This is a genomic window from Enterococcus sp. DIV1328a (assembly GCF_050536905.1).
In the GTDB taxonomy this organism is placed as follows: domain Bacteria; phylum Bacillota; class Bacilli; order Lactobacillales; family Enterococcaceae; genus Enterococcus; species Enterococcus faecalis.
In genome coordinates, this window is the sequence record NZ_CP172912.1 from 563,529 (window position 1) to 621,199 (window position 57,671).

At 37.9% G+C, this 57,671-nt stretch carries 58 protein-coding genes and 3 other annotated features (2 of these 61 cut by a window edge); of the genes, 43 read left to right on the forward strand and 15 right to left on the reverse strand.

Features of this window, described 5'->3' with window-relative positions; all coding sequences use genetic code 11:
- Nucleotides 1-155, forward strand: partial view of an ABC transporter ATP-binding protein gene (locus tag IGL93_RS02770; RefSeq protein ID WP_010775638.1) — the 3' end only. 514 nt of this gene lie to the left of the window's left edge; the window shows 155 of its 669 coding nt (coding positions 515-669); its start codon lies beyond the left edge, outside the window; its stop codon occupies nt 153-155.
- Nucleotides 156-212: 57 nt separating this feature from the next.
- Here the strand turns inward: IGL93_RS02770 and IGL93_RS02775 are convergent, their stop codons facing one another.
- The 5 genes from IGL93_RS02775 to IGL93_RS02795 all read right to left on the reverse strand — a co-directional run bounded on the left by IGL93_RS02775 (nt 213) and on the right by IGL93_RS02795 (nt 4,260).
- Entirely contained in the window at nt 213-776 is a 564-nt protein-coding gene (locus IGL93_RS02775; protein ID WP_002355667.1) for a class I SAM-dependent methyltransferase, read from the reverse strand.
- A complete protein-coding gene (locus IGL93_RS02780) occupies nt 776-1,744 on the reverse strand; it encodes a TIGR01212 family radical SAM protein (protein WP_002355668.1) in 969 nt (322 codons plus the stop codon). The genes IGL93_RS02775 and IGL93_RS02780 overlap by 1 nt, the downstream gene beginning before the upstream one ends.
- Before the next feature lie 15 nt (nt 1,745-1,759).
- The gene (locus tag IGL93_RS02785) at nt 1,760-2,410 is read right to left on the reverse strand and encodes a phosphatase PAP2 family protein (RefSeq protein ID WP_430600021.1); all 651 of its coding nucleotides are present in this window, start codon (nt 2,408-2,410) and stop codon (nt 1,760-1,762) included.
- 165 nt (nt 2,411-2,575) lie between these two features.
- On the reverse strand, nt 2,576-3,601 hold the full coding sequence (locus IGL93_RS02790; protein WP_010775640.1) for a DUF4097 family beta strand repeat-containing protein: 1,026 nt from the start codon (nt 3,599-3,601) through the stop codon (nt 2,576-2,578).
- Nucleotides 3,601-4,260, reverse strand: a complete 660-nt coding sequence (locus IGL93_RS02795) for a DUF1700 domain-containing protein (RefSeq protein ID WP_002381265.1) — start codon at nt 4,258-4,260, stop codon at nt 3,601-3,603. The genes IGL93_RS02790 and IGL93_RS02795 overlap by 1 nt, the downstream gene beginning before the upstream one ends.
- Before the next feature lie 316 nt (nt 4,261-4,576).
- Here IGL93_RS02795 and IGL93_RS02800 point away from each other — a divergent pair, with 316 nt between their 5' ends.
- Together IGL93_RS02800 and leuS are read left to right on the forward strand one after the other, a co-directional pair.
- Nucleotides 4,577-6,790 (forward strand): autolysin, encoded by a 2,214-nt coding sequence (locus tag IGL93_RS02800; RefSeq protein ID WP_010775641.1) that lies wholly within the window; start codon nt 4,577-4,579, stop codon nt 6,788-6,790.
- A gap of 50 nt (nt 6,791-6,840) precedes the next feature.
- Nucleotides 6,841-7,073 (forward strand) — a binding site (T-box leader).
- Nucleotides 7,074-7,194: 121 nt separating this feature from the next.
- Entirely contained in the window at nt 7,195-9,609 is a 2,415-nt protein-coding gene (gene leuS / locus IGL93_RS02805) for a leucine--tRNA ligase (protein WP_284954693.1), read from the forward strand.
- 54 nt (nt 9,610-9,663) lie between these two features.
- Here the strand turns inward: leuS and IGL93_RS02810 are convergent, their stop codons facing one another.
- The 5 genes from IGL93_RS02810 to IGL93_RS02830 all read right to left on the reverse strand — a co-directional run bounded on the left by IGL93_RS02810 (nt 9,664) and on the right by IGL93_RS02830 (nt 12,740).
- Nucleotides 9,664-9,888, reverse strand: a complete 225-nt coding sequence (locus IGL93_RS02810; RefSeq protein ID WP_002383054.1) for a DUF3955 domain-containing protein — start codon at nt 9,886-9,888, stop codon at nt 9,664-9,666.
- 96 nt (nt 9,889-9,984) lie between these two features.
- Entirely contained in the window at nt 9,985-10,428 is a 444-nt protein-coding gene (locus IGL93_RS02815) for a hypothetical protein (protein WP_002355676.1), read from the reverse strand.
- Between the two features lie 175 nt (nt 10,429-10,603).
- Entirely contained in the window at nt 10,604-11,437 is an 834-nt protein-coding gene (locus tag IGL93_RS02820; RefSeq protein ID WP_025188884.1) for an amino acid ABC transporter substrate-binding protein, read from the reverse strand.
- Nucleotides 11,438-11,447: 10 nt separating this feature from the next.
- Nucleotides 11,448-12,083: an amino acid ABC transporter ATP-binding protein gene (locus tag IGL93_RS02825; RefSeq protein WP_010775642.1), complete on the reverse strand. Its 636-nt coding sequence runs from the start codon at nt 12,081-12,083 to the stop codon at nt 11,448-11,450.
- Nucleotides 12,084-12,095: 12 nt separating this feature from the next.
- Entirely contained in the window at nt 12,096-12,740 is a 645-nt protein-coding gene (locus IGL93_RS02830) for an amino acid ABC transporter permease (RefSeq protein ID WP_002383057.1), read from the reverse strand.
- Nucleotides 12,741-12,793: 53 nt separating this feature from the next.
- Nucleotides 12,794-13,036 (reverse strand) — a binding site (T-box leader).
- Between the two features lie 155 nt (nt 13,037-13,191).
- Nucleotides 13,192-13,424: a binding site (T-box leader), on the reverse strand.
- Nucleotides 13,425-13,571: 147 nt separating this feature from the next.
- On the opposite strand from IGL93_RS02830, the gene IGL93_RS02835 reads away from it, so the two are divergent.
- The 6 genes from IGL93_RS02835 (at nt 13,572) to IGL93_RS02860 (ending at nt 21,732) form a co-directional block, all read left to right on the forward strand.
- A complete protein-coding gene (locus IGL93_RS02835) occupies nt 13,572-15,203 on the forward strand; it encodes a peptide ABC transporter substrate-binding protein (protein ID WP_010775644.1) in 1,632 nt (543 codons plus the stop codon).
- A 106-nt stretch (nt 15,204-15,309) separates the two neighbouring features.
- Nucleotides 15,310-15,558: a GlsB/YeaQ/YmgE family stress response membrane protein gene (locus tag IGL93_RS02840; RefSeq protein WP_002355684.1), complete on the forward strand. Its 249-nt coding sequence runs from the start codon at nt 15,310-15,312 to the stop codon at nt 15,556-15,558.
- Between the two features lie 377 nt (nt 15,559-15,935).
- A complete protein-coding gene (locus IGL93_RS02845) occupies nt 15,936-17,675 on the forward strand; it encodes a DUF2264 domain-containing protein (protein ID WP_024041614.1) in 1,740 nt (579 codons plus the stop codon).
- 3 nt (nt 17,676-17,678) lie between these two features.
- Nucleotides 17,679-18,506 (forward strand): hypothetical protein, encoded by an 828-nt coding sequence (locus tag IGL93_RS02850; RefSeq protein WP_010713853.1) that lies wholly within the window; start codon nt 17,679-17,681, stop codon nt 18,504-18,506.
- Nucleotides 18,507-18,777: 271 nt separating this feature from the next.
- A complete protein-coding gene (locus tag IGL93_RS02855) occupies nt 18,778-19,941 on the forward strand; it encodes a glycoside hydrolase family 88 protein (protein WP_010713852.1) in 1,164 nt (387 codons plus the stop codon).
- Between the two features lie 12 nt (nt 19,942-19,953).
- On the forward strand, nt 19,954-21,732 hold the full coding sequence (locus IGL93_RS02860; RefSeq protein ID WP_033627779.1) for a glycoside hydrolase family 35 protein: 1,779 nt from the start codon (nt 19,954-19,956) through the stop codon (nt 21,730-21,732).
- A gap of 24 nt (nt 21,733-21,756) precedes the next feature.
- On the opposite strand, the gene IGL93_RS02865 is transcribed toward IGL93_RS02860, so the two are convergent.
- Nucleotides 21,757-22,464 carry a GntR family transcriptional regulator gene (locus IGL93_RS02865; RefSeq protein WP_002366233.1) on the reverse strand — a complete coding sequence of 236 codons (708 nt, stop codon included), beginning with the start codon at nt 22,462-22,464 and terminating at the stop codon, nt 21,757-21,759.
- Between the two features lie 260 nt (nt 22,465-22,724).
- On the opposite strand from IGL93_RS02865, the gene IGL93_RS02870 reads away from it, so the two are divergent.
- The 4 genes from IGL93_RS02870 to IGL93_RS02885 all read left to right on the forward strand — a co-directional run bounded on the left by IGL93_RS02870 (nt 22,725) and on the right by IGL93_RS02885 (nt 28,380).
- Nucleotides 22,725-23,618: a PTS mannose/fructose/sorbose transporter subunit IIAB gene (locus IGL93_RS02870; RefSeq protein WP_002383065.1), complete on the forward strand. Its 894-nt coding sequence runs from the start codon at nt 22,725-22,727 to the stop codon at nt 23,616-23,618.
- 48 nt (nt 23,619-23,666) lie between these two features.
- Nucleotides 23,667-24,458 carry a PTS mannose/fructose/sorbose/N-acetylgalactosamine transporter subunit IIC gene (locus tag IGL93_RS02875; protein WP_002358771.1) on the forward strand — a complete coding sequence of 264 codons (792 nt, stop codon included), beginning with the start codon at nt 23,667-23,669 and terminating at the stop codon, nt 24,456-24,458.
- The gene (locus IGL93_RS02880; RefSeq protein ID WP_002383066.1) at nt 24,451-25,251 is read left to right on the forward strand and encodes a PTS system mannose/fructose/sorbose family transporter subunit IID; all 801 of its coding nucleotides are present in this window, start codon (nt 24,451-24,453) and stop codon (nt 25,249-25,251) included. Before IGL93_RS02875 ends, IGL93_RS02880 begins: the two co-directional genes overlap by 8 nt.
- A gap of 114 nt (nt 25,252-25,365) precedes the next feature.
- Nucleotides 25,366-28,380: a polysaccharide lyase 8 family protein gene (locus IGL93_RS02885; RefSeq protein ID WP_010713850.1), complete on the forward strand. Its 3,015-nt coding sequence runs from the start codon at nt 25,366-25,368 to the stop codon at nt 28,378-28,380.
- A gap of 69 nt (nt 28,381-28,449) precedes the next feature.
- On the opposite strand, the gene IGL93_RS02890 is transcribed toward IGL93_RS02885, so the two are convergent.
- Together IGL93_RS02890 and IGL93_RS02895 are read right to left on the reverse strand one after the other, a co-directional pair.
- Nucleotides 28,450-28,773 carry a DUF960 domain-containing protein gene (locus IGL93_RS02890; RefSeq protein WP_002355697.1) on the reverse strand — a complete coding sequence of 108 codons (324 nt, stop codon included), beginning with the start codon at nt 28,771-28,773 and terminating at the stop codon, nt 28,450-28,452.
- A gap of 251 nt (nt 28,774-29,024) precedes the next feature.
- Nucleotides 29,025-29,633 carry a 50S ribosomal protein L25/general stress protein Ctc gene (locus IGL93_RS02895; RefSeq protein ID WP_002358773.1) on the reverse strand — a complete coding sequence of 203 codons (609 nt, stop codon included), beginning with the start codon at nt 29,631-29,633 and terminating at the stop codon, nt 29,025-29,027.
- A gap of 330 nt (nt 29,634-29,963) precedes the next feature.
- On the opposite strand from IGL93_RS02895, the gene IGL93_RS02900 reads away from it, so the two are divergent.
- Entirely contained in the window at nt 29,964-30,746 is a 783-nt protein-coding gene (locus IGL93_RS02900; protein ID WP_002361308.1) for a pseudouridine synthase, read from the forward strand.
- Nucleotides 30,743-31,423 (forward strand): YjjG family noncanonical pyrimidine nucleotidase, encoded by a 681-nt coding sequence (locus tag IGL93_RS02905; RefSeq protein WP_002355700.1) that lies wholly within the window; start codon nt 30,743-30,745, stop codon nt 31,421-31,423. The genes IGL93_RS02900 and IGL93_RS02905 overlap by 4 nt, the downstream gene beginning before the upstream one ends.
- Before the next feature lie 35 nt (nt 31,424-31,458).
- On the opposite strand, the gene IGL93_RS02910 is transcribed toward IGL93_RS02905, so the two are convergent.
- Entirely contained in the window at nt 31,459-31,914 is a 456-nt protein-coding gene (locus IGL93_RS02910; RefSeq protein WP_010775648.1) for a GNAT family N-acetyltransferase, read from the reverse strand.
- A gap of 174 nt (nt 31,915-32,088) precedes the next feature.
- On the opposite strand from IGL93_RS02910, the gene udk reads away from it, so the two are divergent.
- The 21 genes from udk to cshA all read left to right on the forward strand — a co-directional run bounded on the left by udk (nt 32,089) and on the right by cshA (nt 52,068).
- A complete protein-coding gene (udk, locus tag IGL93_RS02915) occupies nt 32,089-32,718 on the forward strand; it encodes a uridine kinase (RefSeq protein WP_010775649.1) in 630 nt (209 codons plus the stop codon).
- A 168-nt stretch (nt 32,719-32,886) separates the two neighbouring features.
- Nucleotides 32,887-33,228, forward strand: coding sequence for a type II toxin-antitoxin system PemK/MazF family toxin (locus IGL93_RS02920; RefSeq protein WP_002355703.1), 342 nt, complete (start codon nt 32,887-32,889; stop codon nt 33,226-33,228).
- 102 nt (nt 33,229-33,330) lie between these two features.
- Nucleotides 33,331-34,296: a Gfo/Idh/MocA family protein gene (locus IGL93_RS02925; protein WP_010775650.1), complete on the forward strand. Its 966-nt coding sequence runs from the start codon at nt 33,331-33,333 to the stop codon at nt 34,294-34,296.
- Between the two features lie 370 nt (nt 34,297-34,666).
- On the forward strand, nt 34,667-36,586 hold the full coding sequence (locus tag IGL93_RS02930) for a BglG family transcription antiterminator (RefSeq protein ID WP_002388793.1): 1,920 nt from the start codon (nt 34,667-34,669) through the stop codon (nt 36,584-36,586).
- Nucleotides 36,552-36,875 (forward strand): PRD domain-containing protein, encoded by a 324-nt coding sequence (locus IGL93_RS02935; RefSeq protein ID WP_002386165.1) that lies wholly within the window; start codon nt 36,552-36,554, stop codon nt 36,873-36,875. Before IGL93_RS02930 ends, IGL93_RS02935 begins: the two co-directional genes overlap by 35 nt.
- 14 nt (nt 36,876-36,889) lie before the next feature.
- Entirely contained in the window at nt 36,890-37,246 is a 357-nt protein-coding gene (locus IGL93_RS02940; protein WP_002355707.1) for a glycine-rich SFCGS family protein, read from the forward strand.
- 30 nt (nt 37,247-37,276) lie between these two features.
- Nucleotides 37,277-37,633, forward strand: coding sequence for a DUF4312 family protein (locus IGL93_RS02945; RefSeq protein WP_002355708.1), 357 nt, complete (start codon nt 37,277-37,279; stop codon nt 37,631-37,633).
- A 15-nt stretch (nt 37,634-37,648) separates the two neighbouring features.
- Complete coding sequence (locus IGL93_RS02950; RefSeq protein WP_002355709.1) at nt 37,649-38,428, forward strand: DUF4311 domain-containing protein; 780 nt, start codon at nt 37,649-37,651, stop codon at nt 38,426-38,428.
- A 19-nt stretch (nt 38,429-38,447) separates the two neighbouring features.
- Nucleotides 38,448-39,143 (forward strand): DUF4310 family protein, encoded by a 696-nt coding sequence (locus IGL93_RS02955; protein ID WP_002355710.1) that lies wholly within the window; start codon nt 38,448-38,450, stop codon nt 39,141-39,143.
- Nucleotides 39,144-39,273: 130 nt separating this feature from the next.
- Nucleotides 39,274-40,587 carry a PTS sugar transporter subunit IIC gene (locus IGL93_RS02960; protein ID WP_002358780.1) on the forward strand — a complete coding sequence of 438 codons (1,314 nt, stop codon included), beginning with the start codon at nt 39,274-39,276 and terminating at the stop codon, nt 40,585-40,587.
- Between the two features lie 25 nt (nt 40,588-40,612).
- A complete protein-coding gene (locus IGL93_RS02965) occupies nt 40,613-40,912 on the forward strand; it encodes a hypothetical protein (protein ID WP_002363233.1) in 300 nt (99 codons plus the stop codon).
- 8 nt (nt 40,913-40,920) lie between these two features.
- Nucleotides 40,921-42,009, forward strand: coding sequence for a DUF871 domain-containing protein (locus IGL93_RS02970; protein ID WP_010717505.1), 1,089 nt, complete (start codon nt 40,921-40,923; stop codon nt 42,007-42,009).
- An 8-nt stretch (nt 42,010-42,017) separates the two neighbouring features.
- Nucleotides 42,018-43,127 (forward strand): amidohydrolase/deacetylase family metallohydrolase, encoded by a 1,110-nt coding sequence (locus IGL93_RS02975; protein WP_002355715.1) that lies wholly within the window; start codon nt 42,018-42,020, stop codon nt 43,125-43,127.
- Nucleotides 43,117-44,223 carry a DgaE family pyridoxal phosphate-dependent ammonia lyase gene (locus IGL93_RS02980; protein ID WP_010773934.1) on the forward strand — a complete coding sequence of 369 codons (1,107 nt, stop codon included), beginning with the start codon at nt 43,117-43,119 and terminating at the stop codon, nt 44,221-44,223. The genes IGL93_RS02975 and IGL93_RS02980 overlap by 11 nt, the downstream gene beginning before the upstream one ends.
- Before the next feature lie 3 nt (nt 44,224-44,226).
- A complete protein-coding gene (gene dagF, locus IGL93_RS02985) occupies nt 44,227-44,970 on the forward strand; it encodes a 2-dehydro-3-deoxy-phosphogluconate aldolase (RefSeq protein WP_002361094.1) in 744 nt (247 codons plus the stop codon).
- A 9-nt stretch (nt 44,971-44,979) separates the two neighbouring features.
- Nucleotides 44,980-45,990 carry a sugar kinase gene (locus IGL93_RS02990; RefSeq protein ID WP_284954696.1) on the forward strand — a complete coding sequence of 337 codons (1,011 nt, stop codon included), beginning with the start codon at nt 44,980-44,982 and terminating at the stop codon, nt 45,988-45,990.
- Nucleotides 45,991-46,083: 93 nt separating this feature from the next.
- A complete protein-coding gene (locus tag IGL93_RS02995) occupies nt 46,084-47,112 on the forward strand; it encodes a hypothetical protein (protein WP_002363239.1) in 1,029 nt (342 codons plus the stop codon).
- Nucleotides 47,109-47,555, forward strand: coding sequence for a YaiI/YqxD family protein (locus tag IGL93_RS03000; protein ID WP_010775653.1), 447 nt, complete (start codon nt 47,109-47,111; stop codon nt 47,553-47,555). The genes IGL93_RS02995 and IGL93_RS03000 overlap by 4 nt, the downstream gene beginning before the upstream one ends.
- Nucleotides 47,556-47,695: 140 nt before the next feature.
- Nucleotides 47,696-48,766: a D-alanine--D-alanine ligase gene (locus tag IGL93_RS03005; protein WP_002355721.1), complete on the forward strand. Its 1,071-nt coding sequence runs from the start codon at nt 47,696-47,698 to the stop codon at nt 48,764-48,766.
- A gap of 78 nt (nt 48,767-48,844) precedes the next feature.
- Entirely contained in the window at nt 48,845-50,218 is a 1,374-nt protein-coding gene (locus tag IGL93_RS03010; RefSeq protein WP_002355722.1) for a UDP-N-acetylmuramoyl-tripeptide--D-alanyl-D-alanine ligase, read from the forward strand.
- A gap of 302 nt (nt 50,219-50,520) precedes the next feature.
- Nucleotides 50,521-52,068 (forward strand): degradosome RNA helicase CshA, encoded by a 1,548-nt coding sequence (cshA, locus tag IGL93_RS03015; protein WP_002355724.1) that lies wholly within the window; start codon nt 50,521-50,523, stop codon nt 52,066-52,068.
- 60 nt (nt 52,069-52,128) lie between these two features.
- Here cshA and IGL93_RS03020 read toward each other — a convergent pair whose 3' ends face one another.
- On the reverse strand, nt 52,129-52,395 hold the full coding sequence (locus IGL93_RS03020) for a hypothetical protein (RefSeq protein WP_016618066.1): 267 nt from the start codon (nt 52,393-52,395) through the stop codon (nt 52,129-52,131).
- Between the two features lie 304 nt (nt 52,396-52,699).
- Between IGL93_RS03020 and acpS the strand changes: the two genes are divergently transcribed.
- The 7 genes from acpS to lepB form a co-directional block, all read left to right on the forward strand.
- Nucleotides 52,700-53,053 (forward strand): holo-ACP synthase, encoded by a 354-nt coding sequence (gene acpS / locus IGL93_RS03025; RefSeq protein WP_002355727.1) that lies wholly within the window; start codon nt 52,700-52,702, stop codon nt 53,051-53,053.
- A gap of 29 nt (nt 53,054-53,082) precedes the next feature.
- Nucleotides 53,083-54,198: an alanine racemase gene (alr, locus tag IGL93_RS03030; protein ID WP_010775654.1), complete on the forward strand. Its 1,116-nt coding sequence runs from the start codon at nt 53,083-53,085 to the stop codon at nt 54,196-54,198.
- Nucleotides 54,199-54,213: 15 nt separating this feature from the next.
- On the forward strand, nt 54,214-54,591 hold the full coding sequence (locus IGL93_RS03035; protein ID WP_002355729.1) for a type II toxin-antitoxin system PemK/MazF family toxin: 378 nt from the start codon (nt 54,214-54,216) through the stop codon (nt 54,589-54,591).
- Between the two features lie 321 nt (nt 54,592-54,912).
- The gene (locus tag IGL93_RS03040) at nt 54,913-55,608 is read left to right on the forward strand and encodes a hypothetical protein (RefSeq protein ID WP_010775655.1); all 696 of its coding nucleotides are present in this window, start codon (nt 54,913-54,915) and stop codon (nt 55,606-55,608) included.
- Nucleotides 55,609-55,632: 24 nt separating this feature from the next.
- Nucleotides 55,633-56,928 (forward strand): hypothetical protein, encoded by a 1,296-nt coding sequence (locus IGL93_RS03045; protein WP_010775656.1) that lies wholly within the window; start codon nt 55,633-55,635, stop codon nt 56,926-56,928.
- On the forward strand, nt 56,909-57,235 hold the full coding sequence (locus IGL93_RS03050) for a hypothetical protein (RefSeq protein WP_025192659.1): 327 nt from the start codon (nt 56,909-56,911) through the stop codon (nt 57,233-57,235). Before IGL93_RS03045 ends, IGL93_RS03050 begins: the two co-directional genes overlap by 20 nt.
- Before the next feature lie 57 nt (nt 57,236-57,292).
- Nucleotides 57,293-57,671, forward strand: partial view of a signal peptidase I gene (gene lepB, locus IGL93_RS03055; RefSeq protein WP_016618063.1) — the 5' portion only. 371 nt of this gene lie beyond the right edge of the window; only the first 379 of its 750 coding nucleotides appear in the window; the start codon lies at nt 57,293-57,295; its stop codon lies off the right edge, out of view.

The window sequence follows — 57,671 nt, forward strand, 5'->3', positions numbered from 1 at the left end:
GTTTAGATACAGAAAAGGCGTTTGATGTTGTCCAATTACTAGCGAAAGAGGCTAAAGAGAAAGATAAAGGAATTATCATGGTGACACATGATGAGCGTTTGTTGAAATACTGTGATCGAGTGGTTCGTATTCGTGATGGTGAATTGACAGAGTAACAAAACAAATAAAAGAGAACATGGTCGGATTGCTAGAGACAATCCGACCATGTTCTCTTATTTCTTTTCAATACAGAAAAGAACAGGTGGCTGATTTTTTTGATTGATAAACTCATAACGTAAGACACTGTATACATCTTGTGGTAAGGCTTGCGTGTAATTCGTGACCAAATCAAGTTCCTCTGAACCACCTTCGTGGCCATAATAAACGACTAAAATAATGCGACTTCCTTTTACCAAATGAGGCAGTAACCCATCTAACGCCTGTTTAGTCGTAGCGGGTTTTGTAATAATTTCCTTATTACTTTTAGGTAAATAGCCTAAGTTAAAAATAGCGGCAGTGATTTCTGTTTCTTCATCTAGGACAGCATGAAGATGTTCATGTCCTAATGGAAATAACGTAGTTTGTGGGAGTAAATTAAGTTCTGTTAACTTTTGTTCTGTATTGATCAACGCTTCTTTTTGGATATCAAAGGCGAAAACTTCACCAGAAGGGCCAACCAGCTCTGCTAAGAATGCTGTATCATGACCATTTCCCATTGTTGCATCAATGACGAAGTCGCCAGGTTCCACCACTTCTTTTAAAAGTTGGTGACTAAAATGTAGGGCTGTTTGTAGCATTAATTGAAAACTTCCTTTCCTGAAATGACAGTATATTTTCCTTGATAACTGTTGCGGCGTTTCATTTCCGCATCAATCGCATTGAGGACTTCCCATTTTTTCAAGCTCCACATCGGTCCGATAATTGTTTCAAAGGGGGCATCGCCTGTTAAGCGATGAATAACAATTTCGGGTGGAATCATTTCTAACTGATCACAAATCACTGAAACATAGGCTTCTTTGCTCATCAATTGTAAGCGTCCTTCATTATAATCTCGCATCATTTTGGTATTTGTCATTAAATGAAGTAAATGCAGTTTAATCCCTTGGATATCTGAATCCTGAATAGTTCGCCGCACATTTTCGCGCATCATGGCAGGTGTTTCACCAGGTAGCCCGTTAATTAAATGTGTACAGACCCGAATCCCGTGTTTCCGTAATTTAGCCACGCCATCTAGATATGTTTGATAATCATGAGCGCGATTAATGGCAGCGCTAGTTTCCTCAAATGTGGTTTGCAAACCCAACTCTACCCATAAATAAAAGCGTTCATTTAATTCGGCTAAATAGTTCACCACCTCATCAGGCAAACAATCAGGACGGGTACCAATGGATAAACCAACGACGCCTTTTTCATTGACTACTTGTTCAAACCGATGACGAATAACGTCAACTGGCGCATGTGTATTGGTGAAATTTTGGAAGTAAACAATGTATTGATCGACAGTTGGCCATTTTTGATGCATCAATTGGATTTCTTTTTGAAATTGAAGCGGCAGGGGATCGCTAGGTGCAACAATCATGTCGCCTGAGCCAGAAACACTACAGAACGTACAACCACCTTTGGCAACCGTCCCATCACGATTGGGGCAATCAAAGCCACCATCAATTGGCACTTTAAAAATCTTTTCACCAAACTGTTGACGAAGTGCATAGTTCCAAGTGTGATAGCGTTTATTTGGATCATCTGAATAAGGAAAAATTTGCATAATCAAGACTTCTTTCTAGCGTTGTTTGCTTTGAAATCGCCAAACAAAGCATTTTTCTAAATAAATAGGGTAACTTAATAACAACCAAGCTAAACCAAGACAAAAACCACCTAAGATATCGCTAGGGAAATGGACACCTAAATAGATTCGACTAACCCCAATCATGAAAATCCCAATACCTAGTAAAATTTGCACACAAAGGCGGACCGTTTTATTCTTAATGAAAATTGGCAGAATCAATAAAATAGTGCCGTAGAACAAGGTACTTCCTACAGCATGTCCGCTAGGAAAACTATACGTATGTTCAGTTACTAAATGCTCCAAAGTAGGACGTTGGCGCATAAAGAATAATTTTAATAAAGAATTACCTACGCCAGCAATTAAGGCAGTATTAATAAAGAGCCATAATGCTTCAGCATAATATTTCCAAACAATAAATAGAGCAATGACAACGATCGCTAAGATGATAATCGTCAATGAATTGGCAAATTTGGTGTACCAAATAAAAAAGTTATTTAGCTGTGGAAAAGGACGACGAACAAAAGAAGTAATCGTTTGATCAAAGCCTTTGAGCCAGGTTGGATAAAAACGAACAACATAGCCTAAAAACATAAATACTAAAAGAAAACAACTACCTGCAAATTGATAATAAAGTTTGTTTTTCATAAAAAATCCTTTCAAAATTTAATCGCAACAATCCGTATTATACCATCAAAAGGGTAAAAAATTAAAAGATAATTTCATTGCCTGATTGGAGGGGATACAGATATTAAAAAAGTTCTGGCACCACAATGAGAGATTGTGCTGCCAGAACTTTTTTAATGGCCATGTTTATTGATTATCGTCGTCAGGAGTATCAACGGTAATATCGCCGAATTCGCTAGAAAGGTTAAACTCTGTATTCGCACGACCATTCTTATAAGATGTTCGCTCTTTGTTTAAAAGTTGAACATCGCCTAATTTTGATTCCCCTTTGATTGAAATGTTACGCAAAATTTCTCCAGAATTTACATAAATATCTCCATGGACAAGAGCGACAGTTAATTTTTTAGGCACAGCAGGCATGTCTAAAGAAAAATCACCATTTTCACTTGAAAAGTTAGCTTCTCCTTTGAAATCATAGACGCTAATATCGCCATCTGTCGTTGTTGCTTGGATGTTTCCACGAGCATTTTGCACTCGAATATCACCAGAAATAGTAGTATTTTTGATTTCATCGAAATAGGCTGAATCCAACGTTATATCGCCGTCAGTGGTTTCAACTGTTGCTTTTTTAGCGGAAGTATCCGCTGAAAGGTAGATACCATCTGAAGAGTTAAGCGTCATTTTTTTGGCTTTAACACCCGATAGACTAACATAAGAATTTGGTAGATTAGTTGTTAATTCGTCTACGTTAAAAGCATTCAATGAAACTTGTGAATGGGTTGAGCCATCAATCACTAACTTTTTCACATTATTAGGAATCTGGACACTCACGTTCGGTGTGAAGTCACTAAAAATACCAATATTAAAGAATGACAATTCGGGTTGGTTTTGTGTACGAGTGGTATTGATGGTTGCTGTTATTTTATTTTTTTCTTCTTTGACATCTAAGGTGCCTTCAGCTTTTGAATAAAAGGCATTATTCGGTGATCGTAATCCCATGTTGTTACTATCAGTTTTATAAATGGTATAAGGGCCTTTGCCTTTTAAGGATAAGTGAAGTTCTTCGCCTGCTTGTTTATTTTTTAGTGTATAACTTTCTTTTAGCGGTGTGACTGATTTTTCCGCTTGCTTGTAATAATAGACGGCGCCAGATCCACCAATTAGCATCGCTAAGACAGCAATGGATAAGAGAATCCCTGTTGTTTTTTTCATTAGATATCACCTCGTAAAACAGCAATGTTCCATTGGAAATAACGCTTAAAGACATGTGCTGAAAATTTTAAAATTGGTAGAAACAGTAACCAACCAATGATTGATGCACCAAATAAAAAGAGACTCATAGATAATTGGAAAAAGGAAGCGGCATTTGCTTGGGTAATAACACTATAAATACCATAAATTGGTGAAAATAAAGTTGCAGCTCCGGCAATACCACAACCGACGTACATTAAGGCAATCCCTAAAATAACCCAAAACATGAAGAAAAAATTTAAACAGAAAATACCAAGCACTTGGAAAAATCGGGTTAGTGGCCGATGCTGTGGTCGTTGATAGTATGGAGAATCATTATCATAGTAAAATTCAGATTCTTCTTCATAGGGATGATCATAAGCAGGTGTAGCCGCTGGAATTTCTTGCCAGCCATTATTTTCAATTTTTCGTTCCGTCAATTCGATGCCTTGTTCTTTTAAAATTTCTTCTGCGATAACCCGTGGTTTCCCCAATGATTTTGCCACTTGTTCTTCTGTTTCGCCTTCCGCAACACGAGCATCAAATAACGCCTTGTATTTCGCAAGAATAATAGCTTGATCTTTTGGATTTAATGCTTTTAAATAAATTTTCAGCTCAATAATAAAATGTTCTTTATTCATTCCGCTCCCTCTTTCTACACGATTCATTTCTCATCTTAAACTATAATTTCTTTTTGAGCGAATAACAAGAGGAATTAAAAAAATCAGACTAAGGTAAAGAAGCGTCTACAACTAAAGTCGCAGTTTTTTTCCGAGTAGTAACAAGAGAGGAAATCCATGTTAAAAAACATTACTTCTTTACAATCTAGTTACAGTAATATGAAATTTTGTTGAAGTGTTTTTAATTCGCCAGAAAAAAAGGTATACTTGTTATAATAACAAAACTAAAAAATTACATTTACATATAAGTTAAAAAAGGAAAGTTGGGGACGTATCAATGAAGAAAGAATCAATGTCACGTATCGAAAGAAGGAAAGCACAACAAAGAAAGAAAACGCCAGTACAATGGAAGAAGAGCACTACTTTATTCAGCTCGGCGTTAATTGTTTCATCTGTAGGAACGCCCGTTGCGTTACTACCAGTGACTGCTGAGGCAACAGAAGAGCAGCCAACAAATGCGGAAGTTGCCCAAGCACCTACTACGGAAACTGGCTTAGTAGAGACACCAACAACAGAAACTACGCCAGGAACTACGGAACAACCGACAACGGATTCGTCAACAACGACTGAATCGACAACTGAATCATCAAAAGAAACACCAACAACACCAAGTACCGAGCAACCAACAGCTGATTCAACTACACCTGTGGAATCAGGAACGACTGATTCTTCAGTAGCAGAAATTACGCCAGTAGCTCCTTCAGCAACCGAGTCTGAAGCAGCGCCTGCGGTTACACCCGATGATGAAGTAAAAGTACCAGAAGCTAGAGTAGCTTCTGCGCAAACTTTTTCAGCGTTATCACCGACGCAAAGTCCTTCAGAATTTATTGCCGAGTTAGCACGTTGTGCACAACCTATTGCGCAAGCCAATGATTTATATGCATCAGTGATGATGGCTCAAGCAATCGTTGAAAGTGGTTGGGGAGCAAGTACGCTATCTAAGGCACCAAACTATAACTTATTTGGGATTAAAGGCAGCTACAATGGACAATCTGTCTATATGGATACATGGGAATATTTAAACGGCAAATGGCTAGTGAAAAAAGAACCTTTCCGTAAATATCCTTCTTACATGGAATCATTCCAAGATAATGCGCACGTGCTAAAAACAACTTCTTTCCAAGCGGGCGTTTACTATTATGCTGGGGCTTGGAAAAGCAATACAAGCTCGTATCGCGATGCAACTGCTTGGTTAACAGGTCGTTATGCGACAGATCCTAGCTACAATGCTAAATTAAATAATGTCATTACCGCATATAACTTAACTCAATATGATACACCATCTTCTGGTGGAAATACTGGGGGCGGAACAGTTAATCCAGGAACAGGCGGCTCGAACAATCAATCAGGAACGAACACGTACTATACTGTAAAATCAGGAGATACCTTGAATAAAATTGCCGCGCAATATGGTGTGAGCGTTGCTAATTTACGCTCATGGAATGGCATCTCTGGCGATTTAATTTTCGTTGGTCAAAAGCTCATCGTGAAAAAAGGTGCTTCAGGTAACACTGGTGGCTCAGGCAACGGTGGTTCTAACAATAATCAATCAGGAACGAACACGTACTATACTGTAAAATCAGGGGATACCTTGAATAAAATTGCCGCGCAATATGGCGTGAGCGTTGCTAATTTACGCTCATGGAATGGCATCTCTGGCGATTTAATTTTCGTTGGTCAAAAGCTCATCGTGAAAAAAGGTGCTTCAGGTAACACTGGTGGCTCAGGCAGCGGTGGTTCTAACAATAATCAATCAGGAACGAATACGTATTACACAATTAAATCAGGCGATACCTTGAACAAAATTGCCGCGCAATATGGTGTGAGCGTTGCTAATTTACGTTCATGGAACGGCATCTCTGGCGATTTAATCTTCGCTGGTCAAAAAATTATTGTGAAAAAAGGTAATTCAGGTAACACCGGCGGCTCAAGCAATGGTGGTTCTAACAATAATCAATCAGGAACGAATACGTACTACACGATTAAATCAGGGGATACTTTGAACAAAATTTCTGCACAATTCGGTGTTAGTGTGGCTAACTTACAAGCCTGGAATAACATCAGCGGTAGTTTGATTTTTGCTGGTCAAAAGATTATCGTGAAAAAAGGTGCCAACTCAGGTTCAACGAATACGAACAAGCCTACGAATAATGGTGGCGGTGCGACAACATCCTACACGATTAAATCAGGTGATACGCTGAATAAAATTTCTGCACAGTTTGGCGTGAGTGTTGCTAATCTACGTTCATGGAACGGGATCAAAGGCGATTTAATTTTTGCTGGTCAAACAATCATCGTGAAAAAAGGCGCTTCTGCAGGTGGCAATGCTTCTTCAACAAATAGTGCATCAGGCAAACGCCATACAGTTAAAAGCGGTGATTCACTTTGGGGCTTATCAATGCAATACGGAATCAGCATCCAAAAAATCAAACAATTAAATGGCTTAAGCGGGGATACAATTTATATTGGTCAAACTTTAAAAGTTGGTTAATTTAAGATTGAAAAAAATAGCTATCTTTGGTAACATGAGTCTTATAATAGAAAAAAACAATGAGAAGGAATAGTAGAAAGAACCATGTGATAGAGAGCGTATGGCTGGTGGAAATACGTACAGAAGCTTTTGAACTCGCCTTTAAGTTACTTTTTTGAACAAACCAAGTAGGAAAAGTCGGTGACGATCGTTAAGACGTTTGAGGTTAAGGTGACGGTGACTGACCGTTTCTTTGACGAATTTAGGTGGTACCACGTTGCATTTGTATGTTCACGTCCTATAGGAATTTTTCCTATAGGACTTTTTTTTTATCACTAAGTGGCTAGTTTAAGTCAGAATAGTGACAATGGCTGCAGGTGGCAAATTTTAAGAATGAAAAATTTTATATTACTAGGAGGAATAACATGAGCTACAATCACAAAGAGATTGAGAAAAAATGGCAAAAATATTGGGCTAAGAACAATTGTTTCAATACATTGGACGACCCAAATAAAGAAAAATTTTATGCACTAGATATGTTTCCCTATCCATCTGGACAAGGCTTACACGTAGGTCACCCGGAAGGCTATACAGCAACCGATATTCTTTCACGTATGAAACGTGCGCAAGGCTATAATGTGTTGCATCCAATGGGCTGGGATGCGTTTGGTTTGCCAGCAGAACAATATGCGTTAGACACAGGAAATGACCCAGCTGAATTTACTAAGAAAAATATCGAAACATTCCGTCGCCAAATTAATTCACTAGGATTCAGCTATGATTGGAATCGCGAAATTAATACCACTGATCCTGAATATTACAAATGGACACAATGGATATTTACAAAATTATATGAAAAAGGGTTAGCTTATGAAGCAGAAGTTGCGGTTAACTGGGTACCTGAACTAGGAACTGTTATTTCAAATGAAGAAGTCATTGATGGAAAAAGTGAACGTGGTGGTTATGATGTGGTTCGCCGACCAATGCGTCAATGGATGCTGAAAATTACTGCTTATGCAGATCGCTTATTAGAAGATTTAGAGCTTGTTGATTGGCCAGAAAGTATTAAAGATATGCAACGAAATTGGATTGGACGTTCTGAAGGAGCCAATGTGACCTTTAAAGTCGCTGGTACAGAAGAAAGTTTCACGGTGTTTACAACCCGTCCTGATACCTTGTTCGGTGCAACCTATACTGTTCTAGCTCCTGAACTAGAACTAGTGAAAAAAATTACGACACCTGAACAAACAGCAGCTGTAGAAGCATATATTGAAGAAACCTCAAAAAAATCTGATCTAAATAGAACGGATTTAGCAAAAGAAAAAACAGGTGTTTTCACAGGTGCGTATGCTATAAACCCGGTCAATGGCCAAGAAATTCCAATTTGGATTGGCGATTATGTTTTAGCAAGCTATGGCACAGGCGCAATCATGGCGGTCCCAGCGCATGATGAACGGGATTACGAATTTGCGAAAACATTTGGCATTGATATCCTACCAGTAATCGCAGGTGGCGACATTACAACAGAAGCCTATACAGGGGATGGACCGCATATCAATTCTGATTTCTTAAATGGATTAAACAAAGCAGAAGCCATCGCTAAAATGAATGAGTGGCTAGAAGAAAATCACGTAGGGAAAAAAGAAGTATCTTATCGTTTACGTGACTGGTTATTCTCTCGTCAACGCTACTGGGGTGAACCAATTCCTGTGATCCATTGGGAAGATGGAACAACCACAACGGTTCCTGAATCTGAGTTACCTCTACGTTTACCAGTAACATCGGATATTCGCCCAAGTGGAACTGGGGAATCGCCATTAGCAAACATTGATGAATGGGTCAATGTCGTCGACCCTGAAACTGGTATGAAGGGAAAACGTGAAACGAATACTATGCCACAATGGGCTGGAAGCTCTTGGTATTACTTACGATTCATTGATCCTCATAATAAAAATGAAATTGCTGATTTTGAAAAATTAAAACGTTGGTTACCAGTTGATATCTATATTGGTGGTGCCGAACATGCGGTGTTGCATTTACTTTATGCTCGTTTTTGGCATAAATTCTTATATGATATTGGTGTGGTTCCTACCAAAGAACCTTTCCAAAAATTATACAACCAAGGTATGATTTTAGGAGAAAACAACGAAAAAATGTCTAAATCACGTGGCAATGTTGTAAATCCCGATGATGTGGTGGCTAAATATGGTGCGGATACGTTACGTCTTTATGAAATGTTCATGGGCCCATTAGATGCTTCCATTGCTTGGAATGAAAAAGGCTTAGAAGGAAGTCGTAAATTCTTAGATCGCGTTTGGCGTCTGATTGTTGATGAAGAAGGCAAAATGCGTGACCGAATTACCACAATTAATGATGGCCGTTTAACGAAAGTTTATCATCAAACGGTTAAAAAAGTGACAGAAGATATGGCAAACTTGCACTTTAATACAGCGATTTCTCAATTAATGGTTTTTGTGAATGAAGCCAATAAAGTGGATGCCTTACCTTATGAATATGTGGAAGGATTTGTCCAATTACTTGCGCCAATCGCGCCACATATTGGTGAAGAACTATGGCAAATTTTAGGTAACGAGGAAAGTTTAACTTATGTCCCTTGGCCAACCTATGATGAAGCAGCCTTAGTAGAAGATGAAGTGGAAGTAGTTTTCCAAGTGAACGGAAAATTACGTGGCAAACAAAATGTCGCTCGTGGGTTAAGCAAAGAAGAATTAGAACAAATTGCAATGAACCATGAAGCTGTTAAAGAATTTATTGAAGGAAAAACAGTGCGCAAAGTGATTGCTGTTCCAGATAAATTAGTAAATATTGTTGCAAATTAAGTTATATGTTTTTATTAAAAAAAGAGCCGGACGTATCAAAACGTCAGGCTCTTTTTAAGGTTGTTTTGTTTTACCTTTTTGATTCATATGTTCTTTACATGTGATTGTTATAACCGAAAGCAAGGCGATGAAGAGAAAAAAGTAACCAAGCGGCGTACAGAAAAAGGCGGGTTCTTTTAAAAGTCCATCGCTAGATAATGTTGATCCAACTAAAATAGAGATCATAAATAATAAAAGACTAATCAAGCCAAGAAATAAGCTAATACGATATTTTTTCAACTTCAGTTCCTCCTTTAATGAACTATCACTAAGATAAATCAAAAAGGTTAACTTTTTTTTAGGCAACTGTTAAAACTTAGATAAGAAATCTATTTTCTAAGTTTGTCGTTGTTGGTAATTGGTTAAGATCATACGTGAAAAGGGACCGACAATCAGCAATTGATAAGGAAGGGCAACAATAAAGTTCAGGCCCCAAGCTTGGAAATACGCACTTAGTGACAACGTCTGGCCTTCCATTAATAAGCCAAATAAAGACATACAAGTCACCATGCCGATAATCATGAGACTCGAAATGGTCAGAATAAGTAATAGCCGTTTTTCTTTATTAAAGGGTAAAGAAAAAGCGATTTTCTTAGCTAAGACACCAACGATGAAAACGTCTAAAATAAAAGCAACGATAAATCCAGGAAGCAAACCTTTTGATAAGGCGTACAATGAAAATTCTCCATGCAATAATAAATTATAGGTGCTCATTCCGAAAACCATCAGAAAGCACATTAACGTAGTAAAAAGCATTCCTTCTTTTTTATTAGTAGGCATTTTTTTCTCCTTTCATTTATTGAGAGTAATGATTGTTCTAGGCAGAAAAGGACAAATTCTCTCGACTTTTACTAGTGTAGCAAAAATAAAAGTTCTTCATAAGTTAGAATTTGCTAAGAATTTGATTCAAATAAAAAGGTGTACTAAGTCAGCAGTACACCTTTTTATTCGTTATTTAGTTTATTTTTGTGTTATTTGTAACGTCCTCTCCAAACCATTTTTGAGAAATTTTACTAAGGGTGCCATCTTTTCGTAACGTTTCAAAGGCAGTATTGATTTTTTGGACTAATTGATTGTCTGATTTGCGGACGCCCACAGCAAAATCTTCATTGTCATAGCCGACATGAGAAATAGTATAGTTTTTTAAATTATCTTCGTGGGAAAGATAGTAGTTGGCGTAGACGCGATCAATTAGGAGCCCATCAATTCGGCCAGATTTTAAATCTAAGAAAGCTTCATTAAAGCCGTCATATAAAATAGGCGTTTGGTCTTTAACAAATTTTTTCAAAACGTCAGGCTGACTTTCGAAGCCATCATAGCCAGAAGAGCCATTTTGAACCCCTAAAATTTTACCTTGCATGTCGCTCGCTGTTGCAATGTTTTTTTCTTTTAAAGAAACAAGTACTTGGTCGTTCGTCATGTAAGGTTGTGTGAATTGAACTTTTTCGGCCCGTTCGCTCGTTTTAGTGTAGCCATTCCAAATAAGATCAATGGTTTGATTTTGTAATTCTGTTTCTTTCATAGACCAATCAATCGGTTGGAAGTCAACGGAAATGCCATAAAGTTTAAAAACCGCTTTGGCTAAGTCGACATCAAAGCCGACAATTTGGCCTGATTTATCTTGAAAACCCATGGGCACAAAGGAGTCATCTAAGCCAATAATAATCCGTTTTTCTTCGTTAATCCGTGTCCATTGATCTTCGTTGCTTTTTCTTTTACCACAACCTGCAAATAGGAGTAAACTACAACAGATAACCAGCAAGGCTAAAGAATATTTCTTTTTCATCATAAACTCCTTTCTATTGGACGGGGGCAACCGTCAAAAGATTGTCTGCAATTTTTTCAGCGAAAGCCATATCGTGGGTCACGACAATCTGTGTCATGCCTTGTTTCCGTAAATCTAAAATAACTTCTTCCACTTGTTGACGTAAAGCTGGATCTAGCGCGCTCGTTGGTTCATCGTACCCAAGAACTTTTGGCTTCATTGCTAAGGCACGAGCAAGTGCAACTCGTTGTTTTTGTCCACCGGAAAGTTGATATGGATAGAGTTTTTCTTTACCAGCCAAGCCCAATTTTTCCAGTAATTCTAAAGCTTCTTGCTGACTTTTTGCTTTTTCTTCTTTTAGTACTAATGTAGGTGCTAAGGTAATGTTTTCTAAAACTGATAAGTGAGGGAAAAGTTGGAAATCCTGGAAAACGACCCCAACCACTTGATCGGCATTGTCCATTTCAGCAGGATTGAAAGGAACACCATCCAACAAAAGCTCACCAGAATCAATGGTTTCTAAACCAGCTAAACAACGAAGTAAAGTGGTTTTTCCGCCGCCTGAAGGACCAACAATCGTTAAAATTTTACCCTCTAGAATTTCTAAATTTAAGTGATCAATAATGGTCCGGTTGTCAAAATGTTTGGTTAAATTTTTAATAGTTAACATGGTAGAGTCCTCCTATTTATAATATTGATAGAATTTTTCAATTTTCTTAGAAGCAACAGTCAAAATTGCCGTAAAGAGTAAATAAATCACTCCCACTAAAGCTAATGGCACTAATGTAACATCGCGGCTCATCGCAATTTTACCAGCACGTAAAAGATCGCCTAAGCCAAGAACATAAATAAGAGAAGTATCCTTGACCAAATTGATAATTTCATTTCCTACGGAAGGCAGCACGATTTTAACAACTTGTGGCAAAATAATCCGCGTGACTGTTTGAAAACGTGTTAAACGTAAAACCTTAGCAGCTTCATATTGACCTTGGGGAATTGCTTGAATCCCCCCGCGGAAAATTTCAGCAAAGTACGCAGCATAATTTAAAATAAATGCGAATAAGGCCGCATCATAACGTTCAAAGACAATACCAATTAATGGTAAGCCGTAAAAAACAAAAATTAATTGTAACAATAGCGGAGTGCCGCGCATTAACCAAATGTAGAGGTTAATTAAGTAACGTAAAGGTTTAAACGAACTTTGTAAAATAAAGGCAATGATAATCCCCAGTGGAATCGAGCCAAGGAGCGTAAAGAAAAAGACTTTCAGTGTCATGCCAGCTCCGCTAACTAAAGCAGGTAAAATTTCTAAAATATAATCCATCATTTTTTCCTCCAACAATTTTTATTAAAAAACAAAAAAGCCTCTTGGCTGTGAGCCAAGAGGACGAATCGCATTCGTGGTGCCACCTCAATTTACTTATCTTTCACAAGATAAGCCTTATGTAGTTGCGTTGACAACTACTCTCTGTTAACGATAGAGTCACCGGTTTTTCTTACTAAAGGATTCAGAAAAACATCTTTTAGGTGTGAGTAAAGAAGAATCCATCTTTTTCTTTCAGCCAATGAAAAAGTCTCTGTAAAGGAAGAGCTAAATTACTATGTCCTAAGCTTTGATTGTAAGTATGAAATTGTTCGAACGGAACAGAAAACCTGTTGCTTTTCTAGATTATCCCATTAAGCATATGGAAAAGAGGACAACAGACTTGAGCAGTTGAGGCACTCTCTCAGGTTGAAAAGCGCATCTAAAAAAACAAAAAAGTCCTTTGGCTGAATAGCCAAAGGACGAATAATCAATTATCGTGGTTCCACCTTAGTTTATTCGTGTTTCGCAACACGAACCTTATGAAGTTCATAACTTCGCCTGTTAACGAGTGGTCCCGGACTTTCCTACTAAGGGTTCAAAAAGTCAACTCCCAGATGTGGTTCGCTGTTTCTTTACGTCTTTTTCCACCAACCAAAGACTCTCTTCACTAAAGGAAACAGTTACTCTTCTGTTCTCTGTTTTTCAATACTGTACCACCAGAAAAAATATCTGTCAACTCTTATTCTTAAAAAAATATTTTTCTTTCAAAAAGTAAGTGCTGAAAAAGGACAAATGTATGGAAAATCATGTAAAATGTAGGTAAGTTGTTTGAACAGAAGGAGGAGTTTTGGTATGAAACAGAAAAAGTGGTTAATCGGACTTGTTGCACTGGGCTTGGTTTTAGCAGCATGTGGAAGTGGCGGTTCGAAAACGACCTCGAATGAACCAGCTACACAGAAAATTAACGTCGCATCTGGTGGTGAACTCTCGACATTAGACAGCGCTCATTATACAGATGTCTATAGTTCCGATATGATTGGTCAAGTATTTGAAGGCTTGTATCGACAAGATAAAAACGGAGATCCTGAGCTAGCTATGGCGAAAGCAGAGCCACAAGTTAGTGAAGACGGGTTAGTCTATACATTCAAGTTACGAGAAGCAAAATGGACAAACGGGGATCCAGTTAAAGCAGGGGATTTTGTAGTTGCGTTTAGAAACGTGGTCGATCCAGCGTATGGTTCAAGTAGCAGTAATCAAATGGATATTTTTAAAAATGGGCGTGCGGTGCGGGAAGGACAAGCCACGATGGAAGAATTTGGTGTCAAAGCAATCGATGACCAGACACTAGAACTAACATTGGAAAATCCAATTCCTTATTTAGCCCAAGTCTTAGTTGGAACACCTTTTATGCCTAAAAATGAAGCCTTTGCCAAAGAAAAAGGTACTGCCTATGGGACTTCTGCAGATAATTTTGTTGGCAATGGACCGTTTGTAATTTCAGGTTGGGATGGCAATTCCGAAACTTGGAAATTGAAGAAGAATGATCATTATTGGGATAAAGAACACGTAAAATTGAATGAAATTGATGTTCAAGTAGTGAAAGAAATTGGCACAGGAGCCAATCTTTTTGATAATGGCGACTTAGATTACACTGTTTTAGCAGATACTTATGCACTTCAGTATAAAGAGTCAAAACAAGCGCATTTTGTGCCTAAAGCCATGGTGGGTTATTTAAGCCCAAATCATCGCCGTGAAATTACTGGCAACGAACATGTTCGAAAAGCTTTTTTACAAGCGATTGACAAAGAAACTTTTGCAAAAGAAATTTTAGGAGATGGCTCGACAGATTTAAATGGTTTTGTACCAGCTAATTTTGCAAAAAATCCAGACACAGGTGAAGATTTCCGCAAAGAAAATGGTGATTTATTACCATATAATATTAAAGAAGCCCAAGCTAACTGGACCAAAGCGAAAGAAGAGTTGGGCAAAGATAAAATTGAATTGGAACTAATCTCAGCGGACTCAGCGATTGCCAAGAAAACCATTGAATTTGTTCAAGGGCAATTGCAACAAAATTTACCAGGTTTAACAATCAAATTAAAATCATTGCCTTTGCAAAATCGTTTGGATTTACAAACAGCAGGTAATTACGATTTAGCCTTTGGAACATGGACACCTGACTATGCTGATCCCATTAATTTTTTAGAATTTTATGACTCAAAAAGTGGCTTAAATACTTCTGGTTATAACGATTCAGCGTATGATGCAGGTCTCCAAAAAGTTAGAAAAGATTACGCTAATGAACCTGAAAAACGCTGGAATGAATTACTAAGTTTAGAAAAAACATTAATTGAAAAAGATGCTGGTGTTTTACCACTATTCCAAGGAGCCATTGGTTACTTGAAATCAGATCGCCTACAAGGTTTGCAAGTATTTTCTTTTGGTCGCACAGTATCCTATCGTTTAGCTTATGTAGAAGAATAAATTGACTTCTGAAAAGTCCTATCTTTTGAAAAAGTCTGCTTTCTGTTTTATCCTTAAAGTAGGAAAATTAACTAAAAAAATCAACTATGAAAGGTAGGTTTTTCAAATGTTTAGCTTTCTATGGGCATTAATTGTCGGAGGAATTATTGGCGCAATTGCTGGCGCAATTTTAGGAAAAGACGTGCCAGGTGGCATTATTGGAAATATTATCGTGGGCTTTTTAGGAAGTTGGGTAGCATCACTCTTGTTGCCTTCTTTAGGACCAGTCATCGGAGGTTTTCCAATTATCTCAGCGTTGCTAGGAGCGATTATCTGTATCGCTATTTACTCTTTTATTGTAAACCGCAAGGCGTAAAATTGTATCAAAATGATATCTTGAAAAGCATCATAAAACTTGTGAAGGTTAATCAGACCATTACTTTTGATGTCTTTTCTCTCATATTTTAAGTCTATGACAAAAATCTCTTTGGATTTTTGTCATAGACTCTTTTTTTTAAAATATTTATTATGAGAATTTCCTGCGTTAGACTGCTTATTTTTCATTTATTATTCATTTTTGATAAAGGAAGTTTTGTTGGATAAAGTGAATAGCTCAAGGCTCAACAAAAATAAAGAAAAAATTAATATGTTAAGTTCAAGGTGAGTGAAATTCTGCTCTCATAATACGCCATTTTATTCATTAAACGATAGTTGAAAAAAATAAGTGCCCTTGTTATTCTTTGAATTAAACTAATGGGGGCGAAAAGCATGGAATCGTTAAAAAGTAATCTTTTTTTGACCAGAGAAGCATATTTGGAAGCTTTTGAAACAATCATGACACCTTTAAAAACGGCTATTTTAACATCAGAAAAACCTGGCGTGAATTTTGGGTCCAGTGGTGCTGTCTATGATCAGCAACATGCTGAAATGGAAGCGCTCATTCGACCATTATGGGGAATTGGACCGTATTGGGTTGCTTGTAAAGATGATGTTTTAAGAGATGCTTATGTGGAAAAATTAATCGCAGGAACTGATCCGTCATCCCCAGATTATTGGGGCGATATTGTTGATTATGATCAATATATTGTGGAAGCAGCAGCATTATCTTTAACTTTATTGCTTCATAAGACATATTTTTGGTCCTGTTTTTCTGAGAAACAGCAAGAAAATATCATGGTTTGGTTAAATAAAGCACTTGGGTGTAAAATTCCTAAAAATAATTGGACGTTTTTCAAAGTGCTCATTCGTTTGGCACTCGAGGGATGTGGACAAGTGATTAACCAAGCGGAACTAGAGGAAGAATTGGCGTTGATTGAACGCATGTATTTAGGTGATGGTTGGTATATGGATGGTAAAACTACGCAAAGAGATTATTATATTTCGTTTGCTTTTCATTATTATAGTTTGATTTATGTCAAATTTATGCGAGAAAGAGATCCTATTCGTGCGAAACGTTTTACAGAACGAGCCGTTATGTTTGCTCAGGACTATCTGTACTATTTTGATGAGGAGGGCGAAGCGTTACCTTACGGACGTAGTCAAACGTATCGGTTTGCTCAAGGAGCATTTTTCGCAGCTTTGATATTTGCAGAAGTAGAGGCTTTACCTTGGGGACAAATAAAAACGCTGTTAGCAAAACATTTACACTGTTGGATGCAACAGGCTATTTTCACTTATGATGGTCGGTTGTCCATTGGCTATCATTACGAAAATTTAGTAATGGCAGAAGGTTATAACGCACCAGGCTCTCCGTATTGGGCCTTTAAAACATTTTTGTTGCTCGCTGTGGATCAAGACCATCCGTTTTGGCGTGCTGAACCGTTGGCGATAAAACGAGAAGAAAAGCGTTTGATAGAAAAGGGAAACATGTTATTAATCCATCCTAAAATGAAAACACATGTCCTCGGCTATCCTGCAGGACTATGGCTTGAAAATCAAGCGCATGCCGCGGCTAAATATAGTAAATTTGTCTATTCTAGCCGCTTTGGTTTTAGCGTTCCCAAAGCTGGCGCGTGTTATGAGGAGGGAGCTTTTGATAACGTATTGGCTGTTTCTCGTGATGGTGAATATTTTCGTGTTAAAGGGAAAGTTCATGATTTTTATTTAACAGAGGAGCAAGTTTATTATAAATGGCTACCTTTTCAAGAAGTAGAAATTGAAACAACCATTTATCCTTTTGGGGAATGGCATGTTAGAGTACATGAAATAGTGACATCGGTTCCATTAAAAGTGCGCGAAGGAGGATTCAGTCTACCGTTACTTGGAAAATTTTCAGAAAAAGAACTTGGTAAAGAGTGGGCTAGAGTCGATTCAGGAGAATTGTGTTCGCAAATAATTGCAATTGAAGGGTATGACCACGCAGGTATTCTTCAACCTGAACCCAATACATCGTTGTTTTTCCCAAGAACAAGTTTACCTTATTTGCAAAAAGAGCTACCAATAGGAACGCATCGCCTGATTTGTTTGGTAGGTGGTGTGACAAGGGAGGAATAAAAAATGATAAAAATCGAATTGAAAAATAAAGACAATCAGATTATTACTGGCCGAATCGATCACGAGAAGCCAGAAGCGCCATTCGTGGCGGAGGGAGACACGTTAGCGGTATTAGCAATTAAACAGTACCTTTATCAAGTTGGCGATAAAATTGTAGTGACTTATACAGGGGCTACCCCTTATTTGATGGTTCAATTAGATGAAACTTTGGCTCCTTCATTGATTTATTTGAAAGAAAAAGTTTGGGAATATCAAATTCCATTAGAAGAATCTGCTCGAAAAGCTTTTGTTGAGACGGCCTTTCATTCAGCAAGGCACCAAATAATGGTTCGACAAGCGCACACGTTTGAAAAAGACAATTATCAAAATCTTTCTATGAATACACATGACCAAAAAGAATATTCAGGAGCCTATCCTCATGCGTATGCAAACGTTGAAACGAGAGACGATGCTGTTTTCTTTGCGAAAAATGCTATTGATTCTAAGTTTGGTAACCTTTCTCATGGCTCGTATCCATTTGCTTCTTGGGGAATTAACCAACAAAAGGAGGCACAGTTAACGATTGACTTTGGCAGGCCTGTAGAAACGGACTGGATCCGCTTGTTATTTCGGGCGGATTACCCACATGATAGCTATTGGGAGGAAGTCACTTTAGCCTTTTCAGATGGAGAGGAACGAGTAGTTGCCACAACGAATACCGCCTATTTTCAAGAAATAAAGTTCCCAATGAAAACAACACAAACTTTGACATTAAAATGCTTACGAAAAGCGCTGGACTCTTCTCCGTTTCCAGCGTTGACCCAAATTGAAGTATTCGGTCGGAATAAATAACAAGAGGTCGGGACAGAACCGTTTAGCTCCGAGAAATAAGAAGAAATTTCCGAAAATTGATCTTTGATTTTTGGAGAATTTCGGCTTATTTCCGAAGGAGTTGGTTCTGTTCCCTCCGTTTATCAGTTTTTGAGCGTGGAGCAAAAATCCAAAGTGATTTTTGTCCCACGCTCTTGTTTTTAAGAGAAATAATCAAGAAAGGTCGCTTTTTATTTTCTTTTACGTTATAATACAATAAGTTAATATGTTAACAAGTTAAGGAGTGATGGAGATGTGTAGTCAAGAAAATAAACAAAGACTGATCTCTCTAGGAGAAAATGTCACAGATGAATGGATTCAAACGCAATTAAATGAATGCGTTTCAAAAATTGCTAAAAATATGCAGCGTTTCGGAACACAGTTTCCTTCAGCTTGTGCTACGAATGGTCGATATCGTCTCAAAGCTAACGATGATTGGACCAATGGCTTTTGGACAGGCATGCTTTGGCTGGCATATGAGTGGTCTCACCAAGAAAAATTTCGTTTACTGGCAATGGAAAATATTGACAGCTTTCAACAACGATTAGAGGAGCATTTTGTTTTGGACCACCATGACATTGGTTTTTTATATAGTCTATCGGCGGGTGCTGGGTATAAAATTACCGGTGATGAGCGCTGTAAACAAGAAGTGCTAGCTGCCGCTGAAGTATTGTCAGCACGATTCCAAGAAAATGGCTCCTTCATCCAAGCGTGGGGCCATTATGGTGATCCCAAAGAATATCGATTAATTATCGACTCATTAATGAATTTACCGCTTTTATTTGAAGCAACTAAATTATCTGGAAATAGGGTTTATGAGGAAATCGCCTCACGTCACTATCATACGTTAATGAAAACGGTGATTAAATCCGATGCGACAACTTATCATACCTATTATTTTGATCCAGAAACAGGCAAACCAAAACATGGAGCTACGCATCAAGGACATAGTGATACTTCCATTTGGGCACGAGGCCAAAGTTGGGCAATTTTAGGGATTCCCCTAAACGAAACATTTCTCCATTCCCAACCATTTCCAGAAATGTATCCACAAATAGTGGAGGTTTTTCTAGCTCATTTGCCAGCAGATTTAATTCCCTATTGGGATTTTGATTTTAATGACCAAATGCCATCTGACAAAGATAGCTCGGCACTGGCAATTGCGACATGTGGTTTATTGGAAGCAGACAAACTACAGGCTTTTCCTCAAGCAAAAGAGCTTGCCAAAGGAATGATTTATCAATTAGGAGAATATTATCGTACGCAAAATGATTCCGAAAATGAAGGACTGCTACTCCATGGTGTTTACGCACATGCAGAAGGAAAAGGGATTGATGAACCCAACTTATGGGGCGATTATTTTTACATGGAAGCCTTAATGCGTTTAGCAAAACCATCATGGCAAAGATACTGGTAAAGGGGAAAAATGATGCAAACGTTTGAGATTAAAGAAGACTTTTTATTAAATGGACAACCAATAAAAATTATTAGCGGGGCGATTCATTACTTTCGAATGACACCTAGACAATGGGAAGATAGCCTCTATAATCTGAAAGCTTTAGGGGCTAATACAGTAGAAACCTACATTCCTTGGAATATTCATGAACCAGAAGAAGGCGTATACGATTTTGAAGGAATGAAAAACATTGAAGCATTTGTCCGCGTGGCAGAAAAACTGAATTTACTAGTTATTCTGCGTCCTTCGGCTTATATTTGTGCAGAATGGGAGTTTGGTGGCTTACCAGCATGGCTTTTGAAAGAAAAAGGCGTGCGATTACGTTCGACAGATCCTATTTTTATGACTAAAGTTCGTAACTATTTTCAAGTATTATTGCCTAAACTAGCACCACTGCAGATAACACAAGGTGGACCAGTGATCATGATGCAGGTTGAAAATGAATATGGGTCCTATGGCATGGAGAAAGCGTACTTGCGACAAACCAAGCAGATAATGGAAGAACTGGGGATTGAGGTTCCTCTTTTTACATCTGATGGCGCTTGGGAAGAGGTTCTGTATGCGGGGACGTTAATTGAAGAGGATGTTTTTGTGACAGGAAATTTTGGTAGTCATTCGAAAGAAAATGCTGCCGTTTTGAAAAAATTTATGACTCGTCATGGTAAAAAATGGCCGTTGATGTGCATGGAATACTGGGATGGGTGGTTCAATCGTTGGGGTGAACCAGTGATTCAGCGAGAAGGTACCGACTTGGCGAAGGAAGTAAAAGATATGCTGGCAGTGGGTTCTTTAAATCTCTATATGTTTCATGGAGGAACAAATTTCGGCTTTTATAATGGGTGTTCGGCGCGAGGTGCAAAAGATTTACCTCAAGTCACTAGCTATGATTATGATGCTTTATTAACAGAAGCAGGAGAACCAACAGAAAAATATTATGCTGTTCAAAAAGCAATTAAAGAAGCATGTCCAGAAGTTTGGCAAGCACAACCACGCACGAAAAAACTGGGGAATTTAGGAAGCTTTCCAGTAACTGCTAGCGTATCCTTATTCGCAGTAAAAGATCAAATGATGACACCGAAGACCACCGCGTATCCATTAAGTATGGAAGAAGCTGGCTCAGGCTATGGCTACTTGCTTTATTCGTTTGATTTAAAAAATTATCATCATGAAAATAAACTAAAAGTGGTCGAGGCCAGTGATCGTTTACACATTTATGTAGATGGAGATTTAGCTGCTACCCAATATCAAGAGACAGTGGGAGAAGAGCTACTCGTTTCAGGACAAACTGAAAAAGACACACTTGCGTTAGATATCTTAGTGGAAAATTTAGGTCGCGTTAATTATGGCTTTAAATTAAATAATCCGACACAAAGTAAAGGAATTCGAGGTGGAGTGATGCAAGACATTCATTTTCATCAAGGCTATCAACACTATCCCTTAACTTTTTCACAAGAGCAATTAGCCAAGATTGATTACACAGCTGGAAAAAATCCATTGCAGCCTTCATTTTATCAAGTAACATTTGAATTAGAACAGCTAGCAGACACGTATATTGACTGTCGAGGCTACGGCAAAGGATTCGTTGTGGTCAATGGTCATCATCTAGGTCGTTATTGGGAAATAGGCCCCATTCATTCGCTGTATTGTCCCAAAGAATTTTTACAGCAAGGACAAAATGAAGTAGTAATTTTTGAAACAGAGGGAATTGAAATTGAGTACTTGAAATTTACGAATCAAGTAATCATAGATTAAAAAAATAGAAGTAGAAGCTGAAATTTATTCGGCTTCTACTTCTATTTTGGTTTTGAAATATTTCCAATGTTTATAACTAATAATATATTCAGCAACACTACCATCTGCGAGATAGGAATGTTTAACTTGTTTAACAGCGGGTTCACGAAAACTTAATTGAAGTAAATTCAATAACTCAGCATCTTCGGGAAAGACAATTTCATTTGTTTCTACAGAAGCCAACGAGAAGAGGTCTACTGAAAAATCTTTACGGACTCGTTCATACACACTTGCATAAGCTGTGAGGTCCTTTGAGAGCGGCTCTTTAACAAGCTTTTTGGGAAGATGTGTGATATGTACGAGAAAGGGTGTATCTTCAGAATAGCGTACACGCTTGATTCTATAATAAGAAGCGTTAGCTGGTAAGCCTAATTCCTTTAAAATTTCGGCTTGATTTTCTTCTTCAATTGAAAGGACTTTAACTTTTTCAGAGTCTAAAGAATGCAACTCGATATCAGAAAATTTTACATTTTGAGAAACTTTTGATTTCGAAACAAAGGTCCCTTTTCCTTGGATACGATACAAGTAACCTGCACTGGTTAGCTCATTCAGTGCTTTGACAGCTGTGATAGAACTAACAGCATATTTTCGTTTAATATCGGCTTCAGAATAAAATTTATCACCAGGAATAAAGGTATGATTTTTTATTTCACGTAAAAGGTCTTGTTTAATTTGTTCATATTTAGGTAACATGCGATTGCCTCCATTCTAGTAATCGAATGAATTAAGCATAACATGTTAACTAGCCTTTAGCAAACACTTTGAAAAAGAGGAAAGACAATTTTTATTTAAAGAATTCAAAAAAATAAATTCAATATATTAAGATATTAGGTTTACGGATAACTTAGTATGTGTTATAGTAAGTTCGTAGAGAACATAACATGTTAAGTAGGATCGCCTACATCTAGGGAGGGAAATTCGTGGAAAACATTGTACTAATTAGTCATGGTAGCATGGCTGAAGGCGTCAAAGTTAGCTTAGAAATGATCGTTGGTCGGCAAGAACACGTGCATACAGTCTCATTACGACCAGATAGCGACAATCTTCAATTTGAGAAAGAGCTAAATGAAAAAATGAAAGCCCTTAACGGTACGACACTGATTATTGCTGATTTACTAGGAGGAACGCCATGTAACGTGGCAACTAAGAATTATTTGAACGTTGACGGAGTGGAAATTATTGCAGGGATGACGCTCTCTGTTGTGATTGAAGCAGTGGTTAATCAACAGGCTTCGATTAAAGAATTAGTTTGTTTAGCACAAGAAAATATTGTTGATGTAAAGGCTGGAATGAATCAAGCAGAACAAGAGATTTCAGAAGCCAGCAAAGAAAAAGAATTAAGTAACTATAGTCAATATGCTGGAAAAGAAAATATTGTAAACACACGGATCGATGAACGGTTAATTCATGGACAAGTAGCGGGAATTTGGTCGACAAGTCTTAGTACACAGCGAATAATTGTAGCCAATGATGAGGCGGCTACAGATCCTTTACAAAAATCATCTTTGAGAATGGCAGCGCCTTCTTCGATGCGTTTATCTGTTCTTGGAGTAGAGGCTGCCGCTAAAAATATTCAATCAGGAAAATATGGTAAACAGCGTTTATTTTTATTATTTAAAAATCCGAAAGATGTGCTCCGCTTTATCGAAGCGCAAGGACCTATCAAAACTGTAAATGTTGGGAATATGAGTTACAAAGAAGGAGCACGCGAAGTAACAAAAAGTATTCAAGTTTTACCAGAAGAAGAACAAATTTTTGAAACAATCGCTTCAAAAGGCGTCACTGTGACAGCCCAATTAGTTCCAAACGATCCAGTCGTTGATTTTATGAAAAAATTACGCGGCTAAAACTGTCAGACTAAGAAAGAATATTTTTAAATTTAGGAGGAAATTTCAATGCATTTAGCAGCGTATCAAATTATTTTAATTACTATTTATGCGTTTATTGCTATTAATGACTCACTTATTTCAAATACGTTGACGCAACCAGCTATTGCTGGAATGATTTCTGGAATGATTATGGGAGATTTAAAAACTGGTTTAATGGTTGGCGGCACTCTTCAATTAATGCGTTTAGGAATTGCTGCTTTTGGTGGAGCATCGGTACCTGATTATTTCACAGGGGCTGTTTTAGGAACCGCTTTCGCTGTAATCTCTGGAAAAGGAGCGGAGTATGGCATTGGTTTAGCTGTTCCTGTTTCTCTGTTGATGTTGCAACTAGATGTAGTGGCCCGTTTTTGTAATGTCTTTTTACTTCATAGTGTCGATAAAGCGATTGATAAGATGCAAGTAAAACGGATTCCACGTTTAGTTTTATCTGGTTCTGTTCTATGGGGACTGTCTCGTGCCATTCCGATTTTATTAATGTTATTAGCGGGGGATGCTGTAGTAACAACGATTACCGATAACATGCCAGAATGGCTAATGACGGGCTTAAAAACAGCTGGAGGAGTATTACCTGTTGTCGGTGTAGGGATTTTATTACGTTACTTGCCAACGAAGCAATATATCCCCTATTTACTATTAGGCTTTTTCTTAGCGGCTTATTTAAAAGTTCCAATGTTAGGTGTTTCGATAGTTGGGATGGTAGCAGCGATGCTTGTATTTAAACGTGATGGGGCAAAAAGCACGACACAAGCAACAACAGGAAATGGTGATTTTGAAGGAGGATATGACGGCGATGAGTAAGCATAAACTGACAAAAAAAGAATTAAATGCAATTAGCTGGCGTTATATTTTAGGAAGCCAATTAAACTGGAACTATGAACGTATGATGAGTTCAGGATATTTATACGGCATCTTACCTGTTTTAAAAAAATTCTATGGTCATGATGAAGCACAATTTCAAGATATGATGCGCACACACAATCAATTTTTTAACACCAATGCTATTTTTGGGAATTTAATTATGGGGATTGATGTTGCGATTGAAGAGCAAGATGGCTATAAAGCGAAAGAAACAATTATTGCGCTAAAAACAGCTCTGATGGGTTCTTTGGCAGGCGTTGGAGACTCTTTATTCCACGTTATTTGGGGGACGATTTTCGGCTCTGTTGCAGGGACACTGGCTCAAAATGGTTCGGTGGTTGGCTGTGTTATTTGGATTATTGCAAATATTGCACTATTGTTTGGTCGGGCCGCGCTCTTACCACTTGGTTATAAGCAAGGGGTCAAACTAGTGACGACCTTAAAAGACAAGTTATCTGCCTTTACGAATGCAGCAACTGTTCTTGGTGTGACTGTGATTGGTGCCTTAATTCCTTCAGTTATCAAGGCGACAGTTCCTTTTGTTTATAAAAAGAACGGGGTCGAATTAGTTATTCAAGATACGTTAGATGCAATTTTACCTTCCTTAGTTCCAATCTTACTTGTTCTTTTAACTTATTGGATGTTAGGTCAAAAGAAATTAAATTCCACACGAGTGATTTGGATTATTTTAATTTTATCGATTGTTTTGAGTGCCTTTGGTATTTTGGCGTAAAAAGTATATTAAGTGATTTTCAGAGAGTCGGAGAGTGTAGAAAGTATTTTTCTTCACTCTTTTTCTCTAATTCGGATGTAAGCGTTTTACGATAATTTTTTAGGAGGAGAAAGAATGAAAAACAGGAAAATATGGGTAATGCTGGTCGGACTGTTTACTGCTTTGACGAGTGGATTTATGGGAACCACCCTTACTTTTGCAGAAGAAAACGAAGCAAGCCAAACGATTGAGCAACCCTCTTACATTTCAGATTTCCCCAATCAAGTTGGGCATTGGCAAGATTTGGTGGGAACAGCAGAAAAAAAGAATGATTCTACTGGTTTATGGATCGCAAACACGAAGCAAGGGACAAACCTCGAATCTGTCTCTATCAATCTTGATGCACGCGAACAATCTTCAGGAGATCTTGAACTAACCTTTTTATATGAAGGACAAAGTAACTTCGGATTGGTTTTTCGCGGAGATAAACAAAAGACGAGTCAATGGCAATCTTTTGCTTATAATCGTGACGGCCGCTGGCAATTAGGACAACCAGGCGGTAAATGGCTAACTAATATTCCGGGACCAACATTACTAAGTGGCCAACAATATAAACTGCTGGTTCGCTATGACGGGAAAAAAATTCAAACATTCCTGAATGATCAATTATTTTATGAAAATGAAGAGGTTCATTATCCTGATGGTACGTCCATTAATGATGACTGGACGGGCGCTATAGGAATTAGACTATTTGGTAATCTATCAAAGCTGAATATCATTTCTATGAAAAGTGGCTCCGTTGGTAGCATTCCTGTTATCGATTCATCTGCAGAATACCGAGAATTAAAAGAAAAATGGCGAAATCAGCTTGTTTCAAAAGAATATGATTCAACTAACCAAGCGCTTGTAGACTACGTCCAAAAAATCTCCAATGAAGCAACAGAACTCGATCAAACGATGAATAAAGAGCCGAACCGCAGCTATTTATGGCCACTAGAGCCTGGCAATACGCCATCGGCTGATTTAACGACTCAATTTACCAAATTGCAAAAATTAGCGTTAGCCTATGGAACGAAGGGGAGTACGCTTTACCAAGATGACAAATTGGCAGCAACCATTATTGATGGCTTAGATTTTATGGTAACGCAAAAAGGGTATGATGGGAAAAAGTACCACGGAAATTGGTGGGACTGGCAAATTGGTGTGCCACAGAAGTTTCTTAATATTCTAATGATTTTAGAGGATAAAGTTTCTCCAGAAAAGCAACAAATCTATACAAATGCGCTGAGCAGTTATGTCCCAGATCCGTTTAAACAGTTGTATACAAAACCACAAGGAACGTTTGTGGATTTAGCTTTTATCCCAAATTTTGTGACATCAGGAGCGAACCGCACGGACTTAGCTTTAACTGTTTTGGGGTTAGGAATTTTACAAAAGGATAGCGGGAAAATTAACCAAGCATCCAGTAGTATCGTCGATGTATTTAAATTAGTCACAAAAGGTGATGGTTTTTACCAAGATGGTTCTTTTATCCAGCACAATAACATTCCTTATACAGGTTCGTATGGCAATGTTTTGGTGAAAGGGGTTGGACAAATTTTGGCCATTACAGCAGATTCATCTTTTCAAATGGATGCAACTCTTGTGACAGAATTTGTTGAAAATGTTGATCGTGCCTTTCTTCCTTTGATTTATAAAGGTGAAATGCTACCAACTGTGAATGGCCGTTCCATCTCAAGAGCCCCAGCAGTTGGAAAAACAGGCTATGGCTCAACTACCATGTATAATTTATTAATTGTGGCTAAATTTGCTCCTAATAATTATCAAAAGAAATTTCAAGAAGCCGTTAAATATTGGATGAAGGAGAACCCAGATTATTATTTGACAAATGCTCGTGATTTTAATGATTTACAGATGACTATGCAACTTTTAACTAATCCAGAAATTACGGGAGGGCAACTTCCTTTTACAGGCACGAAACTTTATGCTTCGATGGATCGATTTGTCCAACGCACACCTAGTTATATGTTTGGGCTAGGCTTGTATTCAAAGCGCACTGCATCTTTTGAAGCAGGGAATAAAGAAAATAAACGTGGCTGGCACACTGGTGACGGAATGATGTACGTATATAATGATGACGAGGTTCAATTTAATTCCAGCTATTGGCCAACTGTAGATCCCTATCGACTACCAGGAACAACTGTAGATACCATTTCTTTGGCAGATGAAGTTTCAGCATTTACAACAATCACATCGAAAGAGCAATGGGTTGGTGGAGTAACGTCAGAAAATCAGGCAGTAGTAGGGATGGCTCTTAATAAAGACGGGACCAAAAATAATGGGAAACTTTTACCTATGAACCTACAAGCTAAAAAATCTTGGTTTGTATTAAATGGGCAAATTATCGCATTAGGCGCAGGAATTAAAGGGGATACAGAAGCTTCGATTGAGACAGTTGTTGATAATCGTTTGTTAAATGATGCCTATCAGTATCAAGTGCTATCAAATATTGGGGAGATTCATGAGAAAAATGAAACGAGTAAAAAACAATGGTTATTACTAAAGTCGGATCATTCCAATGCTAATATGGGTTATTATTTTCCAGAAGAAACAACGGTAAATGTTAAAAGTGAAACTAGAAAAGGAACCTATAAAGCAATTAATGAAGCATTTCCAAGTGATAAAGAATATGTAGGTGATTATCGAACATTTACGATTCAACATGGTCAACACCCAACGAACGAGCATTATGCTTATGTAGTTTTACCAGGAATCGATGAAACTGATTTAAAAACATATGCTGCCAAAAAAACAGTAGAAGTTCTCTCAAATACAGAAGAAATTCAAGCAGTTAAGCAAGAAGAAGAAGGCTATCTTGGGGTTAACATTTGGTCAGAAACTGGCGGTACAATAGCAGGGATTACCTCAAATAAAGCTATTTCTTTAATGAGAAAGACACAACAACACCAAAAAACGTATACTTTCTCTGATCCCACACAAACAACTAAGACACTGACTTTAAAAATACCAAAAGATTACAGCAGAGTAATTAGTCAAAGTGACGGAATCACTTATGATGATGCAACAGAAACCTTTACTATTAATTTTGAAAATGCTGCAGGAAGTAGTAAACAAATTATTGTAGAATAACTAAAAGAAATTAAAGTAGCCTCAAATTCCAGTTTTAATCGGAATTTGAGGCTACTTTGTTGAAATTATTTAAGATTCTAACATTTCTGCAGGTAATAAAATCGTTTCACGATGGCCATCATCAAAAGCAAAAATTCGCGACGGATATGCCGTAGAATAACTAAATGGTAAGTCGATGGCCATTTCTACTGAACTATTTTCTTGAGAAAAATGGACAGTCACTTTGCCATTATTGTTCAACAAATCAAAGTGAAGTAAGTCGTTTAAAGGGATAACCCCTTTTAGATTTAAGTCAATAATCAACCAAATACTATCAATTAAGCCACTAGGTAAGCTGGAAACAACACCTAATGAAGCATAGCGGCTACGGTCACTATCAAAACGTTCAAACATATGGATGACCTCCTTTTTGTTTACTTACTTTTAGTATACTGCAAATTTTAAAAAAAGAAATTGTTTCGTTTGAAAATATTGCGTAGATTAGCAAAAATTTAATATTCCTCTGTAGCTTCCTAGCTTTGCAGGTGTCATCATTTATGTGAAGAAATCAAGACATGCAGTAAAAAGAAAATGGGACGTACGTTGTTTCAACGTACATCCCATTTCTAAAACTTAAGAGAATCAGCTGAACAAAAGTGTACTCTTTATTCGGCTAATTCTGGTTCAGTCGTTTCAGCAGCTGTTCCTTCTTCTTCTTCAGGAGCAGTTTGTGCTTCAACAATAGCAACTAGTTGTTCTTCTGGATCAGTTAAAATTTCATAGTCTTTGTGTTCAGGTAAATCAGCGATTGTAAGAGCATCACCAATTTCTAAGTTTGTAATATCTACTTCAATTGATTCTGGCAATTTATCTGGTGTGGCTGCCACTAAAACAGTGTACAAGTTTTGAGCTAAGGTACCCCCAGCTTTCACACCTGCAGATTCACCAATTAATTGAACTTCTGCTTCGACTTCTGTTGTTTCTTTCATATTTACAGATAAGAATTCAACATGAAGCATTTGACCAGTAAAGGTATCTAATTGTGCTTTCGACATTAATGTGTTGATGTTTTTTCCATCAACTGTCATTTTAATAACGGTGTTAGCACCATGTTCGCGTAAAATTTTTGATAAGTCTTTTTCTTCAAAATAGATTGGTGTACTTTCAATTTGGTAACCGTAAACAATGGCAGGTACTTTCCCTTCGTGACGTAGCTGATTTCTTAGTGAACGTGGACGGATAGCTCTTTCTTTAACTTCTAATTGTACTGACATAACCTAATTCCTCCTTGAAATAATGAGTGATTTGGTTAAACTCAGAAACAAAACATAATGGAAAAAAGAAACTCTTTTTTCAGTTGTTCTTGTCTAGAAAAATGCTAACAATAATCAAAAAATCCCCACAAATATTGCCAGGCAACACTCATGGGAATGGTTCATTGTTATCGTTGTTCTCTCCCAGGTCATTACGCTGTTTTTGAGAAACCTTTATTTACTTTACTTATTAACCGTAACACTTATATTTTTATACGTCAAGGAATTACCTTTTTCCACTTTTCATCTTTAACGGATTCCACTATACTAATACCAGAATGGAGCGGAACAATGCGATTAGATAAATTACTAGAAGAACTTCAGTTTGGATCACGCAAAACGGTGAAACGATTAATTAAAGGCAAGCAGGTCACTGTGGATGGCATCGTGACTTTAAATGAAAGCCAAAATGTCGATGCGCAATTACAAATGATTAAAGTAAAAGGACAATTAATTTCGCATAAGACCCATGTGTACTACATGTTGAATAAGCCAAAAGGTGTGGTTAGTGCTGTCTCAGATGCATCTAAAAAAACAGTCATTGATTTGATTGCACCACAAGACAGACGCCCTGGTCTTTATCCAGTGGGCAGACTCGATGGCGATACGGAAGGGTTACTTCTATTAACAGATAATGGACAATTAGGGTATCAATTAATTCGGCCAAATAAAGAAGTAGCGAAATGTTATGAAGTGAAAGTCAATGGTTTGGTCTCTGCAGAAGATTGTGCTAAATTTAAAGATGGGATTGTTTTGCAAGGAGGCATTCAATGTAAGCCAGCAAAAATAACTGTTCTTGCAGCGACTGAAACGGAGAGTCATGTTTTCCTGACTATTCAAGAAGGAAAATTTCACCAAGTGAAAAAAATGTTTTTATCTGTGGGGAAAAAAGTGACTGCTTTAAAACGTCAAACTATGGGGCCGTTGCGGCTAGATCCGCAATTACCTTTAGGTGCTTATCGTTCATTAACAAGAGAAGAGTTACAATTGCTATTGCCTTATTTTTTTATTGAAAAACAACAAACAAGCAAAGCGTTACCGAGTAATTTGAAAAGAGAAGAGGAACGGAAATGAAAACATTGCTTTTTGATGTTGATGATACATTGTTAGATTTTAAATTGGCTGAAAAGAAGGCGCTCCATGCCTTATTTGAAGAAGAAAATGTACCATTTACATCTGAAGTCGAGTCAACATACCACCGAATTAATCAAGGATTATGGCGTTCATTTGAAGAAGGAAAAATAACAAAAGATGTTCTCCTTGATACACGGTTTGGTTTATTATTTGACGCGTTTAATCGAGAAGTTGATAGCGTTAAAATGGGAGAAAACTACCGAGAATATTTAAGTCAAGGACATGACTTGCTTGGCAATAGTCAACGTATCTTGGAAAAATTAGCACCCCATTATGATTTATATATTGTGACAAATGGAGTGGCAAAAACACAGTATCGTCGATTGGAAGATTCGAAATTAATGCCTTATTTTAAAGATATTTTTGTTTCAGAAGAGGTGGGTTATCAAAAACCAATGAAAGAGTATTTTGATTTTGTTTTTGAACGGATTCCTAATTTTAGTCGAGAAAAAACAATGATTATTGGCGATTCTTTGCATTCAGATATTCAAGGAGGCCAACAAGCAAAAATTCAAACTGTTTGGCTCAATCCGACCTCCGCTCCAGCAACACCAACAATTCAACCCAATTATACGATTCAACAGCTAGATGAGTTGTTACCAATTCTTGGGCATTAAAAAACAACATTTCCTGTACAGGAAATGTTGTTTTTTTAACTTAAATGTAACCGTAAGCGAACCATATCCTTTAAAGGCAAGCCGTTTTCTATAATAGGCTCATCATAATGATGGATAAAAAAATCTGGTTCAATATGTGTCATTCGAAAACCGACTTTTTGGTAGAGATATAGCTGTTGAAAGCCTGTGCTCCCAGTCCCAATCTCCAAGTAATCATACTTTTCTTTTTTGGCAAAATCAATGGCAAAATGTAATAATTCTTGCCCGATGCCCCGCCCGCGGCTGTCTTCTGAGACAGCGATGTTTACGATTTCCAATGTCCGTGGGTGAGTCGGCAACAGGACTAAAATTCCTTGAAGTTCTTCAGTCTGATAGTCAAAGCAAATCCCGCGGGTAATGTAATCTGCCACCATTTTTTTTGAGGGATCTGCCTCATAAAGAAGAGCGTAATGCGCCGTTGTAAGTGCTTCTTTTTTGACTTTTTTAATCATAGGTAGGATTCTCCTTTTATTGATAAGTATACTGTAATTGAAAGAAGTGTGGGCAGATTTTTCATAAGAAGATAAAAATCACATGAAAAGTCTTGGAAAAGGTCTGGCATTCTTCAGAGTTTTCATTATAATAGTAAAAGACAATGAAGTTTTTGAAAAGAAAGAGGTTTATACATGAAAGATAGTCAGCCAATTATCATTGGTGTTACTGGCGGATCAGGAAGCGGAAAAACCAGTGTTAGCCGTGCGATTTTTAATAATTTTCCCGATCATTCAATTATGATGTTAGAACAGGATTCTTATTATAAAGATCAGAGCCATTTGAGTTTTGAAGAACGTTTAAATACCAATTATGATCATCCTTTTGCGTTTGATACAGATTTATTGATTCAACATGTTGAACAACTGTTAAATTATCAAGCCATTGAAAAGCCAGTTTATGACTACGTTGCGCATACAAGAAGTACAGAAACGGTGATCCAAGAACCGAAAGAAGTAATTATTCTTGAAGGGATTTTAATTTTAGAAGATCACCGCTTAAGGGATTTAATGGATATTAAAGTGTATGTGGATACAGATGATGACATCCGTATTATTCGTCGAATCAAGCGTGATATGGAAGAACGTGGCCGTACGTTGGATTCTGTGATTGAACAATATTTGACAGTCGTCAAGCCCATGTATCACCAATTTATTGAACCTACGAAACGTTATGCAGATATCATTGTGCCAGAAGGTGGCGAAAACCACGTCGCTATTGATTTAATTAATACAAAAGTGGATAGTATTTTAACAAAAATGTAATAGTTAGCTTAAATAGCCGTCTCTATATCAGAGTCGACTGTTTAAGCTTTTTTTGACTTTTAAAGGGTGGTTTTATCAAATATTTTAAGGGATAGCTAAAAAGTTGAAAATATTGCAAGAAACAATATGCTATAATTTTTTAAAGGAAAAGGAGGGAAGGGAATCTGAATGATAAAAAGAGGTGAGGTTTTTTATGCGAATCTCTCACCAGTTGTTGGTTCTGAACAAGGTGGGATTCGACCTGTCCTGATTATTCAAAATAACAAAGGTAACTTATTTAGTCCAACGTTGATTGTTGCACCGATTACCCGTAACGTAAGCAAGCGGCTGCAACCAACGCAAGTCCTCATCGAAATTCCCCATAACGAGTGCAGGACGCCATCACTTATTTTGTTAGAACAAATTCGAACATTGGATAAAGAACGAATGCTACACAAGGTTTGTCAACTTTCTCGTGAAGAGATGGAACAGGTCAATCAAGCTTTAAAAGTTAGCGTTGGTATCCGTTAATTTACATATAAAGAAATCGTTTTGGGGAAACGGTTTCTTTTTTTTGTTGAAATGGTTTCCAAATATTCGTTTTTCTCGTATAGTGAAAGAGGAGGCGATCACATGGATAAAATTCGTTATGGAATTATGAGTACTGCCCAAATTGTCCCAAGATTTGTAGCAGGGCTTCGAGAAAGCGCGCAAGCTGAAGTGCGCGGGATTGCATCAAGGCGTTTAGAGAATGCTCAAAAAATGGCTAAAGAATTAGCGATTCCGGTGGCTTATGGCAGTTATGAAGAGTTATGTAAGGATGAAACAATTGATATTATTTATATTCCCACCTACAATCAAGGACATTACTCAGCAGCTAAGCTTGCGTTATCACAAGGAAAACCCGTCCTACTGGAAAAACCATTTACATTAAATGCTGCTGAAGCAGAAGAACTCTTCGCAATCGCACAGGAGCAAGGGGTTTTTCTAATGGAAGCTCAGAAGTCTGTCTTTTTACCAATTACCCAAAAAGTAAAGGCGACAATTCAAGAAGGGAGATTGGGAGAGATTTTATGGGTTCAGTCAGTTACTGCCTATCCCAATGTGGACCATATTCCCTGGTTTTACTCGAGAGAAGCGGGTGGTGGAGCGCTTCATGGCTCAGGAAGTTATCCATTACAATACTTACAATACGTATTAGGGAAAGAGATTCAAGCGGTTACGGGAACCGCAACATATCAGCAAGGGGCGACGGATAGTCAATGTAATTTAGCTTTGAAATTTGCTGAAGGGACGCTGGGCAATATTTTTATTAATGTTGGTTTAAAGATACCTAGTGAAATGACCATTTGTGGTACAAAAGGGCAAATCGTTATTCCTAATTTCTGGAAAACAGATTGTGCTTATTATACAGATGCTCAAGGCAACACTGTCAAATGGTCTGAACAATTCACTAGTGAATTTACCTATGAAATCAATCATGTGAATCAATGTTTACAAGACAAAAAGTTAACTAGCCCCGTAATGACGAAGGAATTAACGATAGCAACCGTTAAAATTGTTGAAAGTTTTTATCAAGAATGGTTTGATAACGAATAATTACCATCACTTGCTATCCAAACTATTCTGTGTTAAAGTGTGTCTTATGCGACGAGTTGACTCAATCAGATAGCTTCGGCTATTCCGTTTTGACGGCTAGTGATTGTCAAACACAACGACACCAGATAGTACGGCTATCAGTTACCGGATTTGTAACGTGTCGGACAGAATACTTTTGTGGAGAAGGTTTCTGTCTATTTATGCAAATAAATAGTGTGGTATCCCTTAACAGTTACTACTGTTAAGGGATTTTTTTTGTATGAAAAGAGAAGTGTTGCACTTTTATAAGTGCAACTTTTTTGTGTTGTGGAACAGATAAAATAACGCTATAGTTTTAAGTGTAAAGGGAAAAGAAAAGAGGTGACAAGGCATGACCGTGTTGTTGTCCAAAAGAGCGATAAATATTTTATTGATGCTTTTGGATTTGGAAGGGAGTATTACCACGCAAGAATTAGCTGAGAACTTTACTGTCAGCGTTCGAACAATTAAGTATGATTTAGAAGATATTCGTGCTTGGTTTGAACAGCACGATGAGACACTTTATTCAAAACGAAATAAGGGAATCTGGCTAGATTTACCTGACTCTAAACGCTTACTGTTAAAAAATGAAATTATCGATGTCGATCGATTTGAAACCTATCCTGATCAAAAAAGACGAGTCAATGTATTGATTTTTCAGTTATTGTCAGTCAAAGGGTACTTAACGGCACAGCAGCTAGCAGATGAATTATTAGTGAGTCGAAACACAATTGTCAGTGATTTGGAACAGGTCGAACGGTTGCTGCAAGCATATGATTTAACCTTAATTCGCCAAGCGCGGCAAGGGTTTACAATCAGTGGTGAAGAAAGCAATGTACGCTTACTGATGGAATTTATCACTCAAAAAGAACTTACAGAATACGATATTTACCAAATTATGAACTATGTGACAAAGACAAAAGGGGCTGAAAAAATCCCTAAAATTAAATTTGGGTCAGGGACATTGTTTCAAGGTTGTTATCGTAGTGCATTGAAAAAAATGCGAAATTTAATTAATCCACTCGATCAAAATCAATTTGATTATGCCGAAATATTATCTATTACGTTGAGAGTGGCAATTGCCGCAGCACGTATGCAGATGGCGCATACAATTGGGACTTACCGAGTGTTATCGCAAAAAACACGCTTTGAACAACGGAACGAAGTACCACTTTTACTTTTACAAGAGGTGTTTGAACGGTATGACTTGCCTTTATTAGCGGATGAATATTTTTATATTTATAGTGATTTATTCGGAACCCATCAACGGCAAGATATGGTTCAATTAACAAAGCAAGTGATTGAAAGCGTTTCAAAAGAGCTGAATTATCCTTTTGTAAATGATCGCCAATTATTTACGAACTTGTTTGCACACCTGTCCTTACGTTTTACAAAGAAACATTTATTTATTAATGAATACAATCCGTTTTCTGAAGAAATCAAAGGAAAACACCCAGCGTTATTTTTAGCTATTCAAAGTGCCTGTAAACAATTAATTCAACGTTCTGTTTTGTTAGTCAACGATTCTTTCTGCGCATATATTGCGTTGCATTTTTTGGCAGCTCAGGAACGACAACAGCAGGAAGCTAAAGTTGTTAGGATTGTGTATGTTTGCTCGACGGGCTTAGGTGTGACCAGTTTAATTGAACAAAAAATTTTAGAGGAAGTACCAAACGTTGAACTCGCGGGGTTTGCTTCTGTTTTAAATGCAACTGAAGTGATTCAAGCAGAAAAGCCCGATTTGGTATTGAGTATTTTCCCAATTGAAGAAATGACATACCCATTTATTAAAGTTAGTCCATTGTTGACGGACACAGACTTAAGTTTGATTCGGGAAGAGGTCGATAAAATTTTATTAGGGAAACGTCAAGGAAAAGGTACCGCTCGCTCCACGAAATCTGATGTAATTGAAAAAAATGAACGGATACAAAGCCAAGATTTATTAGTAAAAGCGTATATTATTTATGAAGAGTTAAAACGAATGTTTCAAACAAAGTTACTGAGCGAATATCAAGAAGCCTTTTTACTTCACGTTTTATTAATGACACATCGAATTACGTTTAATAAACAATACGAAGAGATTCCTTGTAATAGAGAAGTATCTCATGAACGGCAAGAAGAAATTCGGCAAATTGAATGTTTATTTGCTAAAAATGAGTTACCTGTCAATCATGCTGAAATTTCAGCATTACTTAATTATTTAGAACAACCAAAGGAGGAAGAGGATGGAACTAGCAATGGAAGCACAGGAGATCATTCGACAAAGTGCTGAACCAGAAAAGCTACAATCGATTATCAAACAAACCAGTGCGCGATTAGCAGAAGCACAAATTGAACCAACGGAATTACAGTGGACGATTTTGATTAACCATCTCAATGAGATGCTGAATCGTTCAAGAGAAGGAACGACATTAGCTGGTGTTGATCGGACGTTATTTACGGAACTAACACCAGAAACGTTGAAAATTGCACAAGAAACAACAGAAGCAATTGGTCAGTTATCAGAAGATGAATGGTATGTTTTAGCTGTTCATTTTGAAGTTGCTAAACAAAACAATTAATAGGAGGAAAAGTTATGATTACAGTAGTTATCGCAGATCGTTTAGGAAAAGGACAAAATGTTGCAAAAGGAGTGGAGCAAGCCGGTGGTCGCGCGGTTGTTGTTCCAGGAATGGGCGCTGATATGCGTTTAGGAGATGTGATGCAACAAGAAAAGGCTGATTTAGGCATTTCTTTCTGTGGCAGTGGTGGTGCAGGGGCGTTAACGGCTGCTACTAAATACGGGTATCCCGAAAGACATGGCATGCGATCAATCGAAGAAGGGGTAACAGCAATTAACGATGGGAAAACTGTTCTTGGATTTGGTTTTATGGATCAGGAAGAACTTGGTAAACGAGTAACTGAAGCATTTATTAAGAAACACGGAGCATAGAAAGTAGTAACTTAGAAAGGAGCGGTAATTATGGATGCCACAAAACGGTCAACACAAACCGTGATTGTTTCTGGAAAAGGTAATAAGAAGAATGAAGCTTTTGCAAGTGCATTGAATGATGTTTCAAAAAAAGTATTAAAAGAAACAACAGAGGTCCTCATCCGGATTGAACCGAAAGAAGTAACTATTCGTCAGGCAAAAGAACAAGTTTATACAGAAAAATTTCTGTTCTTCTTCTTTCCTAGAAAGAGAGTGATTTATCATGTCGAACTAGCTGTAGAAGTGGAAATCCAAGCCATTGCAGTCGAAGAAGTTGATTTTTTAACGGAAACAATTAAAGAACCGAACGCAGTAGTAGTTCCGTTTCTTTCAAAAAGAGGCGTATAAAGGGAGGAAGAAGGAATGGAATTTGTAATCATTTTGCTGAAGTCATTGCTTATTGGTGGTTTACTAGGTTTTGCAGCTGGCGCAGGCGCTGCTCGGATGTTTCATGCACCACAAACGCAAGGGTTAGGGGCATTTAGAACATTAGGAGAAATGAACGCGGCACAAGGAGATCCAGCATCACACTTTTCTTTTGGTTTAGGTTTTTTCTTTAATGCTTGGGCTTCGGCCGTGGGAGCAGGGGCCTTTACACAAGATGTGACCCACCGGATTGTGCCTAACTGGGCTGCAGCAATTTTATTGGTAAAGGATAAAGATGTCACTAAAACGATGCATAATCCCAAAAAAATGGGGATTGTCGGGGCCTTTGTAGGAATGGCGACTGTGGCTTTCTTAAATAGTACAGCTGCAGCAATTCCAGAATCGCTACAAGTAACAGCAGTTGCGGTGTTGGTACCTGCAGCAACGATTTTAATCAATACTGTGATGCCCGTTTTATTCTGGCTAGCGGCTTTAGATGCAGGAAAACGGACGGGTTTCTGGGGAACGTTATTTGGCGGATTATCTCAATTAGTCATGGGCAATGCTGTCCCAGGAGTTGTATTAGGGATCTTAATCGGTAAAGGTGTCGATGATTTAGGGTGGACCCGAATGACACGCGGCATGCTTGGTGCCATTATCTTATTATTTATTTTAAGTGGCTTCTTCCGAGGGTTCGACTTAGAAATGATCGAAAGTTTCCGCTTGTCTATTCCTCAATGGTTAAATAATTTACACAATGTCTTCACCGTTAAATAGAAAAAAGGAGGTCTCATAGATGGAACAGCAAGAAAAAAATGAGTGGGCACAACAAGAACAAGAAATTCAAGAAGGTTTAAAAGGCAAAAGTTTTTGGTATGCTGATTGGGGCTTTCCGATTTTAGTCGGGATTATGTCAGCGGCAATTTTTGCAGGAACACATATGTATGTAGTTTATGGTGTGGGCGCCTTTAATGAAGTTTCAATTGTTGCGATGCTAAAAGCTGGTTTAGATGGTGGTTCTTATGGCGCTGCCGCAGCATTTGGTGCAAGTTTCCTGTTTGCACGAATTTTAGAAGGTTCTTTAGTCGGGATTTTAGATTTAGGTGGCTCAATTTTAACGGGGATTGGAATTGGCGTACCTGCAATTTTCCTCAGCATGGGAATTAAAGCGCCTGTAGAAAACTTTGGCTTAGCCCTTTTAACGGGTGCGATACTAGGGTTAGCAGTTGGCGGCGTAATTGTGTTGATTCGGAAATTTACTATCAATCAAGGAAATTCCACTTTTGGTGCGGATGTGATGATGGGTGCTGGTAATGCCTCAGGACGTTTCTTAGGCCCGTTAATTATTTTGAGTGCGGCGGGTGCTTCGATTCCTATTGGGATTGGTGCCACATTAGGAGCTTTAGGTTTTTACATTTGGAAAAAACCAATTGCTGGGGGCGCAATTTTAGGCGCAATGATTTTTGGTGCAATATTCCCGGTTTCTTTATAATAAGAAAAAGCCTTTTGTTTTGCACTTTCTCTGTCACGAATAAGAATAAGCGTTTACATTATAATGTTACTATGTTATTATAAATGCGAAATAATTATTATTTTTATTAGTTGAACGGAGGAATTAACAAATGAATGGTTTTGTACAGTGGATGGAAGTTAAGTTAATGCCGATTGCGAATAAATTTGGTTCGCAACGCCATATGACAGCGATTAGAAAAGGATTAATTGCAACGATGCCTTTAACAATTGTGGGCTCATTCTTTACAATTTTTCAAAATATTCCAATTGAGGCATACACAAAATTGATTGAACCTTATCAAGCAATTTTAGATATTCCTTCCCGCTATACGATGGGGTTACTTGCACTTTATGCAACATTTGGGATTGCTTCATCATTGGCCAAAAGTTATAAGCTTGACTCTTTGACGTGTGGAATTTTAGCATTAATGGCCTTTTTAGTAACAGCGGCACCACCAACACGTGTCTTTGAAGATGTTGACAACGTCATTACAGCAGGGCGCTATATTAATTTAGCAAATTTAGGTTCAGCTTCTTTATTTGGTGCGATTGTAACAGCGCTGTTATCTGTTGAAATTTATCGCTTCTTTATTGAAAAAGATATTATGATTAAGATGCCAGATGGCGTACCGCCTGAAGTGTCAAATTCATTTATTGCATTAATTCCAGGAGCAGTTATTCTTTTATTATTCTGGGTTATTCGCCACGTAATTGGTTTTGATTTGAATGGTTTCTTGAGTACGTTATTAATGCCACTTAAAGGTATCCTTGCTGGTAACAGTTTATTTGGCGGCTTACTAACAGTCTTCTTAATCTGTTTCTTCTGGGTTTTAGGGATTCATGGTCCAGCGATTATGGGCCCAGTTATTCGTCCTTTCTGGGATATGTCGATTGCAGAAAATCTTGAAGCTTTTACCAATGGTGCAAACGTTCATCAGTTACCTAATATTTTTACAGAACAGTTTTTACAATGGTTTATCTGGATTGGTGGCGCTGGAACTACGCTTTCTTTAGTTGTTTTAATGATGTTTTCTAAATCAACGTATCTGAAAAGTCTTGGCCGTTTATCGTTCTTACCAGGCTTGTTTAATATTAATGAACCAGTTATTTTCGGAACGCCGATCGTAATGAATCCTATTTTAGGTATTCCGTTTATCGTGGCACCGTTAATTACCACAACGTTATCTTATTTCTTAACAGTCGCTAATATAATTCCGATGATGGCTGCACGCTTAGCGTTTGCAATTCCAGCACCAATTGCTGCTTGGATGAGTACCAATTGGAGTTTCTCGGCTGCAGTATTAGTGATTGTTAACTTCTTAATTACAATGGCTATCTACTATCCATTTTTCAAAGTTTATGAAAAACAACAATTGGATAAAGAAGCAGAAGAATTAGCAGCTGAACAAGCAGCAAAAAATTAAAAAATGTTAGGGCGGGTGTTCTGATATGAATATCCTGCCCCTTCTAAGTCAGAGAAGAAAGTCAGGAGCGTATAAGATGATTATTTGGTTCATTTTCTTTTTTATCGTTAGTCAAATTATTATAGAAAAAGGGCAGTTGCCTACTGTTGTTTATCAATTTGGTTTGGTAAAGACGTTGGTTTTTACGGCAGTTTGTATTACTCTTTCCATGATAATTGGCGGATTTCTAAATCAACCAGTATTGCTCGTTGGCTCTACAACAATCTTGTGTAGCTCGGTGATTGCTTGGAAATTTCGAAATAAATTTGAAAATAGCGGAGTGTGAGAACGAAGATGAAAAGAGCATTAGGTGTATCAGTTTATCCAGATCATAGTGATATCAATCAAGATAAAGCGTATTTAAAAAAAGCCAGCGAATGTGGGTTTACTCGAATTTTTATGAGTATGTTAGAAGTGACCGATGGCAAAGAAGCGGTTCAGAAAAAATTTAAAGAATTAATTAGTTATGCGAAAAATTTAGGATTTGAAACAATTTTAGATGTCGTTCCAAGTATCTTTGATGAATTGGAAATTTCATATGATGATTTGACTTTTTTCAGCGAATTAGGAGCTGATGGGATTCGGTTGGATACAGGGTTTGATGGAAATAAAGAAGCCATGTTGACGTTTAATCCATTCGGCGTGGCTATTGAGTTGAATATGAGTAATGATGTCGCTTATCTTGATAACATTTTGACGTATGAAGCGAATCGACCTTTCTTATATGGTTGTCATAACTTTTATCCACAAGCGGGAACTGCATTGCCGTATGATTTCTTTGAAAAATGTAGCATCCGTTTTAAAAAGGAAGGTATTCGGACAGCTGCTTTTATTTCATCACAGGTAGGTGAAATTGGTCCTTGGGATGTGAATGATGGGCTACCTACTTTAGAAATGCATAGACAGTTGCCAGTCACTGTTCAAGCTAAACATTTATTTGCAACAAATTTAATTGATGATGTTGTTATTGGAAATGCTTATGCTTCCAACGAAGAATTAAAAGCATTGGGTCAGTTGAATCGTTATCAAACAGAATTGACCATTGTTTTTGAAGAAGCGACTTCTGAAATTGAAAAAGAAATCGTAACAAAAAATCAACATTTTCGCCGTGGAGATATCACTCAGCAGATGATTCGTTCCACAGAAGTGCGTAAAAAATATAAAAATGAAGCTAATCCCCCACATGATAATCAAGCAATGCTACAACCTGGAGATGTTGTTGTGGGAAATGATGCATTTGGAAAATACAAAAATGAATTACAAGTCGTTTTAGAACCACATCAAGACTCACGCAAAAATCGAGTAGGGCGTATTATAGAAGAAGAACTTGTATTATTAGAATTCATTAAGCCTTGGACAAAATTTAGATTTATAGAAAAGTAGGGAAGAATATGGACTACGATTTACTTATAAAAAATGGACAGACAGTAGATGGTATGCCTGTTGAAATTGCAATTAAAGAGGAAAAAATAGCTGCTGTTGCAGCAACTATTTCAGGTTCTGCAAAAGAAACTATCCACTTAGAACCAGGTACTTATGTATCCGCAGGCTGGATAGATGATCACGTTCATTGTTTTGAAAAAATGGCTCTTTATTATGATTATCCAGATGAAATTGGGGTCAAAAAGGGTGTTACGACAGTGATTGATGCTGGGACAACAGGTGCTGAAAACATTCATGAATTTTATGACTTAGCGCAGCAAGCAAAAACAAATGTTTTTGGATTAGTCAATATTTCTAAATGGGGCATCGTTGCTCAGGACGAACTCGCAGATTTAAGTAAAGTACAAGCGAGTTTAGTCAAAAAAGCGATTCAAGAATTACCAGATTTTGTTGTAGGGATTAAAGCCCGTATGAGTAGGACCGTTATTGGCGATAACGGCATTACGCCTTTAGAATTGGCCAAACAGATTCAGCAAGAGAACCAAGAAATTCCCTTAATGGTTCACATTGGATCAGCACCGCCTCATTTAGATGAAATTTTAGCCTTGATGGAAAAAGGGGATGTCCTAACCCATTGTTTTAATGGGAAAGAAAATGGCATCTTAGACCAAGCAACGGATAAAATAAAAGATTTCGCTTGGCAAGCGTACAACAAAGGAGTCGTATTTGATATCGGGCATGGTACGGATAGTTTCAATTTTCACGTAGCTGAAACAGCGTTGCGCGAGGGAATGAAAGCTGCATCAATTAGCACAGATATCTACATCCGTAACCGAGAAAATGGTCCTGTTTATGATTTAGCCACAACGATGGAAAAACTCCGTGTGGTCGGCTATGATTGGCCAGAAATTATTGAAAAGGTAACCAAGGCTCCTGCTGAGAATTTCCATTTAACGCAAAAAGGCACGTTGGAAATAGGTAAAGATGCTGATTTAACGATTTTCACGATTCAAGCAGAAGAAAAAACATTGACTGATTCTAATGGATTGACACGAGTAGCCAAAGAGCAAATTCGCCCAATCAAAACAATTATTGGAGGACAAATCTATGACAATTAGTTACGAAAAATTCCACTTAAAAGAAGTCATTAATGCTTCTGGCAAAATGACCATTCTAGGTGTCTCCAAAGTTTCGGAGGCAGTCCTCGCGGCTCAACGATTCGGCGGCGAACATTTCTTTGAAATGAGTGAACTTAGTGTGCAAACAGGGGCCTTTTTAGCTAACTTGTTGAAGGTAGAAGATGCCCAAATCGTTTCCTCGGCTTCGGCGGGGATTGCCCAATCGGTGGCTGCCTTGATTGGAAAAGGCAGCTTGTACCACGCGTATCATCCCTATTCAGAAAAAATTGAACAGCGAGAGATTGTTTTACCTAAAGGGCACAACGTGGACTACGGCACGCCTGTAGAAGTTATGGTAGCGCAAGGCGGCGGCCAAGTGGTGGAAGCTGGCTACGCCAACATGTGTAGTCCAGAACACGTGGAAATGATGATTTCTGAAAAAACAGCGGCCATTCTATACATCAAAAGCCATCATACCGTGCAAAAAAGTATGCTGACGGTGGCCGAAGCGGCTAAAGTGGCGCAACGCCACAAGGTGCCGCTAATTGTTGACGCGGCAGCAGAAGAAGATCTTTTCAAATACACCGAAGCAGGTGCTGATTTGGTGATTTACAGCGGCGCCAAAGCCATTGAAGGGCCAAGTGCTGGTTTAGTGGTCGGGAAAAAAGAATACATTGACTGGGTGCGCCTACAAGGCAAAGGCATTGGTCGAGCAATGAAAATTGGCAAAGACAATATCCTAGGCTTTACGCAAGCAGTGGAAGAATACTTGGCACATGGCAGTGAATCAGGGGCTTCGATGCAAGAGCGCTTAAAACCGTTTGTTGAAGCCATCAACAACTTATCAGATTTAACCGCCAAAATCGTCCAAGATGGCGCCGGACGAGACATTTATCGCGCCAGTGTCAAAGTGGACGGCAGAAAAACCGCCAAGGAAGTCATCCAAGCGTTAAAAGCAGAAAGTCCAGCCATTTATACGCGAGAATATCAAGCAAACAATGGCATCATTGAGTTTGACATTCGTTCTGTCAATCAAGAAGAAATGAACAAAATCGTGCAACGATTACAAGAAATTATGGACACAAAGGAGAAATAAGCCATGTCATTAAAACCTAATTATTTAGAAGAACGCATTTGTTTAAACGTCTTAGCCAATTCAGTAGAAAATGCCCAAGCCTGTTATGAAGCAGCAGAAGGGCATGTTGTGTTAGGCGTCCTTTCAAAAAACTATGAAACCGATGAAGCAGCCATTGACGATATGAAAAAATACCAAGCAGCAACCAACAACGCTTTATCTGTCGGCTTGGGGGCTGGCGATCCTAATCAAAGTCAAATGGTGGCTCGCTTATCAGAAGTTCTACAACCGCAACACGTGAACCAAGTCTTCACAGGTGTCGGCGCTTCGCGGGCCTTACTTCGTCAAGACGAAACAGTGATTAATGGCTTGGTTTCACCCACAGGCAAAGTTGGCTATGTCAACATTGCGACAGGTCCGTTAAGCTCTGGTGCGCCAGCGGCGGAAGTGCCTATCGAAACCGCCATCAAATTGTTGAAAGACATGGGGGGCAGTTCCATTAAATATTTCCCGATGAAAGGCTTGGCTCACAAAGAAGAATACCAAGCAGTAGCAGCAGCTTGTGCCAAGTATGACTTTTATTTAGAGCCAACAGGAGGCATTGATTTAGAAAACTTTGAAGAAATTGTTCAGATTGCGGTGGATGCCGGCGTTAAAAAAATCATTCCTCATGTCTACAGCTCAATTATCGATCAAGAAACAGGGGACACTAGAACAGAAGACGTGAAAACGTTACTAACCATGATGAAAAACACATTGAATAAGTAGGTGGCAAAGATGAAAATTGCTGCGTTTGGTGAAGTCATGCTTCGTTTCACTCCGCCAGAGTATCTAATGTTAGAACAAACAGAGCAGTTAAGAATGAACTTTGTAGGGACTGGCGTAAATCTCTTAGCAAATTTGGCTCATTTTCAACTAGAAACAGCATTGATTACGAAATTACCTACCAATCGTCTTGGTGAAGCTGGCAAAGCAGCGCTAAGGAAGTTAGGAATTTCAGATCAATGGGTAGGAGAAAAGGGCGATCATATTGGTAGTTTTTTTGCAGAAATGGGTTATGGAATCCGCCCCACACAAGTAACTTATCAAAATCGCCATCAGAGTGCTTTTGGCATCAGCGAGGCGAAGGACTACGATTTTGAGGCCTTTTTAGCGGAAGTAGATATGGTGCATATTTGTGGTATTTCGTTAAGTTTAACTGAAAAAACTCGTGATGCTGCTTTGATACTTGCTCAAAAGGCGCATGCCTATCAAAAGAAAGTTTGTTTTGACTTTAATTATCGACCTAGTTTGAATACAGCAAATAGCGCACTCTTTATGCGTCAACAGTACGAACGCATTTTACCTTATTGTGATATTGTTTTTGGCAGTCGACGTGATTTGGTCGAGCTATTGGGTTTCATTCCGCGAGAAGATTTAGAAGGTGAGGCACAAGAAACTGAACTGATTCAGCGTTTCATGTCTCAATACAATTTGGAATGGTTTGCTGGGACAACGAGAAGTCATTCCCAAAATCAAAACTACTTAAGTGGGTATTTATATACCCAAAATGAGTACCAACAGAGTGAAAAAAGACCGCTTCTTAATCTTGATCGAATTGGTGCTGGTGATGCTTATGCGGCGGGGATTTTATATGGCTATAGCCAAAATTGGTCGTTAGAAAAGGCAGTTACCTTTGCCACAGTCAATGGGGTCCTTGCACATACGATTCAAGGAGATATTCCTTTGACAACGGTCAAACAAGTGAATCACGTTCTTGAGCATCCGAATATTGATTTAATTCGTTAAAGAAGAAAACCAGAAGAAAAGTCGTGTGTGGCTTTTCTTCTGGTCTTTTTTTCATTATAATTAAAAGAAACAGATTGCAAAGGAGGCAGCAGGATGAGTGTTGCACATCTTTTAACAGTTTTAGAAAATGATGAATTTATTGAACGGATTCAAAAACGACCAGAAGCGTTCATTGGAACGACTGGCTTAGTCGGCTTAGAGAATTTACTTGTTCAGACAATTAACGGTTTATTAGAGTTTTTCATTGAAAAGAATCAAGGGAAAATTGCTATACAGTTATCGCGTCAACAAATCTCTTTTCAGGTATCTTCCACACGACCGCTTGTTTTTGAACAAAAGCAAGTCGATTTAGAACCACCTTTTCTGTATTTATCTGTTTTACAAGCCTTCTCAAAACAAGTAGGAATCAGTATCGATCAAGAAAAACAGCGGACTATTTTTATTTATCATCAAGGGCAATTGAAAAAACGATTATTATTACCTATTGAAGAAACCCAGGAACGAATTGAAGTCTTATTTTGGCCAGATACGCAAATTTTTGGTACAGAATCACTTTCTTATATGCGTGTTTTACAACAATGTCAACAGATTGCCATGTTGAATCCAGGCTTAAAGATTCTCTTAACACAAGAAGAGGAACAAAAAAATCTTTGTTATTACCCTAAAGGTTTAAGTAATTATTTATTTGAAAAAGATAACCCATTAACTAGAAAAGCCGCACCGATTATTCAAGCCAAGCAAACAGAATTGGCCCTTGTTCAATTTATTTTGAGTAAAAATCATGCGCCGCAAGTGCAAAAAACATTTGTTAATGGGCATTATCCCAGTCTTGGTGGAACCCACTATGAGGGCTTTCTTGATGGCGTAGTGGCCGCCTTCAATCAATTTTTAGAGGAGCAACATTACTCATTATCTGTGACAGCAGATAGTTTTTTAGCAGAATTTGATTTTGTTTTAGCCATTACGATACCAAAGCCCCGCTACACGGATGCAACGAAAACCATTTTAAGAAATACAGAGTTATATGAAGTGGTTAAAGAAGTCGTTTTTGACGAATTACAACACTACTTTCAACGTCATCCCAAATGGTTAGAGCAAGGAAGAATCGAGGGAAATGAATGAAAATTTTTGTCGATGGCGATGGTTCACCTGTGAAAGAGACGGTTATTGAAGTCGCTGTAGAGAAAGCTTTGGATGTGGTGATTGTTACTAGTGTAGATCATTATTCCTTAAAAGATTATCCAGAAAATGTCTCTTTTGTGTATGTTGATAAAGGAGCGGATGCTGCTGATTTTAAAATTGTGCAGTTAATAAAAAAAGGGGATCTTTTAATTACACAAGATTATGGCTTAGCTTCCTTGGTTTTGCCAAAGGGAGTGTCAGTTTTACATCAACTGGGTTATCAATATACGAAAGAAAATATTGATGGCTTGTTAGAACAACGCTATTTTAGTGGCCAAATTCGGCGAAAAGGTGGCCGAACGAAAGGACCTAAACCTTTTACAGACAAAGATAGAACAACGTTTAAACAAGCACTTATTGAGCTGGTGGAACGGAGTCTTTAGCAAGGAAAAGGCAAGCAAAGAATTTTGCCTTCACTAAATTTGCTTCTATTATGAAACTGGGTTTTATGCTAAAATAAGTAAGGATAATTTGAAAAATAATTTTTTCTAAAAGACAGGAAAGAAACTAGGAGGACAAGCATTTGAAGATTATTTTGTTGTATGGCGGCAGAAGTGAAGAGCACGATGTGTCTGTTTTGTCTGCATATTCCGTTTTAAATGCAATCTATTATAAATATTATCAAGTACAGTTAGTCTTTATTAGTAAAGATGGTCAATGGGTAAAAGGCCCTCTCTTATCTGAACGACCACAAAATAAAGAAGTTTTACATTTAACTTGGGCACAAACACCTGAAGAAACAGGCGAATTTTCAGGAAAACGAATCAGTCCTTCGGAAATTTATGAAGAAGAAGCGATTGTTTTCCCTGTTTTACATGGGCCAAATGGTGAAGATGGAACAATTCAAGGATTCATGGAAACCATTAATATGCCTTATGTAGGCGCAGGTGTCTTAGCTAGTGCTAACGCAATGGACAAAATCATGACGAAATATCTTTTACAAACTGTTGGCATTCCACAAGTACCATTCGTGCCAGTTTTAAGAAGTGATTGGAAAGGAAATCCAAAAGAAGTCTTTGAGAAATGTGAAGGTTCTTTAATTTATCCGGTCTTTGTTAAACCTGCCAATATGGGTTCTAGTGTCGGAATTAGCAAAGCGGAAAATCGTGAAGAATTGCAAGAAGCATTGGAAGAAGCTTTCCGTTATGATGCCCGAGCAATTGTTGAACAAGGGATTGAAGCACGTGAAATTGAAGTAGCCATTTTAGGAAATGAAGATGTCCGTACGACTTTACCTGGTGAAGTGGTGAAAGATGTCGCTTTCTATGATTATGATGCAAAATACATCAATAACACGATTGAAATGCAAATCCCAGCGCATGTTCCAGAAGAAGTAGCCCATCAAGCACAAGAATACGCTAAAAAAGCGTATATTATGTTAGATGGAAGTGGCTTAAGTCGCTGTGATTTCTTCTTAACAAGCAAAAACGAATTATTCCTGAATGAATTGAACACCATGCCTGGTTTTACTGACTTTAGTATGTATCCTTTACTATGGGAAAATATGGGCTTGAAATACAGTGATTTAATTGAGGAATTGATTCAGTTAGCTTTGAATCGTTTTAAACAACGCCAAGAATTTTATAATAACTAAGAAGAAAAAATCACACAAGACTGGGACATGACAAGACTTTGGCATGTCCCAGTCCCTGTGTCAGAGGAGCAAAACATAATGAAATTAACCTTCTGGGAAGTAGCGCAAGCGGTTGAAGCCAGTAATGATTGGCAACAATGGCCTGATTTTCCTTTAACAGGCATTGAATTTGATAGTCGTAAAATTGTGAAAGGAAATCTCTTTGTTCCTTTACAAGGTGAAAATGATGGTCATCGTTTTATTGAGAGTGCCATGGCTAATGGCTGTCAAGCCGCTTTTTGGGGACAGGATTTAGTCGATGCACCGCAACAATTGCCTGTTTTGCATGTTACTGATCCACTGGTTGCTATGCAAAAATTAGCTACCTATTATTTAAATAAAATGCAACCGAATGTCATCGCTGTGACTGGCAGTAATGGAAAAACCACCACTAAAGATTTAATTGCTGCTGTGTTATCTGAAAAGTTTGTGACTTACAAAACGCAAGGCAATTACAATAATCAAATTGGCTTACCCTATACTATTTTACACATGCCTGATGAAACAGAAAAACTGATTTTAGAAATGGGTATGGATCACGCTCAGGAAATTTCTTTCCTTTCCAATCTGGCTCAGCCAGAAGTTGCCGCCATCACAATGATTGGCGAAGCCCATGTGGAAAATTTAGGCTCACGAGCAGGCATTGCACAAGCAAAAATGGAAATCGTAGATGGTTTAGCCAAAGACGGTAGTTTATTTGTGCCAAGCGATGAACCTTTGCTAGAACCATTGGTGGAAAAAGTCACGCAACAAGTGATTACTTTTGGTTTTAGCCAGGAAAGTCAACTTCAAGGAATCGTCACAAATGAAGCCAAAGAGCAAACCTCATTCAAAATCAGTGATACACAAATGACGTTTACGATTCCAGTGCCAGGAACCTATAATGTCACCAATGCATTAATCGCAATTGGCATTGGTCGGTATTTCCAATTAACGGATAGTGAGATTCAAAAAGGGTTGGCTACAGCGGAACTAACAAAGAATCGGACAGAATGGCTGAAAGCAGCGAATGGTGCCGAAATTTTAAGTGACGTGTACAATGCCAATCCGACAGCTATGGGTCTTGTTCTGGACAGTTTTAGCAAAATGTCCAAAGTAGGAAAACGAATTGCTGTTTTAGGAGACATGCTGGAATTAGGTCCTGATTCTGCTGCCATGCATCAAGCAATGGCGCAGCATTTAGCCCCAGATGCGATTGAAGAAGTCTTTTTATATGGTTCTGAAATGGCTTATTTAGCTGATAAATTGCAAGAAACCTATGCACCAGCTAACATTCATTCTTTTAAAAAAGAAGAAAAAAATGAGTTGATTGAAGCTGTCAAAAAAGTTTTACAGCCAGAAGACATGGTGGTTTTAAAGGGAAGTAACGGGATGGGACTTCGTGAAGTCATCGATGCACTTTTGGAAAAGTAAATAAGTTTCATAAAACTTGCTGAAAATGGGATTCTATGATAGAATGACCTATTGCCGGAAGATGACGAGAAAAATTGAATCGTAGTAAATAAAATAGATCTATTTCTATGTTTAATAATAAATGTGAAGCTGAACGACCACGTTTGGCTTTTCTAATGCCATAAGGTGAATTTTTCGGTGAAATCAGGAAAGAAGAAATAGTTGGCACACTATAATGGATTTCTTTTTAACAACTGAAAGTGAAGACACCTGAAACTAGGAAGAAATCGTTCTTTCCGAAACAAAATCTAGGAGGATATCATTTGAAATTTAAAGAACTTGGTTTAGCGCCAGAATTATTATCAGCGGTAGAACGCGCAGGCTTCGAGGAAGCAACCCCTATTCAATCAGAAACAATTCCGTTAGCGTTAGCAGGAAAAGACGTAATCGGACAAGCACAAACAGGAACAGGGAAAACCGCTGCTTTTGGCTTACCAATGCTTAACAAAATTGACGCAGACAACCGCGTTATTCAAGGATTAGTCATTGCACCAACCCGTGAGTTGGCTATCCAAACACAAGAAGAGTTATTCCGTTTAGGCCGCGATAAAAAGATTCGCGTCCAAGCCGTTTACGGTGGGGCTGATATCGGTCGCCAAATCCGTGGACTAAAAGATCGTCCACATATCGTTGTAGGTACACCAGGACGTTTACTAGACCATATTAACCGTCGTACCTTGAAATTAGAAACTGTTGAAACATTAGTTTTAGACGAAGCAGATGAAATGTTAAATATGGGCTTCTTGGAAGACATTGAAAAAATCATCTCACAAGTGCCAGAACAACGTCAAACACTTCTATTTTCAGCAACTATGCCGCCAGCAATCAAGAATATTGGCGTGAAATTCATGAAACAACCAGAACATGTGAAGATTAAAGCCAAAGAAATGACGGCTGATTTAATTGATCAATATTATGTACGTTCAAAAGACTTTGAAAAATTTGACATTATGACACGTTTACTAGACGTGCAAACCCCAGAATTGACCATTGTCTTTGGTCGGACAAAACGCCGTGTTGATGAACTTGCCCGCGGGTTAGAAGCGCGTGGTTACAAAGCAGAAGGCATCCATGGCGACCTATCACAACAAAAACGGATGAGCGTTTTACGTTCATTCAAAAATGGTAACTTAGATATCTTAGTGGCAACAGATGTAGCAGCACGTGGGTTAGATATTTCAGGTGTCACCCATGTCTATAACTACGATATTCCACAAGATCCAGAAAGTTATGTTCACCGTATTGGTCGGACAGGTCGTGCTGGTAAAGGCGGTATGTCTGTGACGTTTGTAACACCAAACGAAATGGGTTACTTACATGTCATCGAAAACCTAACGAAAAAACGGATGACACCATTACGTCCACCAACCGAAAAAGAAGCATTTAAAGGACAATTAAGTGCAGCTGTTGAAACCATCGAAAGTGATCTAGAAGAAAATGGTTTAGACAAATATCTAGAATCTGCTGAAGCGTTATTAGAAAAATATTCAGCGACAGACTTAGCTGCGTTATTATTAAAAACAGTAGCGAAAGATCCAGCAGATGCGGTTCCTGTAAAAATTACCCCAGAACGTCCATTGCCTTCAAATAAAAAAGGCTTTAACAAAAATGGCCGTGGTGGTGGCGGTGGGAACAACCGTAATCGCAACCGTGGTGGCAATGGTAAAGGTGGCAGCTATCGTGGCAACAAAAACCATAAAGATGGCGACCGTAATTACAAAAATAGCGACCGCAAAAATAAAGATCAACGTGGCGGCAAACGTCATAACGATAAAAAACGTGGTTTCGTCATTCGCGAAAACGCTAAATAATCAAAAGAGCGAGTGTTCCGTCTATGAACGGAACACTCGCTCTTTTTTGGTAGATAATCGTTAAATAGAAAAACTTAAAAAAAGTAAAAAAGGCATCAAAATGATATAGAAAAAGAAAAACGCCAAAATTATCCAAGTTTTCAACGAGGAAGTTAGATTGAAGAGTTTCAGTTTTTGTTGTAGCAAATGAATGGTTATAATCCAAACCAGTTGCAAGAGAAAAAATAGGCTGGGATTTTTAAAGAAGATTGGAAATATGTAGAGCAACAAAGTAAAAATAAACAGGGCGCAACGAAGTAACTTTTTTTGCCGAGAAGTTAAAGTCATACGTTTTTCTCCTTTTTCTTTTTATTCTCCCATAAGTAGCCAAAATTTGCTATAAAATATTAGAACATCCGCTTAGTTTCCTGATTTTTTTCCGATACTTCTTAGTTGTTGTCTTACTTTTATAAAAATTCAGAAAAATTTTATAAAAATGTAAATAGGAAGAAAACGTATGGTACTTCAATTTGTGTGAGGATCTTGTAAAACATTCTTTATTTTTTTAGCGAATCAGTGGAAAAATTTTGAAATTTTGTTAAAATGAAAGGTAATTCGGAGTAACTATATTAAATAGGAAGTAAGGCGGAAAATGATAAAGGGAATTGGTATTGACGCAGTAGAATTAAGTCGGATAAAACCGATTGTTGAAAAACAAGGATCGTTTATTCAACGGGTTTTAACACCTAACGAATTGACCCTTTTTGAAAAGTTATCTACAAAACGTCAAATAGAATTTTTAGCTGGTCGTTTTGCTTGTAAAGAAGCGTTTTCTAAAGCATGGGGCACAGGGATTGGCAAGGTTGGTTTACAAGATATTGAGGTACTGACTGAAAAAACAGGTGCACCGTACGTAGCAAACTCGCCCCATAATGGTAAAGTGTTTGTCTCGATTACGCACACAGATACTATGGCGATTGCACAAATTGTTTTAGAAAGCGAATAATAGAAGCAACGAAGAAAGAAGGATGTACAATGGTCGTTGGATGGCATCGTCCTACACGGTTACATATCGATACGCAAGCAATTACTGAAAATGTCCAAAATGAATGTCAACGTTTGCCAGAAGGAACTGCTTTATTTGCGGTTGTGAAAGCGAACGGCTATGGGCATGGCGCCGTGGAATCCGCTAAAGCGGCGAAAAAAGGTGGCGCGACAGGTTTTTGTGTCGCCTTATTGGATGAAGCAATTGAATTGAGAGAAGCAGGTGTTCAGGACCCCATTTTAATTTTGAGTGTGGTAGACTTAGCTTATGTGCCTTTGTTGATTCAATATGATTTATCTGTAACGGTAGCTACACAAGAATGGTTAGAAGCTGCTCTTCAACAACTAACGCCTGAGAGTAACACGCCATTACGTGTTCACTTAAAAGTCGATACTGGCATGGGACGGATTGGCTTTTTAACCCCAGAAGAGACTAAGCAAGCAGTGCGGTTTGTTCAATCCCACAAAGAATTTTTATGGGAAGGGATTTTTACTCATTTTTCAACAGCTGATGAAATCGATACAAGCTATTTTGAAAAACAAGCAGGGCGTTTTAAGGCTGTTCTAGCAGTTTTAGAAGAGTTACCACGGTATGTCCATGTTAGCAATAGTGCGACAGCGTTATGGCATCCTGATGTGCCAGGAAACATGATTCGCTATGGAGTAGCCATGTATGGATTGAACCCTTCAGGTAATAAGCTGGCCCCAAGCTATGCGTTAAAGCCGGCCTTACGGTTGACCAGTGAACTCATCCATGTAAAACGCTTAGCGACTGGTGAAGGGATTGGCTATGGCGAAACCTACGTAACTGAAGCTGAAGAATGGATTGGGACAGTGCCAATCGGCTATGCAGATGGCTGGTTGCGTCATCTCCAAGGATTTACAGTGCTCGTGAATGGTAAGCGTTGCGAAATCGTCGGACGAGTGTGTATGGATCAATGTATGATTCGTTTAGCAGAAGAAGTTCCTGTCGGCTCAGTCGTTACATTAGTTGGAAAAGATGGCAATGAAGAAAATACGTTACAAATGGTAGCCGAAAAATTAGAAACCATTCATTATGAAGTTGCATGTACTTTCTCACAAAGAATCCCCAGAGAATATAACTAGATAGGAGGTTCCACTATGGTCAAACGCGGAGATATTTATTTTGCAGACCTTTCCCCAGTAGTGGGCTCGGAACAAGGTGGCGTCAGACCTGTCCTTGTTGTCCAAAATAACTTAGGTAATCATTTTAGCCCAACGATTATCGTTGCGGCGATCACAGCCAAAATGGCAAAGCCAAAATTGCCAACACATATCGGGATTAATTCTGATGAAACGGGCATTGAAAAAGATTCAGTGATTCTTTTAGAGCAGATTCGAACAATCGATAAGGGTCGCTTGAAAGAAAAAGTTTGTCATTTGAGACTTGATATTATGGAAGAAGTTGATCGTGCCTTAGGCATCAGTGTTGGACTTAGTAGCGATTCAGCCCCAGCAAAAGCAAATTCAGCTACATAAAGAACGATAGCTACTATGAAATCAACAAAGACTAATTGGATTTTTTTAAAAGCGACTGATCTAGTTCGGTTCGTTAAACATAGTTTGAGTAAAAGCGAGAGAGATAGCCAAGTGGCATCTCTCTTGTTTTTTTGTTTTGTATTTAAAAAATTAAAATATAAATATAAAATTCAAATTTTTATCATCTTATTTTAAATAAAGTTGTTGGCAAGGCTCAAACGGAATGTTACAATCAATACTATATAGAGTTTTTAAAGAGCGTAACAGGTGATTTTACAAGTTTTGATTGTCGAGCGATGACATAAAGGAGATTATATTTGTATGATGATTGTTGTACTTTTAATGAGTAGTTGCTTATTTTTATTTGTAAGCTATCAATTGTATTTGCGATTACTTGTCGAAAAACTGGATTCAGAGGACCGGATATTAAAGAGGAAAATAAATTTCTATAAGTATCAGAAAAATAGTCGTTTAATGATTTATTTATTGTTTAGTGTTTGTCTACTTAGCGTATTATTGTTAGGAATTGTTTATACATATTATCAATTAAATCAACGAAATATCCGCATGGAACAACGGATCGAGCGTTTGGCACAGGGCCAAGCTACTCAAGGTGACAAAATAAAAAAACAAGCGATTAAAAAAACAGCCTTAAATCAGTTTCCCTGGAAGCAAGCTGTTTCGGCAGAATCGGCCGCTGTCTTGACGAATTATGAATTACAATTAGCGCGTGAATGGCGTCCTTACCTCGGAGAGACGAGTATCACAATGATTAGAAGTGAAAAAACACAAACCTTGACACTGTCTGTTTTTTCAGTTGGCTTAAGTTACCATGAATTTCAAACAGGCCAAGACAATATTGTAGCACTTATTGCAGCGTTGAATTCAGTTAAAGAAATTACCATGATTGATTTTAATTTTACTTATCGAGATCAAGAGCAAACCCTTGTCAAATCCATTGATACGTATGCTCGTGAGACACTTGAAACAAATTTGGAGCCTGTCGTGATTAGTTAAAAGGACGAGAGAAAGGACATATATATGACAAAAAGACGTTTAATCAAAAAAATTAAAGATATTTCGGATGATACGCTTGAAAAAGAAGTCTTTTTTCAGCCAGGATTCGAACCAGAAAAAATAATTAGCGGAATCAAACCAGAACAACAGGAAAAAGAAATGGCGACGTTAAGAGAAAGGCTCGCCTACTATCAGAAAAAAGAAACAGCCTTTAAAAAACTTCAAGAAGAAAATGAGCAATTAAAGAACCAACAAGAAACGGAAAAACAAGCATTAGAAGAAAAAAATCAGGCATTACTTGAAACACTAAATCAAAAAGAACATGAAATTTTTGAATTGGAAGAGCAACTGGAAACGAACAGTGAAACCACGACAGAGGCTACTGCTCTTCAAACAAATCTGCAAAATGCAGAAAAACAATTAACCACTGTACATAATCAAATGGAACGTTTAGAAAGTGAATTAACGCAGCAAGTGGCAGAATTAGAAAAAGAATCGGCTGAACAGCAACAACATATCCAGACATTACACAACCAGTTAGCAGAAGAAAAAGGAAAGTTGGAGAAAAAAGGGGATATTACAGGAATGGAAAAGCAAGTAGAAACGTTAACGACAGAATTAGAAGAAAGTACAACGACTCAACAAGCATTGCAGGAACAAATTGAAAAACTAACTGTACAATTACAAAAAGTAGAAGCCGAAAAACAAGCCTTACAAGAGGCTGCCCAACAAGAAGTGATTGTGAAACAGCGCATGGAGGAGCTAAAGAATGAGCTTCAAAATAGTTTACAACAAAAAAATGAAGCAGAAGTAAAACTAGGTCGACTACAAGGTGTCAATGACAAACATCTTGCTGAAAAGCAAGTTTACCAAGGAGAATTAGCTGCTCTAAGAAAAGAAGTAGAGGCCAAAGAAGACAATTTAGAACAAGTTCAAAAAGAATTGAAGACACTACAAGCCGTTTCAAAAAATATTGAACCGAGTAGTGAGCAGTTAACAGAACTGCTACGCGCAAAACAGCAAATTAACGATTTATTAATGAAAAATCAGCAATTACAAGAAGAGGCTTTAAAATCGCAACAAGAAATTGGCGAAGTGATGGTTTCTGCCAAAAAAGAAGCCAATCGGATTGTTAATGAAGCGAAAGTAGAAGCAAAACACCTAATCAATTCTGCAGAATTAGAAATGTTAAATATTGGTAATCGAGCGAAAAGTATTTCGAATGAAGTCGAAGCATCAAAAGTAGAAGTACTTGAGATTTATCGCGAATTAGAGGAACGCTTAACTAAACTGACACGTCTTGAACAAGATAACTATTAATAAAATGGTCAGTAAAAAGTTAACGGGAGCAAGGAAACTACATTGTCTTGGGGTCCTTTTTTTAGCTGTTACACTAAGTGGCTCTGCAGAACGATTACAGGCTGCTGCTGTCTCAAAGGAAGAGCAGTCGCTAAGGCAACCGCTTATCAGGAAAAACATAGTAACAGAGAAGAGCGAATATCTTGTAGAAGTAAATCAAAGTATTTGGGAGCTGGCACAAGATGCGCAGAAACCATTGAATCAGTTTATGAAGGAAAACCAGTTACGTAGTAGCTATATTAAAAAAGGAACGCAATTAGTTAAATAGAAAAAAGGAGCAAGAAAGGAAAAGTTTATTTAAGAAGCTTTTCCTTTTAAGAAAACGATGAAAGAATGGATAAAGCCCGTTATGCGAACAATTCGCCACATTAAGCGCGCCTTCTTGAAGCAAAAGTTGCCTGCGACATATCAGCTAAAAAAGCAAAAGACTAACAAAGCAACGGAATATTTGCTTGAGCAAACAGATAACCATCAATCAATAAGAGGACCGAAAAGAAAAATGACTGCTGAAGAGATTAAAAAAAAGCGGCAAGCCTACCAAAAGAAACAACGCATCCAAGTCGTTAAATTTTTTATGCCAGCTATTCTTTTCGCCATTTTTGTGTTCTTTTTTGTGTTAAAGACATCTAGCTACCCAATTGCTGGGCAATCCATGAAGCCGACACTTAACGCAGGGGAACGAGTCTTAGTACAACGGACGAAGC

Excerpts from the sequence above, each read along its gene's own strand:
- IGL93_RS02775 (WP_002355667.1), bottom strand. The coding sequence starts at position 776 with ATGCTACAAACAGCCCTACATTTTAGTCACCAACTTTTAAAAGAAGTG.
- IGL93_RS02780 (WP_002355668.1), bottom strand. The coding sequence starts at position 1,744 with ATGCAAATTTTTCCTTATTCAGATGATCCAAATAAACGCTATCACACT.
- IGL93_RS02785 (WP_430600021.1), bottom strand. The coding sequence starts at position 2,410 with ATGAAAAACAAACTTTATTATCAATTTGCAGGTAGTTGTTTTCTTTTA.
- IGL93_RS02790 (WP_010775640.1), bottom strand. The coding sequence starts at position 3,601 with ATGAAAAAAACAACAGGGATTCTCTTATCCATTGCTGTCTTAGCGATG.
- IGL93_RS02795 (WP_002381265.1), bottom strand. The coding sequence starts at position 4,260 with ATGAATAAAGAACATTTTATTATTGAGCTGAAAATTTATTTAAAAGCA.
- IGL93_RS02800 (WP_010775641.1), top strand. The coding sequence starts at position 4,577 with ATGAAGAAAGAATCAATGTCACGTATCGAAAGAAGGAAAGCACAACAA.
- leuS (WP_284954693.1), top strand. The coding sequence starts at position 7,195 with ATGAGCTACAATCACAAAGAGATTGAGAAAAAATGGCAAAAATATTGG.
- IGL93_RS02815 (WP_002355676.1), bottom strand. The coding sequence starts at position 10,428 with ATGCCTACTAATAAAAAAGAAGGAATGCTTTTTACTACGTTAATGTGC.
- IGL93_RS02820 (WP_025188884.1), bottom strand. The coding sequence starts at position 11,437 with ATGATGAAAAAGAAATATTCTTTAGCCTTGCTGGTTATCTGTTGTAGT.
- IGL93_RS02825 (WP_010775642.1), bottom strand. The coding sequence starts at position 12,083 with ATGTTAACTATTAAAAATTTAACCAAACATTTTGACAACCGGACCATT.
- IGL93_RS02830 (WP_002383057.1), bottom strand. The coding sequence starts at position 12,740 with ATGATGGATTATATTTTAGAAATTTTACCTGCTTTAGTTAGCGGAGCT.
- IGL93_RS02835 (WP_010775644.1), top strand. The coding sequence starts at position 13,572 with ATGAAACAGAAAAAGTGGTTAATCGGACTTGTTGCACTGGGCTTGGTT.
- IGL93_RS02840 (WP_002355684.1), top strand. The coding sequence starts at position 15,310 with ATGTTTAGCTTTCTATGGGCATTAATTGTCGGAGGAATTATTGGCGCA.
- IGL93_RS02845 (WP_024041614.1), top strand. The coding sequence starts at position 15,936 with ATGGGGGCGAAAAGCATGGAATCGTTAAAAAGTAATCTTTTTTTGACC.
- IGL93_RS02850 (WP_010713853.1), top strand. The coding sequence starts at position 17,679 with ATGATAAAAATCGAATTGAAAAATAAAGACAATCAGATTATTACTGGC.
- IGL93_RS02855 (WP_010713852.1), top strand. The coding sequence starts at position 18,778 with ATGTGTAGTCAAGAAAATAAACAAAGACTGATCTCTCTAGGAGAAAAT.
- IGL93_RS02860 (WP_033627779.1), top strand. The coding sequence starts at position 19,954 with ATGCAAACGTTTGAGATTAAAGAAGACTTTTTATTAAATGGACAACCA.
- IGL93_RS02865 (WP_002366233.1), bottom strand. The coding sequence starts at position 22,464 with ATGTTACCTAAATATGAACAAATTAAACAAGACCTTTTACGTGAAATA.
- IGL93_RS02870 (WP_002383065.1), top strand. The coding sequence starts at position 22,725 with ATGGCTGAAGGCGTCAAAGTTAGCTTAGAAATGATCGTTGGTCGGCAA.
- IGL93_RS02875 (WP_002358771.1), top strand. The coding sequence starts at position 23,667 with ATGCATTTAGCAGCGTATCAAATTATTTTAATTACTATTTATGCGTTT.
- IGL93_RS02880 (WP_002383066.1), top strand. The coding sequence starts at position 24,451 with ATGAGTAAGCATAAACTGACAAAAAAAGAATTAAATGCAATTAGCTGG.
- IGL93_RS02885 (WP_010713850.1), top strand. The coding sequence starts at position 25,366 with ATGAAAAACAGGAAAATATGGGTAATGCTGGTCGGACTGTTTACTGCT.
- IGL93_RS02890 (WP_002355697.1), bottom strand. The coding sequence starts at position 28,773 with ATGTTTGAACGTTTTGATAGTGACCGTAGCCGCTATGCTTCATTAGGT.
- IGL93_RS02895 (WP_002358773.1), bottom strand. The coding sequence starts at position 29,633 with ATGTCAGTACAATTAGAAGTTAAAGAAAGAGCTATCCGTCCACGTTCA.
- IGL93_RS02900 (WP_002361308.1), top strand. The coding sequence starts at position 29,964 with ATGCGATTAGATAAATTACTAGAAGAACTTCAGTTTGGATCACGCAAA.
- IGL93_RS02905 (WP_002355700.1), top strand. The coding sequence starts at position 30,743 with ATGAAAACATTGCTTTTTGATGTTGATGATACATTGTTAGATTTTAAA.
- IGL93_RS02910 (WP_010775648.1), bottom strand. The coding sequence starts at position 31,914 with ATGATTAAAAAAGTCAAAAAAGAAGCACTTACAACGGCGCATTACGCT.
- udk (WP_010775649.1), top strand. The coding sequence starts at position 32,089 with ATGAAAGATAGTCAGCCAATTATCATTGGTGTTACTGGCGGATCAGGA.
- IGL93_RS02920 (WP_002355703.1), top strand. The coding sequence starts at position 32,887 with ATGATAAAAAGAGGTGAGGTTTTTTATGCGAATCTCTCACCAGTTGTT.
- IGL93_RS02925 (WP_010775650.1), top strand. The coding sequence starts at position 33,331 with ATGGATAAAATTCGTTATGGAATTATGAGTACTGCCCAAATTGTCCCA.
- IGL93_RS02930 (WP_002388793.1), top strand. The coding sequence starts at position 34,667 with ATGACCGTGTTGTTGTCCAAAAGAGCGATAAATATTTTATTGATGCTT.
- IGL93_RS02935 (WP_002386165.1), top strand. The coding sequence starts at position 36,552 with ATGGAAGCACAGGAGATCATTCGACAAAGTGCTGAACCAGAAAAGCTA.
- IGL93_RS02940 (WP_002355707.1), top strand. The coding sequence starts at position 36,890 with ATGATTACAGTAGTTATCGCAGATCGTTTAGGAAAAGGACAAAATGTT.
- IGL93_RS02945 (WP_002355708.1), top strand. The coding sequence starts at position 37,277 with ATGGATGCCACAAAACGGTCAACACAAACCGTGATTGTTTCTGGAAAA.
- IGL93_RS02950 (WP_002355709.1), top strand. The coding sequence starts at position 37,649 with ATGGAATTTGTAATCATTTTGCTGAAGTCATTGCTTATTGGTGGTTTA.
- IGL93_RS02955 (WP_002355710.1), top strand. The coding sequence starts at position 38,448 with ATGGAACAGCAAGAAAAAAATGAGTGGGCACAACAAGAACAAGAAATT.
- IGL93_RS02960 (WP_002358780.1), top strand. The coding sequence starts at position 39,274 with ATGAATGGTTTTGTACAGTGGATGGAAGTTAAGTTAATGCCGATTGCG.
- IGL93_RS02965 (WP_002363233.1), top strand. The coding sequence starts at position 40,613 with ATGAATATCCTGCCCCTTCTAAGTCAGAGAAGAAAGTCAGGAGCGTAT.
- IGL93_RS02970 (WP_010717505.1), top strand. The coding sequence starts at position 40,921 with ATGAAAAGAGCATTAGGTGTATCAGTTTATCCAGATCATAGTGATATC.
- IGL93_RS02975 (WP_002355715.1), top strand. The coding sequence starts at position 42,018 with ATGGACTACGATTTACTTATAAAAAATGGACAGACAGTAGATGGTATG.
- IGL93_RS02980 (WP_010773934.1), top strand. The coding sequence starts at position 43,117 with ATGACAATTAGTTACGAAAAATTCCACTTAAAAGAAGTCATTAATGCT.
- dagF (WP_002361094.1), top strand. The coding sequence starts at position 44,227 with ATGTCATTAAAACCTAATTATTTAGAAGAACGCATTTGTTTAAACGTC.
- IGL93_RS02990 (WP_284954696.1), top strand. The coding sequence starts at position 44,980 with ATGAAAATTGCTGCGTTTGGTGAAGTCATGCTTCGTTTCACTCCGCCA.
- IGL93_RS02995 (WP_002363239.1), top strand. The coding sequence starts at position 46,084 with ATGAGTGTTGCACATCTTTTAACAGTTTTAGAAAATGATGAATTTATT.
- IGL93_RS03000 (WP_010775653.1), top strand. The coding sequence starts at position 47,109 with ATGAAAATTTTTGTCGATGGCGATGGTTCACCTGTGAAAGAGACGGTT.
- IGL93_RS03010 (WP_002355722.1), top strand. The coding sequence starts at position 48,845 with ATGAAATTAACCTTCTGGGAAGTAGCGCAAGCGGTTGAAGCCAGTAAT.
- IGL93_RS03020 (WP_016618066.1), bottom strand. The coding sequence starts at position 52,395 with ATGACTTTAACTTCTCGGCAAAAAAAGTTACTTCGTTGCGCCCTGTTT.
- acpS (WP_002355727.1), top strand. The coding sequence starts at position 52,700 with ATGATAAAGGGAATTGGTATTGACGCAGTAGAATTAAGTCGGATAAAA.
- alr (WP_010775654.1), top strand. The coding sequence starts at position 53,083 with ATGGTCGTTGGATGGCATCGTCCTACACGGTTACATATCGATACGCAA.
- IGL93_RS03035 (WP_002355729.1), top strand. The coding sequence starts at position 54,214 with ATGGTCAAACGCGGAGATATTTATTTTGCAGACCTTTCCCCAGTAGTG.
- IGL93_RS03040 (WP_010775655.1), top strand. The coding sequence starts at position 54,913 with ATGATGATTGTTGTACTTTTAATGAGTAGTTGCTTATTTTTATTTGTA.
- IGL93_RS03045 (WP_010775656.1), top strand. The coding sequence starts at position 55,633 with ATGACAAAAAGACGTTTAATCAAAAAAATTAAAGATATTTCGGATGAT.